General features: G+C 38.4%; 50 protein-coding genes (1 of these 50 running past the window's edge). 38 read left to right on the forward strand and 12 right to left on the reverse strand.

The window, feature by feature from the left end; genetic code table 11:
• From Q1K34_RS12240 to queG, 5 genes are all read left to right on the forward strand, one after another.
• Positions 1-1,196 (forward strand): cytochrome P450 (locus tag Q1K34_RS12240; RefSeq protein WP_300439176.1); only part of this gene is annotated, 1,196 nt, incomplete at its 5' end.
• A gap of 185 nt (positions 1,197-1,381) precedes the next feature.
• Entirely contained in the window at positions 1,382-2,476 is a 1,095-nt protein-coding gene (locus tag Q1K34_RS12245; protein WP_300439179.1) for a nickel-binding protein, read from the forward strand.
• Between the two features lie 147 nt (positions 2,477-2,623).
• Positions 2,624-3,184 carry a nuclear transport factor 2 family protein gene (locus Q1K34_RS12250; protein ID WP_300439182.1) on the forward strand — a complete coding sequence of 187 codons (561 nt, stop codon included), beginning with the start codon at positions 2,624-2,626 and terminating at the stop codon, positions 3,182-3,184.
• A gap of 86 nt (positions 3,185-3,270) precedes the next feature.
• Entirely contained in the window at positions 3,271-4,644 is a 1,374-nt protein-coding gene (locus Q1K34_RS12255; protein WP_300439185.1) for an FAD-dependent oxidoreductase, read from the forward strand.
• A 64-nt stretch (positions 4,645-4,708) separates the two neighbouring features.
• Positions 4,709-5,635, forward strand: a complete 927-nt coding sequence (gene queG, locus Q1K34_RS12260; RefSeq protein WP_300439188.1) for a tRNA epoxyqueuosine(34) reductase QueG — start codon at positions 4,709-4,711, stop codon at positions 5,633-5,635.
• On the opposite strand, the gene Q1K34_RS12265 is transcribed toward queG, so the two are convergent.
• A complete protein-coding gene (locus tag Q1K34_RS12265; RefSeq protein WP_300439191.1) occupies positions 5,632-6,405 on the reverse strand; it encodes an energy transducer TonB in 774 nt (257 codons plus the stop codon). The two genes, queG and Q1K34_RS12265, sit on opposite strands and share 4 nt — an antisense overlap.
• A 137-nt stretch (positions 6,406-6,542) precedes the next feature.
• On the opposite strand from Q1K34_RS12265, the gene Q1K34_RS12270 reads away from it, so the two are divergent.
• The 23 genes from Q1K34_RS12270 to tsaB all read left to right on the forward strand — a co-directional run bounded on the left by Q1K34_RS12270 (position 6,543) and on the right by tsaB (position 34,574).
• Positions 6,543-8,831: an NADP-dependent malic enzyme gene (locus Q1K34_RS12270; RefSeq protein ID WP_300439193.1), complete on the forward strand. Its 2,289-nt coding sequence runs from the start codon at positions 6,543-6,545 to the stop codon at positions 8,829-8,831.
• An 88-nt stretch (positions 8,832-8,919) separates the two neighbouring features.
• On the forward strand, positions 8,920-9,501 hold the full coding sequence (gene ruvA, locus Q1K34_RS12275) for a Holliday junction branch migration protein RuvA (protein ID WP_300439195.1): 582 nt from the start codon (positions 8,920-8,922) through the stop codon (positions 9,499-9,501).
• Between the two features lie 5 nt (positions 9,502-9,506).
• Positions 9,507-16,661, forward strand: coding sequence for a cell surface protein SprA (gene sprA / locus Q1K34_RS12280; protein ID WP_300439198.1), 7,155 nt, complete (start codon positions 9,507-9,509; stop codon positions 16,659-16,661).
• 61 nt (positions 16,662-16,722) lie between these two features.
• A complete protein-coding gene (gene gcvH, locus Q1K34_RS12285) occupies positions 16,723-17,103 on the forward strand; it encodes a glycine cleavage system protein GcvH (protein ID WP_300439201.1) in 381 nt (126 codons plus the stop codon).
• Positions 17,093-17,503, forward strand: coding sequence for a VanZ family protein (locus Q1K34_RS12290; protein ID WP_300439203.1), 411 nt, complete (start codon positions 17,093-17,095; stop codon positions 17,501-17,503). Before gcvH ends, Q1K34_RS12290 begins: the two co-directional genes overlap by 11 nt.
• 106 nt (positions 17,504-17,609) lie before the next feature.
• A complete protein-coding gene (locus tag Q1K34_RS12295) occupies positions 17,610-18,329 on the forward strand; it encodes an energy transducer TonB (protein WP_300439206.1) in 720 nt (239 codons plus the stop codon).
• A gap of 110 nt (positions 18,330-18,439) precedes the next feature.
• Entirely contained in the window at positions 18,440-19,162 is a 723-nt protein-coding gene (locus tag Q1K34_RS12300; RefSeq protein WP_300439208.1) for an energy transducer TonB, read from the forward strand.
• Between the two features lie 121 nt (positions 19,163-19,283).
• On the forward strand, positions 19,284-21,395 hold the full coding sequence (locus Q1K34_RS12305) for a gliding motility protein RemB (RefSeq protein ID WP_300439210.1): 2,112 nt from the start codon (positions 19,284-19,286) through the stop codon (positions 21,393-21,395).
• An 88-nt stretch (positions 21,396-21,483) separates the two neighbouring features.
• Positions 21,484-22,386, forward strand: coding sequence for a heme o synthase (gene cyoE / locus Q1K34_RS12310; RefSeq protein WP_300439213.1), 903 nt, complete (start codon positions 21,484-21,486; stop codon positions 22,384-22,386).
• Entirely contained in the window at positions 22,377-22,958 is a 582-nt protein-coding gene (locus tag Q1K34_RS12315; RefSeq protein WP_300439216.1) for a cytochrome c oxidase subunit 3, read from the forward strand. Before cyoE ends, Q1K34_RS12315 begins: the two co-directional genes overlap by 10 nt.
• A 45-nt stretch (positions 22,959-23,003) precedes the next feature.
• A complete protein-coding gene (locus Q1K34_RS12320; protein ID WP_300439218.1) occupies positions 23,004-23,984 on the forward strand; it encodes a cytochrome c oxidase subunit 3 in 981 nt (326 codons plus the stop codon).
• A gap of 18 nt (positions 23,985-24,002) precedes the next feature.
• Positions 24,003-24,365 (forward strand): cytochrome C oxidase subunit IV family protein, encoded by a 363-nt coding sequence (locus Q1K34_RS12325; RefSeq protein WP_300439221.1) that lies wholly within the window; start codon positions 24,003-24,005, stop codon positions 24,363-24,365.
• An 85-nt stretch (positions 24,366-24,450) separates the two neighbouring features.
• On the forward strand, positions 24,451-25,095 hold the full coding sequence (locus tag Q1K34_RS12330) for a hypothetical protein (protein ID WP_300439223.1): 645 nt from the start codon (positions 24,451-24,453) through the stop codon (positions 25,093-25,095).
• Between the two features lies 1 nt (position 25,096).
• Complete coding sequence (locus Q1K34_RS12335; protein WP_300439226.1) at positions 25,097-25,831, forward strand: SCO family protein; 735 nt, start codon at positions 25,097-25,099, stop codon at positions 25,829-25,831.
• The gene (locus tag Q1K34_RS12340; protein ID WP_300439229.1) at positions 25,828-26,367 is read left to right on the forward strand and encodes a DUF420 domain-containing protein; all 540 of its coding nucleotides are present in this window, start codon (positions 25,828-25,830) and stop codon (positions 26,365-26,367) included. The genes Q1K34_RS12335 and Q1K34_RS12340 overlap by 4 nt, the downstream gene beginning before the upstream one ends.
• 46 nt (positions 26,368-26,413) lie before the next feature.
• Positions 26,414-26,656, forward strand: a complete 243-nt coding sequence (locus tag Q1K34_RS12345; protein ID WP_300439232.1) for a hypothetical protein — start codon at positions 26,414-26,416, stop codon at positions 26,654-26,656.
• 116 nt (positions 26,657-26,772) lie between these two features.
• Positions 26,773-27,474, forward strand: a complete 702-nt coding sequence (locus Q1K34_RS12350) for an ABC transporter ATP-binding protein (RefSeq protein WP_300439235.1) — start codon at positions 26,773-26,775, stop codon at positions 27,472-27,474.
• The gene (locus Q1K34_RS12355; protein ID WP_300439238.1) at positions 27,467-28,711 is read left to right on the forward strand and encodes an ABC transporter permease; all 1,245 of its coding nucleotides are present in this window, start codon (positions 27,467-27,469) and stop codon (positions 28,709-28,711) included. The genes Q1K34_RS12350 and Q1K34_RS12355 overlap by 8 nt, the downstream gene beginning before the upstream one ends.
• Position 28,712: 1 nt before the next feature.
• Positions 28,713-29,975: an ABC transporter permease gene (locus Q1K34_RS12360; protein ID WP_300439241.1), complete on the forward strand. Its 1,263-nt coding sequence runs from the start codon at positions 28,713-28,715 to the stop codon at positions 29,973-29,975.
• A gap of 26 nt (positions 29,976-30,001) precedes the next feature.
• Positions 30,002-31,120 carry an efflux RND transporter periplasmic adaptor subunit gene (locus Q1K34_RS12365; RefSeq protein ID WP_300439244.1) on the forward strand — a complete coding sequence of 373 codons (1,119 nt, stop codon included), beginning with the start codon at positions 30,002-30,004 and terminating at the stop codon, positions 31,118-31,120.
• Positions 31,121-31,182: 62 nt separating this feature from the next.
• On the forward strand, positions 31,183-32,619 hold the full coding sequence (locus Q1K34_RS12370; protein ID WP_300439247.1) for a TolC family protein: 1,437 nt from the start codon (positions 31,183-31,185) through the stop codon (positions 32,617-32,619).
• Positions 32,620-32,623: 4 nt separating this feature from the next.
• Positions 32,624-33,904, forward strand: coding sequence for an efflux RND transporter periplasmic adaptor subunit (locus Q1K34_RS12375; protein ID WP_300439250.1), 1,281 nt, complete (start codon positions 32,624-32,626; stop codon positions 33,902-33,904).
• A gap of 10 nt (positions 33,905-33,914) precedes the next feature.
• A complete protein-coding gene (gene tsaB / locus Q1K34_RS12380) occupies positions 33,915-34,574 on the forward strand; it encodes a tRNA (adenosine(37)-N6)-threonylcarbamoyltransferase complex dimerization subunit type 1 TsaB (RefSeq protein WP_300439253.1) in 660 nt (219 codons plus the stop codon).
• 8 nt (positions 34,575-34,582) lie between these two features.
• Here tsaB and Q1K34_RS12385 read toward each other — a convergent pair whose 3' ends face one another.
• Together Q1K34_RS12385 and Q1K34_RS12390 are read right to left on the reverse strand one after the other, a co-directional pair.
• Positions 34,583-35,446, reverse strand: coding sequence for a mechanosensitive ion channel domain-containing protein (locus Q1K34_RS12385; RefSeq protein WP_300439256.1), 864 nt, complete (start codon positions 35,444-35,446; stop codon positions 34,583-34,585).
• Positions 35,447-35,518: 72 nt separating this feature from the next.
• The gene (locus Q1K34_RS12390) at positions 35,519-37,567 is read right to left on the reverse strand and encodes a thioredoxin domain-containing protein (RefSeq protein WP_300439257.1); all 2,049 of its coding nucleotides are present in this window, start codon (positions 37,565-37,567) and stop codon (positions 35,519-35,521) included.
• Positions 37,568-37,745: 178 nt separating this feature from the next.
• Here Q1K34_RS12390 and Q1K34_RS12395 point away from each other — a divergent pair, with 178 nt between their 5' ends.
• On the forward strand, positions 37,746-40,016 hold the full coding sequence (locus Q1K34_RS12395) for an inorganic phosphate transporter (RefSeq protein WP_300439260.1): 2,271 nt from the start codon (positions 37,746-37,748) through the stop codon (positions 40,014-40,016).
• A 78-nt stretch (positions 40,017-40,094) separates the two neighbouring features.
• On the opposite strand, the gene Q1K34_RS12400 is transcribed toward Q1K34_RS12395, so the two are convergent.
• Positions 40,095-41,009: a NifU family protein gene (locus Q1K34_RS12400; RefSeq protein WP_300439263.1), complete on the reverse strand. Its 915-nt coding sequence runs from the start codon at positions 41,007-41,009 to the stop codon at positions 40,095-40,097.
• Between the two features lie 61 nt (positions 41,010-41,070).
• Between Q1K34_RS12400 and Q1K34_RS12405 the strand changes: the two genes are divergently transcribed.
• Positions 41,071-42,120: a type IX secretion system membrane protein PorP/SprF gene (locus tag Q1K34_RS12405; RefSeq protein WP_300439352.1), complete on the forward strand. Its 1,050-nt coding sequence runs from the start codon at positions 41,071-41,073 to the stop codon at positions 42,118-42,120.
• Here the strand turns inward: Q1K34_RS12405 and murI are convergent.
• The 8 genes from murI to Q1K34_RS12445 all read right to left on the reverse strand — a co-directional run bounded on the left by murI (position 42,117) and on the right by Q1K34_RS12445 (position 50,085).
• Positions 42,117-42,911 (reverse strand): glutamate racemase, encoded by a 795-nt coding sequence (gene murI, locus Q1K34_RS12410; protein WP_300439266.1) that lies wholly within the window; start codon positions 42,909-42,911, stop codon positions 42,117-42,119. The genes Q1K34_RS12405 and murI overlap by 4 nt on opposite strands.
• A gap of 71 nt (positions 42,912-42,982) precedes the next feature.
• Positions 42,983-43,492 carry an OmpH family outer membrane protein gene (locus Q1K34_RS12415; protein WP_300439269.1) on the reverse strand — a complete coding sequence of 170 codons (510 nt, stop codon included), beginning with the start codon at positions 43,490-43,492 and terminating at the stop codon, positions 42,983-42,985.
• A gap of 38 nt (positions 43,493-43,530) precedes the next feature.
• Positions 43,531-44,340, reverse strand: coding sequence for an OmpH family outer membrane protein (locus Q1K34_RS12420; RefSeq protein WP_300439272.1), 810 nt, complete (start codon positions 44,338-44,340; stop codon positions 43,531-43,533).
• A gap of 31 nt (positions 44,341-44,371) precedes the next feature.
• On the reverse strand, positions 44,372-46,993 hold the full coding sequence (locus Q1K34_RS12425; RefSeq protein ID WP_300439275.1) for a POTRA domain-containing protein: 2,622 nt from the start codon (positions 46,991-46,993) through the stop codon (positions 44,372-44,374).
• A 7-nt stretch (positions 46,994-47,000) separates the two neighbouring features.
• Positions 47,001-47,741, reverse strand: coding sequence for an isoprenyl transferase (locus Q1K34_RS12430; protein WP_300439278.1), 741 nt, complete (start codon positions 47,739-47,741; stop codon positions 47,001-47,003).
• Positions 47,742-48,440: a DUF6089 family protein gene (locus Q1K34_RS12435; protein ID WP_300439281.1), complete on the reverse strand. Its 699-nt coding sequence runs from the start codon at positions 48,438-48,440 to the stop codon at positions 47,742-47,744.
• Positions 48,441-48,540: 100 nt separating this feature from the next.
• On the reverse strand, positions 48,541-49,425 hold the full coding sequence (locus Q1K34_RS12440; protein ID WP_300439283.1) for an NAD kinase: 885 nt from the start codon (positions 49,423-49,425) through the stop codon (positions 48,541-48,543).
• A gap of 3 nt (positions 49,426-49,428) precedes the next feature.
• Complete coding sequence (locus Q1K34_RS12445) at positions 49,429-50,085, reverse strand: CBS domain-containing protein (RefSeq protein ID WP_300439286.1); 657 nt, start codon at positions 50,083-50,085, stop codon at positions 49,429-49,431.
• Positions 50,086-50,174: 89 nt separating this feature from the next.
• Here Q1K34_RS12445 and Q1K34_RS12450 point away from each other — a divergent pair, with 89 nt between their 5' ends.
• From Q1K34_RS12450 to clpX, 8 genes are all read left to right on the forward strand, one after another.
• Positions 50,175-50,888 (forward strand): pyridoxine 5'-phosphate synthase, encoded by a 714-nt coding sequence (locus tag Q1K34_RS12450; protein WP_300439289.1) that lies wholly within the window; start codon positions 50,175-50,177, stop codon positions 50,886-50,888.
• The gene (locus tag Q1K34_RS12455; RefSeq protein WP_300439292.1) at positions 50,889-51,650 is read left to right on the forward strand and encodes an alpha/beta fold hydrolase; all 762 of its coding nucleotides are present in this window, start codon (positions 50,889-50,891) and stop codon (positions 51,648-51,650) included.
• Positions 51,651-51,771: 121 nt separating this feature from the next.
• Complete coding sequence (locus Q1K34_RS12460; protein WP_300439295.1) at positions 51,772-53,022, forward strand: OmpP1/FadL family transporter; 1,251 nt, start codon at positions 51,772-51,774, stop codon at positions 53,020-53,022.
• A gap of 7 nt (positions 53,023-53,029) precedes the next feature.
• Positions 53,030-54,583, forward strand: coding sequence for a G-D-S-L family lipolytic protein (locus Q1K34_RS12465; RefSeq protein ID WP_300439299.1), 1,554 nt, complete (start codon positions 53,030-53,032; stop codon positions 54,581-54,583).
• Positions 54,584-54,668: 85 nt separating this feature from the next.
• Positions 54,669-55,010, forward strand: a complete 342-nt coding sequence (locus Q1K34_RS12470) for a phage holin family protein (RefSeq protein WP_300439302.1) — start codon at positions 54,669-54,671, stop codon at positions 55,008-55,010.
• A gap of 85 nt (positions 55,011-55,095) precedes the next feature.
• Entirely contained in the window at positions 55,096-56,418 is a 1,323-nt protein-coding gene (gene tig / locus Q1K34_RS12475) for a trigger factor (RefSeq protein ID WP_300439305.1), read from the forward strand.
• A 109-nt stretch (positions 56,419-56,527) separates the two neighbouring features.
• Positions 56,528-57,205 (forward strand): ATP-dependent Clp endopeptidase proteolytic subunit ClpP, encoded by a 678-nt coding sequence (clpP, locus tag Q1K34_RS12480; protein ID WP_300439309.1) that lies wholly within the window; start codon positions 56,528-56,530, stop codon positions 57,203-57,205.
• A gap of 45 nt (positions 57,206-57,250) precedes the next feature.
• A protein-coding gene (clpX, locus tag Q1K34_RS12485; RefSeq protein ID WP_300439312.1) for an ATP-dependent Clp protease ATP-binding subunit ClpX crosses the window boundary here: on the forward strand, positions 57,251-57,671 show its beginning. 812 nt of this gene lie beyond the right edge of the window; the window shows 421 of its 1,233 coding nt (coding positions 1-421); its start codon is at positions 57,251-57,253; its stop codon lies beyond the right edge, outside the window.

Here is a 57,671-nt window from a genome sequence, read left to right on the forward strand (position 1 = left end):
TTAATAAATCTGTGATCTTTTCACGTGATGCCGGCTTGGTGGAATATGTCCTTCAGAAGAACCAAAAGAATTTTATAAAATCAGAAATACAGACTAAAGATCTCGTAAAATATGTAGGGGAAGGTCTACTGACTTCTGAAGGTGAACACTGGAAAAAGCAGCGAAAATTAATTCAGCCAGCGTTTCATAAAAAACAACTTGCTAATTTGCTAGGTTCCATAAAAGAGGCTGTTTGCGATGAATATAAAAAAATAACCACCGAAAAGGAGATCGATATTTTTCCTGTTTTTAATGATCTTGCCTTTCAAACTGTGGTAAAATCTTTGTTTAGCAGTGCCGCCAGTAAAAAAGAGATCAATAGGCTACAGTTTATTACCGAAGAGACTCAAAAAATGTTGGTAAGGGAATTGCGGCAACCATATTTAGGCTGGTGGTTTAGCCTGAGCGGAAAGATTGATAGTTATGTGCAGCTTACCGATGAGGCCAGAAGTATTCTAAGAAAAATCGTCCATCAGCGCAGGGAATCTAAAGAACGTTTTGACGATCTCCTGGATATGTTGCTGGAGGCACAATATGACGATGGTAATTTTATGGATGAGGAACAGCTTATTGACGAGATTTTGATATTATTTACCGCAGGACATGAGACCACTTCTAATTCCCTCACTTTTACAATGCAACTTTTAGCTTTAAATCCCGAATGGCAGGAAACGATTTTTGTGGAGGTAACCGAATTGCGAAAAGAGTCTGATGATTTAATGCATTTGGTGACCAAGGCTACAAAAACACAAATGGTGATAGAAGAGTCGATGCGTATGTATCCACCGGCGTATTTTATAGACAGGGTAAATTTGGAGGCTTTTGACTATGAAGGTAAATATTTTGAAGAAGGATCAAATTTGCTGTTTTCTTTACATGAAGTTCACCGTCATCCCGATCTTTGGGAAGATCCCGATATTTTTAAACCGGAAAGGTTTTCTGAAGGAGGAAGAAAGTTTTCTTCGCAATATTTTCCTTTTGGGGCGGGACCCAGAAAATGTATAGGAAACAACTTTGCGATGTTTGAGATGATCATTGCAGTGGCAGAATTGGTTAATGATTATAAACTTCTTCCGGTTTCTGATGATATCGATATTAAACCACTGATCACCCTTAAACCAAAAAATGCGATTTTAAGCTTTGAAAAAAGACCTTAAAATACTCTAAATACTGGCCTTCTGATGTTCCTTGATAATGTTAAGGAATTTTCTGGTGTTCATTACCCATCTCCCTAAAAAAAGTCTGATCAATTTACTTTAGATGCTAAATCCTTTTTAAAGATTTTTTAATTAAATTTAATAGCCTGTTATTCAAATGATTACGTTTAATTAAATTCCAGGTGATGCCTGTATTCATGGATTATCATTTTTTGCCGGGACTCACCATTGAAGATGTGAAGAAGGCACATCTGGCCGATAAACAACTGCAGGAGAAATACCAGGTGGAGTTTCTTCAGCTCTGGGTGAATAAGGAAGCCGGTACTATTTTTTCTCTGATTGATGCCCCTAATAAGCAAGCATGTTCTGATATTCATCAGGAAGCGCATGGCGCTATTGCGTGTAATGTCATTGATGTAGATCCTGGGCTGGTATATTTCTTAATGGGTGATGATAAATATTTGCAACATGGCATTGTGCATACTTCCCGGGGAGATATTGACACCGGATACCGATACATATTATGCATAGATATAACCTCGAAAACAGATACCGATATTCCTATATTTTCAAGGAGGCTTACCGAGACTATAACTGCCCAGGGCATTGCAACAAGTATTATTTCAGAAAATAACGGTAAAAAGCTTGAAAATATAGGAGAAGAAGGCATCATAGCTGTTTTTGAAAAAGCCGATGAAGTAATGGAATGTGCCCTGGAATTGCATGAGGTATTTGCAAGCAAAGTAGATGCGGCGGAATGGAATTTAGAATTCAGCCTGGGAATTAATTATGGCCCGCCGGTAACAATGGAAGAGGGTCTTTTTTCTGAATCTGTCGCCTATGCAAAATACCTTAGCTTGATGGCAAATCATAGAGAAATTTTGGTTCCGGGTATTTTTACAAAAACAGGTTTCTTTGATAAATTATGTACTGACTGCAAAAAAGTTAAGGTTATAACAGAAAGGGATCAGCATTTCGTTCAGAATTTTTTTAGACAGGTAGAAAAACATTTTTCAGATGAGGGTTTTTCTTTAAGTATTTTATGTTCAGAAATTGGGGTGAGTCGGGCTCAATTATATCGGAAGGTGATGAAGGTTACCGGGCGCTCACCTGGCATCTTTATTCGATGTTTAAAAATGCACAGAGCTCTCTCTCTGATAAGGGAAGAAAATTTAAATATTTCTGAAATAGCCCTTGAAGTAGGCTACAATAATCCCTCCTATTTTTCAAAATGTTTCCAGGAACGTTTTGGAATTATGCCATCAAAGGTAATTAGTTAGCCTTCCAGGAATTTTGAACCAAAATTTGTATTTATTGAGCTAAATGAGGTGGAATCAAAAGTAGCATGCATTTAACTTTGTTTTCATAGTGGGAGACAGCACAGCTTAAGAGTTAAGCGTTCCTGTCTAATCTTTAATATAAATATTATGAAAACTAGACTAGTATTAACAGTAATTCTATCGTCCTTTTTCTTTTTCTATGGTTGTTCAGATAATGAGGACAATCTTATAGAATCAGAATTGGTATCTCAAGGTTCATCTTCACTCACGACCTCATCTGCATCTAAAAGTTCCTCAGTAACTTCCCAAACTTTTCCGCAAGCACAGCAAGAGGTCCTGGAGACCTGGGAAGCCATTGTACAAAGTGTCAAAGAGGGGGATCTTGACGAGCTTATTTCTTTTCATGCGTATAGCCCTAAGTTTACCGAATTTAAAAATGGAGAGCTAAGAAATGGTAGTGAAGCAAATGAAGAATTTGAACGCGGGGTTTTTGGTTCTGTCACAGAGGTAGTAAAACTTGAAGCACAGGACATGGAAATTGCTGTATATTTTGGTAATGTGGCAAATATGACCTTTCACTCTAATTTTCATCTTAAGTTTGGAGAAGATCTTGTTGTTATTAGAGAACAAACTTCTTTACTATTTGTCAAAACAAAAGGTGAATGGAAAATTGTTCACGAACATCATTCTCCATTGAATGCTGGATAGAAGTCAGTTTTCACAAGCAATGATCCTGCTATAATTCTGTGTTATTTCAGAATATACTTATTAACTAATTAAATATCTCCGCAATTATGGAAACTAAAATTAAGGAACTGAAAAGCCGGATTAAAGGCAGGATCATTATGCCAAAAGATAAGGATTATAATGAGGCCAGAAAGATTTACAATGCGATGATCGATAAACATCCGGGAATTATTCTGAAATGCAAGGATAAGGAAGATGTTATTCAGGCAGTGAATTTTGGACGTGAGAATGCACTCGAAGCTTCCATAAGGAGTGGAGGACATAGTGGAGCGGGGCTTGCCCTATGTGAAGATGGACTCGTGATAGATCTTTCTGAAATGAAAGACATTCAAATAGATCCTAAAACAAGTACTGCGGTTATATTTCCAGGAAATACCCTGGCAGATATAGACAGGGCTACTCACGAACATGGCCTTGCATTGCCCAGTGGTATCATTGGTTCTACAGGCATTGGTGGAATCACTCTGGGTGGCGGGATTGGATATTTAAGCCGGAAAGGCGGTTTGACCGTTGATAATCTTTTGGAAGCTGAAGTTGTGCTGGCATCCGGAGAACTGGTTACCGCAAGCGAAAAAGAAAATCCCGATCTTTTCTGGGCGCTGCGTGGAGGAGGTGGTAATTTCGGAGTAGTAGTCTCCTTTACTTTTAAGCTGATTCAGATCAAAAATGTATATGCCGGCCCTATGTTCTGGCCTTTGGAAGATGCAGCAGCTGTCATGAAATTTTATGATGAGACCATGCAGAAAGCTTCTAATGATCTCTATGGTTTTTTCGCGTTTCTCATAGTACCTCCGGCAGATCCGTTTCCGAAAGAGCTACAAAATAAGAATGTTTGCGGCGTGGTATGGAATTATACCGGGCCTATGGAAAAAGCGGAAGAAGTTTTTGAACCAATACGGAAGTTTGGCCCTCCAATCCTGGATTTTGTAAGCGAGATCCCCATGCCTGTCCTAAATGGTATGTTCGATGCTCTTTATCCTTCCGGGCTGCAGTGGTACTGGAAAGCTCATATAATTAAAGAACTTACCGATGAAAGTATTAGTGTAAATATGGAATACGGTTCTAAAATTCCTACGATGCATTCTACCACGCATTTATATCCAATCAATGGAGCGGTGCATGAGATTTCTCCTGGAGATACTGCCTGGATAAATCGGGAAGCAAGATATTCGCAGGTAATTGTGGGTGTTTCTCCTGAAGCATCAGATGCTGAAAGGATCACCACGTGGTGCAAAGATTATTATAATGCTTTAAAACCTTACGCTGCTGGAGGAGCTTATGTGAATTTTATGATGGAAGAGGAAGAAGGACGGGTGAAAGATTCGTATGGTATTAATTTCAAACGCCTTGGGCAGATCAAGAAAAAATACGATCCCGAAAATTTCTTCCATATAAATCAGAATATTAAACCCTGCGATTAATTCTGAATTATTTTTATTCTGAAAATGATATTTGTAGTATAATGAATAGCTTTGCTTCAGTAAGATGAATTTAAAGGAAAAACATACACAACTTATAAAAGCCGAAGCCAAACGCCTCGGCTTTCTTTCGTGTGGCATTTCCAAAGCTGAGTTTTTGGAAGAAGAAGCGCCCAGACTGGAGAACTGGCTTGATAAAAATATGCATGGGGAAATGCGCTATATGGAGAATTATTTCGATAAGCGCCTTGATCCCACCAGGCTGGTTCCGGGTTCAAAAAGTGTCATTTCTCTATTGCTGAATTATTTCCCTTCAGATTTTCAAAATAAAGACTCCTATAAGATCAGTAAATATGCTTACGGAAGGGATTATCATTTTGTAATTAAAGATAAACTGAAGCAACTTTTGTCATCGCTCCAGGATGAAATTGGGGATTTTCATGGTCGAGCTTTTGTAGATTCAGCTCCGGTGCTGGATAAGGCCTGGGCAGCTAAAAGCGGACTCGGCTGGATTGGAAAAAATTCGAATTTGCTTACCAAGCAGGTGGGTTCGTTTTATTTTATCGCAGAGCTTATAGTAGATCTGGAACTGGAATATGACAGCCCGGTGACCGATCACTGCGGAAGCTGTACCGCCTGTATTGATGCGTGTCCTACCGATGCCATCGTAGAGCCTTACAAAGTAGATGGCAGTAAGTGCATTTCTTATTTTACGATTGAATTGAAAGACGAGTTGCCAGAATCAATGAAAAACCAGTTTGATGACTGGATGTTTGGTTGTGATGTTTGCCAGGATGTGTGCCCCTGGAACCGTTTTTCAAAACCGCATAATGAACCGCTTTTCAATCCTCATCCCGATCTTTTGGAAAATGAGAAAAAAGACTGGGAAGAGATCACTCGTGAAACTTTCAATGAGATATTCCGAAAATCTGCCGTGAAACGAACTAAGTATGAAGGCTTAAAAAGAAATATTGGTTTTTTGAAAAAAAATTAAATATTCTCAAATTGATAGTTAATCCTTACACTAACAGCTTCTTCATTTTTATTCAATGCAGGCTTTATTACCTTAATATTTTTCAAGATAGATCTTACCGCAATTTCCAGCTTCTTATTGGGAACGATCACCACAATATTGTCTATTTCGGATTCTTTGGTAATGACAAAAGTTAATTTTAGTTTGCTTAGTTCGCTAGTATCAAAATTCTGTTGCTTCAATTTTCCGATAATTTCCATTCGAAATTGAGTCTTAAGACATTCCTTATCTGCATCACAGTTTTCAATTTCCGGCGGAATAGTAACATCGCTTAGGTTGACAAAATCTTTATTTGATAGTTCAGTGTGGATAAATTCATCATAATTATCGAAATTTTTCTTCTGAAATTTCACTGGCAAGGTATAAATAACAGCTACACTCTTTCCATCTTTAATAGCGGGTTTACTTATCCGAATCTTTTTAACCAGTCTCTTTGCTTCTTTTTCAAGCGGTTTTGAATTTGCTCTTGTTTTAATGTTGGTAATATCTCCTTCCGCGGTAATAATAAACTGGGCATAAGCAGTTCCTTCCCCACCGTTTATTAATTTCATAATATTAATATTCTGGTTTGCATATTTGAGAATAGAGCTTTCAAAACATTTAGGAGAATTGTTGTCTTTACATTCATTCTCAATTTTAGGTGGCTGGTCTACCTCCTGAATACTATAATTTTGAGATAACACGAAAGTGGATGGCAATAAAAAGAATGCCGCTACTAATAATTGCTTCATTTCAATTAAATTGAAGATCTAAAGTAAGAAATTATGTGGAATCGTAAATTTTACGATACTGTAAAGCTTTTAGCTTTATTATTTTATTTAAGCATGTATCCTTGTTAACTTTGTCTGTTATCCAATAAAATTGAATTATGAGTAACACTTCCAGAAAAAGAAGAGAGGCACTGGTTTATCACGCAAAACCGAAGCCCGGGAAAATTGAAGTTGTACCAACCAAAAAATATGCTACCCAAAGGGATCTTTCCCTGGCATATTCCCCCGGTGTTGCTGAACCCTGTCTGGAGATAGAAAAGGATAAGGAGAATGCTTATAAATATACTACCAAAGGTAATTTGGTAGCGGTGATTTCTAACGGAACCGCTGTGTTAGGGCTTGGTGATATTGGTCCCGAAGCTTCAAAACCAGTAATGGAAGGAAAAGGTCTTCTGTTTAAAATTTTCGCCGATATTGATGTTTTTGATATTGAAGTGGATACCAAAGATGTAGATAAATTTATTGAAACCGTCAAGAATATCGCTCCAACTTTTGGAGGGATCAATCTTGAAGATATCAAAGCTCCTGAAGCTTTTGAAATAGAACAGCGATTAAAAGCTGAGCTGGATATTCCGGTAATGCACGACGATCAGCATGGAACCGCGATCATTTCAGCAGCCGCTTTGCTAAATGCCCTGGAACTGGCCAAAAAGAAGATTGAAAAGGTTAAGATCGTAATTAGTGGCGCAGGAGCAGCCGCCGTTTCTTGCACAAAACTATATAAAGCTTTTGGTGCAAAAGCTGAAAATATTGTAATGCTGGATAGTAAAGGCGTTATTAGAAAAGACAGGAATAACCTTTCCGAGGAGAAAGCAGAGTTTGCTACTGCCAGAAAGATTGATACTCTGGATGAAGCGATGAAGAATGCTGATGTTTTCGTTGGTTTATCTATTGCCAATATTGTTTCTCCTGAAATGTTGAAAAGTATGTCTAAACGACCTATCGTTTTTGCCATGGCAAATCCTAATCCGGAGATAGATTACCAGTTGGCTATGGATACCCGAAAAGATATTATTATGGCTACCGGTCGTAGTGATCATCCAAACCAGGTAAATAACGTACTTGGTTTTCCTTTTATTTTTAGAGGAGCCCTGGATGTAAGGGCTACAAAGATTAACGAGGAAATGAAAAAGGCCGCGGTAAAGGCGCTTGCAGAATTGGCCAAAGAAGCGGTGCCGGAACAGGTAAATATCGCTTATGGAGAAACTCGCTTAAATTTTGGTGCTGACTATATTATACCAAAACCATTTGATCCGAGATTAATTGCGAAAGTGCCGCCCGCAGTAGCTAAAGCAGCAATGGAGAGCGGTGTTGCGAGACAGGGTATCCAGGATTGGGAAAAATATGAAGAAGAGCTTCTGGAGCGAATGGGGAATGAAAATAAGATTACCCGGTTGCTGTTAAATAGGGCTAAAACCAATCCAAAACGAATTGTTTTTGCGGAAGCAGATCATTTAGATGTGCTGAAAGCGGCTCAGATTGTAAGAGACGAAGGTGTTGGAATTCCAATTCTTTTAGGAAGACGTGAAGTTATTAAGGAATTAATGGCTGAAATTGATTTTGAAGAAGAAAATGTTAGCATTATAGATCCAAAATCTGATGAAGAAGAAGAGCATAGAAAGAATTATGCATACCAATACTGGCAGACGAGGCATCGGAATGGAGTGACCAAATACGACGCAGAAAAATTGATGCGGGAACGTAATTATTTTGCTGCCATGATGGTAAACGAAGGTGACGCAGATGCGTTGCTTTCAGGTTATTCTCGAGCCTATCCAACAGTAGTAAAGCCAATGCTTGAATTGATAGGGATGGCCAAAGGAGTTTCCAGGGTTGCGGCTACCAATGTGATGAATACTTCCAGAGGTCCTATTTTTATTAGTGATACCTCTATAAATATAGATCCGCCGGCAAAAGATTTGGCTAAGATTGCCCAGATGACAGCACGTACGGTGCAGTTATTTGGTATGGAACCGGTGATCGCGATGATCTCCTATGCTAATTTTGGTTCTTCAAAAGATGCAAGAGCGAAGAAAGTGAAAGATGCAGTTTCTTATTTACATAGGTTTCATCCGGAATTAAATGTAGATGGAGAGCTGCAGACAGATTTTGCTCTTAATAGAGAAATGCTTCAGAGTAAATTTCCCTTTTCTAAACTAGCTGGAAAAAAAGTGAATACGCTTATTTATCCCGATCTAGATTCGGCTAACAGCACCTATAAGCTTATTAAAGAGCTTAATAATGTAGATTCTATTGGTCCTATTATGATGGGAATGAAAAAACCGGTGCATATTTTACAATTGGGAGCCAGTGTGGAAGAAATGGTAAATATGGCAGCCGTTGCAGTGGTAGATGCACAGGAGAAAGAAAAGAAACAAAAAAAGTAAGATAATTCCCTTCAAATTAAAAGGCAGGACCCAAATCCCTGCCTTTAGTTTATTTTACTACATTTGAGACTGAATACAAGTTTTTTTCATGATTCATCATTTAAAGGGGCAGTTAATTGAAAAAAATCCTACATATGTTGTTATAGAATGCAACGGGATTGGATATTCTGTAAATATTTCGCTCCACACCTTTTCCCTTATTCCAGATTCTGAAGCGGTAAATTTATATACCCATCTTCAGGTAAAAGAAGATTCCCATACCCTTTATGGTTTTGCTGAAAAATCTGAACGGGAAATATTTCGACTATTAATTTCAGTATCGGGAATTGGAACCAATACGGCCAGAACAATGTTATCTTCGCTCCAACCACGAGAAATATCCGAAGCAATTGCCTCTGGCGATGTTGCAACTATTCAAAGTGTAAAAGGAATTGGGGCAAAAACCGCCCAAAGAGTTATTTTAGACCTTAAAGATAAGGTCTTGAAAGTGCTGGGTGATGATGAAGTTTTTGTGTCTCAAAACAATACTAACAAAGAAGAAGCGTTATCTGCTTTAGAGATCTTAGGTTATAACAGACGCCAGGCTGGTAAAGTTGTAGAAAAGATTCTCAAAGAAGATCCCGAATCTACCGTAGAATCTATTATAAAACTGGCTCTAAAAAAGCTGTAAGTAAATTGAGGAACTATTACCCGAAGTTATCTGTACCGGTACGCTTAATTTTCCTGATATTACTGGTATTTTCAGTGGATGCTGTAGCTCAGGAAACGCCACAGGATACCACTGCAACCGGTTATGTACTGGGTGAGATAAACCTTCCCAACCCTGAAAGTATAGAATCTAAATATGAATATGATCCTATACTCAACCGTTATTTCTACAAAGAAAGTTTAGGTGAAATCAATTTAGGACTTCCGCTGGTTTTAACACCACAGGAGTTTGAAGATCTTGTCTTACAGCAGGAAATGCGTAATTATTTTAAGCTGAAGAATGATGCCCTCACCGGGAGGAAAGAAGGTTCTGAAGATATCCAGCGGGACCTTTTACCAGACTTTTATGTTAATAGTAACTTCTTTGAATCGATTTTTGGCGGATCTGAAATTAATATTGTACCACAAGGATCGGTTGAACTGGATCTTGGCCTCTTATATACAAAACAGGATAATCCTGCATTTTCACCCAGGAACAGGCGAAATCTTTCCTTTGATTTTGACCAGAGAATTAGTCTGAGTATGTTGGGCCAGATAGGGGAAAGGCTTCAGGTTACCGCAAATTATGATACTGAATCTACTTTCGATTTTCAAAACCAGCTTAAACTGGAATATACTCCCAATGAGGATGATATTATTCAGAAGATTGAAGTGGGTAACGTAAACATGCCATTAAATAATGCTTTGATTCAGGGCGCACAAAGCCTTTTTGGCTTTAAGACCGAATTGCAGTTTGGTAAAACGAGGATCACCGGTGTATTTTCTGAACAGAAGTCGGAAAGAAGAACCGTAAATGTAGAAGGTGGTGCCACCGTTGAGGATTTCGAAAGATTCGCCCTGGATTACGACCAGGACAGGCATTTTTTCCTGGCGCATTATTTCCGTGATACGTATGATGAAGCCCTGGAAAATTATCCTTTTATCAATACCAATATTCAAATTAAAAGGATCCAGGTTTGGGTTACTAACCGTACAAATAATATTCAAAATATCCAGGATACACGAAATATCGTTGCTGTCCAGGATCTTGGAGAGACAAATGTGCCAGGAAATATAGGATTGGATACTCCTCCCGGCGGTTTCTTTAATCAGCCTCCCGGAGCTTTTCCAGATAATACGGTAAACGATTTTAATCCGTTTGGAATAACAGGTTCAGGTCAATCTATACTTACACCGGCTATTCGTGATATTGCAACGGTAGATCAGGGTTTTGGGCCCGTAACGGTTTCAGAAGGGATAGATTACGCCAAACTGGAGAATGCCAGGCAATTAAAACCTTCGGAATATGCCGTAAATACACAGCTGGGATATATTTCATTAAACCAGCGCTTGAGTAATGATGAGGTGCTTGGAGTGGCTTTTCAGTATACGATTAATGGGGAGGTTTACCAGGTGGGGGAATTTGCCAATGACGGGGTGAATGCTAACAATGATGATACCGGTCAGGACCCAACAACTGGAACAAATTCCAGGGCTAGCCAGAATCTGGTGGTAAAATTGCTAAAAAGCACTATTATCAACGTGAACGAACCGGTCTGGGATTTGATGATGAAGAATATCTACAGTCTGGGTGCCTATCAATTGGAGCGCCAGGATTTCAGGATGAATATTCTGTATACAGATCCACAGCCACTTAACTATATAAAACCGGTGGAGGGCACCAGTTTGCCAGCAGATGTTGCCGATACTCCCCTGCTTCGGGTTTTTAGGCTGGACCAGCTGAACAATATTAACGATCCTATAAATGGGGGCGATGGTTTTTTTGATTATGTTCCGCAGATCACCATAGACCCGGTGAATGGAAATATTATTTTCACTACAGTGGAGCCTTTCGGTAGCCATTTATTCGAAAAACTTGATGAAACCCCCAATAGCGGGCCTGAAGACTATACTATTCCCGACACCTGGAATGAGAATCAGCAGCGATATGTTTTTAGGGCCATGTATCGCACCACTAAAATTCAGGCAGAGCAGGAAGAGGCCGATAAGAATAAATTTCAGCTTAAGGGACGATATAAATCTGCTGAGGTTGAAGGAATTCCCATAGGTTTCAATCTTCCGCCGGGATCTGTAACGGTGACTGCGGGAGGAAGGATACTTCAGGAAGGAGTGGATTACGTGGTGAACTATGAATTGGGAAGGGTTCAGATCCTGGACGAGGCCTTGCTGGCTTCTGATATTCCTATTCAGGTAAATACTGAGAATAATGCGTTGTTTGGTCAGCAAACAAAACGTTTTACTGGTTTAAATGTAGAACATCAGTTTAACGAGAATTTTCTTATTGGCGGTACTTTGATCAACCTTAAAGAGCGACCTCTAACCCAAAAGGCTAATTATAGTTATGAGCCTATTAATAATACTATTTTGGGCCTAAATTTAAATTATAGTACCGAAGTTCCTTTTCTAACCAGGCTGGTAAATAAATTACCCAATATAGATACCGATGTGAAATCTAATGTTTCGGTTCGGGGGGAGTTCGCTTATTTGCTCCCGGGATCTCCGGCTTCCAATGATTTCGATGGAAAAGCAACTACATATATAGATGATTTTGAAGCGGCTCAGACTTCTATAGATATCAATAATCCTTTAAGTTGGGAGCTTTCCAGTGTGCCTATTGGTTTTGGAGGGGAATTAGCCAACGGTGATTTAAGTGTGGGTTATAAAAGAGGGAAAATGTCCTGGTATACTATAGATCCGGTATTTTACAGTAATAGAAGACCGGAGGGTGTGAGCGATTCAGATATTTCCACCTATGAAGCAAGGAGAGTGGCAATAAACGAGATATTTCCCAACGTAGATGTGGTACAGGGTCAGCCACAAGTGCTTTATACCATGGATGTGGCTTATAATCCGAAAGAGCGTGGTCCTTATAACTACAATCCTGCTGCTTCAGGATCTAATACTTTACCTAATCCCGCAGGAAATTTTGGAGGTATTATGCGTCCTATCAATACCACCAATTTTGAACAGTCTAATGTGGAGTATATCCAATTCTGGGTGATGGATCCATATATTTATCCCGAAAATGCTGGAAGCTCCGGGGGTTCTATTAAATTCAATCTTGGAAATATTTCTGAAGATGTGCTTAAGGATGGTAGAAAGCAATATGAGAACGGGCTGCCAGAAGGGGAAGAAGAGGCAAATGTTATAAATACTGCTTTTGGGGTGGTGCCTGCAGATAATTCCCTGGTTTATGCTTTTGATACGGAAGGTGAAGCCAGAACGATGCAGGATGCTGGTTTCGACGGTCTTCGGGATGCAGAGGAAGCTCTGAAATTTTCAGATTTTGCCGGGTTGCCAGATCCGTCGGCCGATAATTACCAATATTTTTTAAATGTTGATGGAAGTATTTTGGATAGGTATCGAAATTATAACGGAACTGAAGGTAATTCGCCTACTCAGGTAACCGATACTAACCGGGGAAATACCACTTTACCAACTACTGAAGATATAAATCGTGACAATACCATGAACACGATCAACAGTTATTTTGAATATGAAATCCCTTTCTTCCAGGGGATGGATATAGATAATAACCAGTATATCTCAGATGTAAAAGAACTAACCACGACCTTAAGAAACGGGCAGGAGCTGCCGGTACGCTGGCTTCAGTTTAAAGTGCCAATTTTTGAACCTACTGATGCGATAGGTGGGATTGCCGATTTTCGATCCATTAGGTTTATAAGAATGTTCCTTACAGATTTTCAGGAACAAACGCTTCTTCGGTTTGGGACGATGGATCTTGTAAGAGGAGATTACAGGCGGTATACACAAAGCTTATTTGAAGATCAGGGTCAGATAGAAAATCCTAATACCCTGTTCGAGGTAAATGCCGTGAATATTGAAGAGAATGAAAACAGGCAGCCTATTCCTTACGTACTGCCGCCGGGAGTTCAAAGAGAGGAATTGTATCAAACAAACACGAATATCAGGCAGAATGAGCAATCCCTATCTTTAAGAACTTGTGGGCTTCAGCCTCAGGATGCGAGGGCAGTCTATAAGAATTTCCAGATTGATATGCGCCAGTATAAGAATCTTGAAATGTTTCTTCATGCCGAATCACTCTTAAATAGGCAGCCGCTTAAAGACGGTCAGTTAGTGGCATTTGTAAGAATGGGAATCGATTTTACCGATAATTTTTATCAAATAGAAATTCCGCTTTCACCAACCCTTTTCGGAGCAACGACTCCTGAAGAAATTTGGCCGGAAGTAAACAGGCTGAATTTAGAACTGGATCTTTTACAGCAAATAAAAACGGCAGTATTGGGAGATCCTTCCCTGGTTTCTACAGATCTTAATTTCTTTACAGAGGAATTGCAGCCTGTAAATGCAGAAGCTCCTTACGATATGGGCAGGTTAAGAATAGGGGTGAAGGGTAATCCAAGTTTTGGGAATGTGAGGCTATTAATGGTTGGGGTGAAGAATGGGACCAGTGTAGATGGCATTACAGATCTTTGCGGTGAAGTATGGTTTAATGAGCTAAGGCTTTCAGATCTAAAAAATGAGGGCGGTTGGGCCGGTGTGGTAAGTATGGATAGTAATCTGGCCGATTTTGCCAATGTTTCGGCTACAGGAAGAAGAAGTACCGTAGGATTTGGAAGTATAGAGCAGGGGCCAAATCAGCGAAGCAGGGAAGACCTTAAACAATATGATTTTGTGACCAATGTGAATATGGGGCAACTGCTTCCGAAGAAATGGGGTATAAAAGTACCTGTGAATTATAGTAGGGGCGAGGAGTTGGTCACTCCCAAATATGATCAGGAATTTCTTGATGTTGAACTTGACACCAGGTTAGAAAATATTCAGGATCCAGAAGAAAGGGATCGCGTGGAAAAACAATCACAGTCTTATACCAAAAGGGAGAGCATCAATGTGATTGGATTGCGTAAGGAAAGAATGGGAGAGAAAACGCCTATGCCTTACGATATTGAGAATTTTGTATTCTCCACTTCTTATAATCAGGTAAACCATCGCGATTTTGAAATAGAAGAAAGCCTGGATCAGAGTGTGCGGGTTGGTGGAACTTATGAATTTAATTTTCCCGAGAAAACGTTAGAACCATTAAAAAATATCGCAGTTCTGGATAGTAGTGAATATTTCGCACTTTTCAGGGATTTCAATATCAATTATCTTCCTTCAAATATTAACGCCAGTTCCAACATCTTCAGGCAGTATAATGAACAAAGATTTAGATCCCTGGAATTAAGTGAGGAAGATATCAATATTCCAACCCTCTATCAACGAAATTATCTATTCGACTGGCAGTACGGTGTAAATTATAATCTTACCAGGTCCTTGAGTTTTGCATTCAATGCCAGTAATAACCGAATTATTAGAAATTACATAGATGAAGAAGGTTTTGCAGATGACAATATTGGTTTGTGGGATGATTTCTTCAATATCGGAGAGCCTAATTTGCATTATCAAACCTTACAGGTAAACTATCAGCTGCCTCTGGAGAAAATTCCGGTATTACGATTTATTAAAGCAACCTATTCTTATACCGGGGACTTCCAGTGGCAACGAGGATCCAGAATTTATCAGCAGTTAGAAGGTATTCCAAATATTGGGAACAGTGTGCAGAACTCCAATACGCACCAGATCAATGCTAATTTAAATATGCAGGATCTTTATAATTATGTAGGCCTGGTTGAAAAGAAACCGGCAGGTGCGGGAAAAAGCATTCAGGAAAGAAGCCGTGGGGTGCCAACTTTAGGTCCTCCGGGGCAAGAGAAGGAAGAAGAACAGATTAAACCGCAACCAAAGGGAAATAAAGCTTATAATACTTTAATCAGCATAGCCACGGGTATAAAAACATTTCAGGTAAATTATCGTAATAGCAGGGGAATTTTCCTTCCCGGATATACTGAAAGTATAGGTTTTATGGGAACTTTTAGGCCTACTGCCGGCTTTACGTTCGGCTCCCAGAACGATATAAGATATCTGGCTGCAGAGAGAGGATGGCTAACTTTGTTCCAGAATTTCAATCAGCAATACACAGCATTAAAGAATGAGCAGTTAGACTACCAGGCAGGTTTAAGTTTTTTACCAGATCTTACGATAGAACTTACCGGAAGAAAGAATTTTTCAGAGAATTATTCTGAAAATTATAAAGTAGATCCAAATTCACTGGAATACCAGTCACTTACGCCCTATACCTATGGAAATTTGAATATTTCAACCATTCTGATTCAAACAGCTTTCAATAATTCTACGGAAACAAGTTCGCAGATATTTGAAACTTTCAGACAAAACAGACTGGAAGTAGCAAGAAGGCTGGCACAACAGCGTGGGCTTAATCCCAATGATGTTGATGAAGAAGGTTTCCCGGTTGGGATAGGCAAAACAAATCAGGCCGTGTTGCTGCCTGCATTTATAGCAGCTTATTCCGGAAAGGATGCAGGTAATGTAAAGCTAGGAGCCTTCAGGGATTTTCCCATGCCTAACTGGAATTTAAAGTATACTGGATTAATGAGGCTTGAGTGGTTTAGGGATAAATTCAGAAGGTTTTCCCTGAATCATGGGTACAGGGCAGATTATACGCTGAACCAGTTTCAGACGAACCTGGATTATGATCCAGCCAATCCCGAGGAAGTTAACCAGAATGGGGATTTTAAGAATCCCATACTTTTTTCTAATCTTGTATTAACCGAGCTTTTCACGCCACTCGCCAGGATAGATTTTGAAACCAAAGGCAATATACAGATCCTTGCTGAACTGGAGAAAGACCGATCCCTGGCTTTTAGTTTTGATAATAATCTTTTAACCGAATACAGCGGAAATGAATACACCCTTGGATTGGGATACCGAATAAAGGACCTTAAGATCGCTACGGCACTTGGTGGTAGGAGAAGGGTGCTGAGCAGTGATCTTAATTTCAGGGCAGATGTATCTTATAGAAAGAACCGAACCATAGTTAGGTATCTTGATCTTGCGAATGCCCAAACCATCTCTGGCCAGGATATCTGGTCTATCAATTTCAAAACAGATTATGCGTTTACCAGGAATCTAACCGCAAGATTTTATTACGATCATACATTTTCAGAATATGCAGTTTCCACGGCTTTTCCTCAAACCACAATCAGGTCTGGGATTACCCTTATATATAATTTCGGAAATTAACGAAGCCATATTTGAACAATTCGCCTAAAAAGCTAACTTTGCGCTCTTATAAAACTATATTATGAATATTCCACAAGAATTAAAATACACTAAAGACCACGAGTGGGTTAAGGTTGAAGGCGATACCGCAACTATTGGCGTTACAGATTTTGCCCAGGGAGAACTTGGAGATATCGTATATGTTGAGGTAGAAACTCTTGATGAAACTCTTGAAAAGGAGGAAGTTTTTGGAACCGTTGAAGCAGTAAAAACGGTATCAGATCTTTATATGCCTGTTTCAGGGGAAATTATAGAATTTAATGATAGTCTTGAGGACGAACCTGAAAAAGTAAACGAAGATCCGTATGGGGAAGGATGGATGATCAAAATTAAACTTTCTGATACTTCAGAATTGGAAGATCTTTTATCTGCAGATGAATATAAGGAAGTAATTGGTAGCTAAGATAATTTTATTTGCCGCGCTCATCTATACCAGCGCCATTGCTTATTTCTCTTTGATAGTAATGGATTTTAAGGTAAGTGTGGGCGGTTTTAATCCAACAGACAAAATGCTCCATGCCGGGGCATATTTGTTTTTAGCTTTCTTGTGGAAGCTATATTTTTTATTTAAAAACACCCATTTTAAGCGATATACCTCTAATTTATTATGGGTGGCATTCGCTTCTTTTATATTTGGTATGTTAATTGAGGTTTTACAGGGAACCCTAACCAGTTACAGGACACCCGATTGGTGGGATGTCCTGGCAAATTCTACTGGTGTAGTACTTGCTGTTTTGTTTTTCATGGTCATGGCGCCGACAATGAAAAAGATAAAACATAAAGTTGCCCAGCTAAATTATTAGCCTTATTAACTGATCTTTTTATGAAATGAGCCATAAAATTGTTCCAACCGAAGGAACAATTCCTGGCGAATTATATCTGAGAGATTAATAATTAAAATTATTTCAGATGAAACCCAAGAAAAACCCAAAAGCCGATCTTCGTCGGAGATGGGTCCTGTTCCTTCAAATAGGATTCATATTAGTGCTTTTTTTAGCGCTTCAGGCCTTCCAGTGGAAGACTTATGATCCTAAGCCCCCAGATGATTCAATTGTAAGCATCGATCATATTGAAGAAGAAACCCCGCCTGTTGTGGTCAAGCCGGAACAAACTCCACCACCGCCTCCTAAAACAATAGTGGATGTTATAGAGGAAATTCCAGATGATTTAGATGTAGAAGAAGACCCGGTACAACCTACCGAGTTGGATTTGGAAGATATCCCTGAGCCTTCAGATATTGAAGAACCGGAAGATATTGAAGAAGATATCAAGGTGCCGTACGATTTTATAGAAAATGTACCCATTTTCCCTGGCTGTGAATATCTCACCGGTAACGATGACCGGAAAAAATGTATGAGCACTAAAATCAGCAGTTTTGTAAATAAGGAATTTAATACTGGATTAGGTGCTGAACTTGGACTTACTGGAACGAATCTTGTGTTGGTAATGTTTGTAGTAAATAAAAATGGTTTGGTAGAACAAATCCAGACCAGGGCACCACATCCAAAACTTGAGGAAGAAGCCAGGAGAGTTATTGGAAAATTACCTCTAATGGAGCCTGGTCGTCAGCGGGGTAAGGCTGTATCAGTTTCGTATACCATCCCAATTCGGTTTAAAGTTCAACACTGATAATGAATGTTTCGTAAATTTACTGTAGTTTTATTGACTTATTATTCCAGATAAATTTAGTTTTTTAGAAAAAATCTTTATTTTAGCAACCCTTAATAATATAACGCATTATGGAACCTAAGAAAAATCCAAAGGCTAACTTGAACAGAAACAGAACCTTGTTTCTGCAACTTGGTCTAATTTTAGTTCTATTTATAACCTGGAGGGCGATTGAGTGGAAAACTTATGACCCTGAAAATATAGATATAGGACAGGTAAATATGGACGCCCTTGATGAAGAGGATGTACCAATTACTGAAATGCAGAATACGCCTCCACCACCTCCACCACCACCTCCGGCACCAGAAATTATTGAAGTTGTGGAAGATGAAGAGGATGTAGAGGAAGATGAAATTGAATCTACAGAAACAAATCTTGATGAGATTGTTGAGGTAGAAGAAGTTGTTGAGGCTCCTGTAGAAGAGGAGGTAGAAGATGTTCCTTTCGCTGTTATTGAAGATGTGCCAATCTTCCCTGGTTGTGAAAACTTAAGTAATAACAACGAGCGTAAGAAATGTATGAGTGAAAAGATCAGTAGGTATGTGAACAAAGAGTTCGATACAGATCTTGGGGCTGAACTTGGATTAAGCGGTATCAATCGTGTGATCGTTCAGTTTAGAATTGATGAAAAAGGAAATATAGGTCAGGTTAGAGCTCGTGCTCCACACCCAAGACTTGAGCAGGAAGCTGCAAGAGTAATTAATAGTTTGCCTAAGATGAAACCAGGTAAGCAGCGTGGTAAGCCGGTTGGGGTAATGTATTCACTTCCAATTGCGTTTAAAGTACAGGATTAAATTATTCTCTATATAAATTTGAAAATCCCGGCATTCGTCGGGATTTTTTATTTTATGTAATTTCCCTTTTGGAAAAAATGTATATTACACCCGTAAAACAATAACAACAGGCTCCAAACCTATGAAGTATAGCTTACTTCTTGCTTTTATAATTTTTAGTTTTCAACTCACTGCACAGGATGTCAACCTGTCATCTGAAGTATATCCCGAATTTGACGAATGTAAGAATGTGGATTATGCCAGCCAGGCGAGATGTTTTAATCAAACTCTTATCGCATACATCATTTCAAATTTTAAAATTCCTGAAATAGTTCAAACCGAATCTTATAAGGGGCAGCTTACTATCATATTTGAAGTTGACGAATCGGGGGAATTCCAGTTGATCTATCTCGATGCAGCCTATGATGAGCTAAAAGAGGAGACTGAACGTGTTTTTGAATCCCTTCCAAAAATAAAACCGGCTACTTATAACGGGCGTCCAATTCATATGCAATTTAAAATGCCGCTTAGAATTCCGCTTCAAAATAATGTGAGGGTTCAACCCGTAGAGCAGGAAGATGAAATCGAATTACGTGAAGAGATAGAAATTGAGCCTGAGCCGAATGCTCTTTCAGAATATGAAAAAATAAAATCAGATGAATTTACAAATCCACGCTATACCAGCCAGATAAACATTCCACTTTCCCATGAGTTTTACAGCAGGTTCGATGCTGAATTTAATCAAATAGGAACGAATACGCATTCGGCTTCAAAGCCTTTAATGTTTGCAGAGGTGAGCCCATATTATAATTTTAAAGAAAATCGCCGGGAATTGCTTCAGGATAGAAATACACTCGCCGGAAGAAAATTATGGAATGAGCATTTAATTAGATTTGAAACCGATAAGTATTGGTTTACCCTGGATCCGGGTTTCGATTTACAAATAGGAAAGGATTTTGACCAGAAAGATCACGAGTTTACCTATAATAATGGGCGTGAATTTATTGTGCAGGGGGGGCTTGGTAAAAATTTTAATTTTTACTCGGTGATCTACGAGAGCCAGGGTAGGTTTGCTGAATATTATAACAGGTTTGCTGAATCTCTAAGGCCTGCGGGAGGAGATCCGGCTATTATTCCGGGAAGAGGTATTGCCAAAACCTTTATGGATGATGGTTACGATTATCCTGTAGCTGAAGGTTATCTCTCTTTTACTCCTTCAGAATTCATTAATATTCAGTTTGGACATGGGAATAATTTTATTGGAGACGGTTACCGGTCTTTGCTTTTAAGTGATAATCCTTCGCCTTACCCATATTTGAAATTGAATACAAAATTCTGGAAGATAAAATATACCAATACCTGGATGTCTTTAAGGGATGTAAGACCGGCAGTCACCAATAGTGGATCTTTCAGAACAAAATATATCGCAAACCATTATCTGAGTTTGAATATCAGTAAACGGCTTAATCTTGGATTTTTTGAATCGGTAATGTGGGAGAATGATAATGACCGGGGGTTTGACCTTAATTATCTCAATCCTGTGATTTTTTATCGTGCTATAGAATTTGCCACGGGAGCCGATGGTGGTAATGCCATAATTGGGCTAACCGGTAAATATAAAATTTCCAATCAAATGTATGCTTATTGGCAATGGCTGATAGATGAATTCTCTTCTACTGACGTTTTTGGGGGTGAAGGTAGTTGGAAGAACAAATTAGGTTTCCAGGCAGGATTTAAATATTTCAATGCTTTTGATGTGGAGAATTTTTATCTACAGGCAGAATATAATCAAGTGAGGCCATATACCTATTCTCATAATTCTATTACGCTGAATTACGGTCATAATAATCAATCTATGGCACATCTTTGGGGAGCAAACTTTAGAGAGTTTATAGGGATTGCTAGATATAGAAAAGACCGGTACTTTGGCTCCGCTAAATTGATCTACGGAAAACGTGGTTTTGATTTTTCAGATCAAGGCGCCTATTACGGCCAGGATATATATAGAACCGAAGAAAACCGTCCTTTTGATACAGGTGTGGAAATAGGCCAGGGAAATACCACCAATTCGTTTTATTCAGAATTAGAAGCGGGCTATATTGTTAATCCAACTACTAATTTAAAGTTATTTGCCAGTTTTATATATCGCGATTTTAATCCCCAGGCGAATACTCCGGCAAATTTTGAAAATTCAACTACCTGGATAAATTTTGGATTAAGAACCGATATTTTTAACTGGTATTTTGATTATTAGCGTTTTTCACTACTAAAAATTAACATATTGCCTTCCTTGCCAAAACCTAATTAAGGAGTATCTTTGCGCCAGTTAAAAAAAAGCTTTTTTGAGCAACACTCGCGTACATAATCCCAGCGCTTCCCTTCTTTCAGATTTTAAGGAAATAACCAAGATGCGATTGGCTATAAGCGTCGTCTTTTCATCGGTTGCGGGGTATTTTTTAGGAGCAGATAATATAGATTTCGTGGTGGTTACTTTGCTTGCCATTGGTGGTTATTTAATGGTAGGAGCTTCTAATGCCTATAACCAGATCATTGAGCGGAATCTGGACGCGTTGATGGATCGCACTAAGAATAGACCTCTGCCTGCCGGTAGAATGACTGTTCCTGTTGCGTTTAGCATTGCCAGTGTTTTTACTGTTTTAGGTTTAATCGTTCTATATATTATCAATCCTAAAACTGCCATGTTTGGGGCGATTAGTATTTTTTTATATGTAAGTATTTATACTCCCCTTAAAACTAAAACCCCTTTATCTGTATTTGTGGGTGCATTTCCGGGAGCAATTCCATTTATGCTGGGCTGGGTAGCTGCTTCAGGAAGTTTTAGTATTGAACCCGGAACTTTATTTATGATCCAGTTCTTTTGGCAATTCCCGCATTTTTGGGCAATTGGCTGGTGGTTGTTTGATGATTATAAAAAAGGTGGGTTTTTTATGCTCCCTACGGGAAAACGGGATCGTGGAACTGCGATACAGATTATTTTATATACCTGCTGGACGATCATGGTATCGCTAATTCCGGTTTTTGGGGTTACGGGGAAACTTTTTCTCACTCCTGTTTCAGGGATAATTATTCTGATTCTGGGACTGGGAATGTTGTATTATGCCGTCAGGCTTTTTAAAGAAAAAACTGCAGAAGCAGCAAAAAAATTAATGTTTGCAAGTGTTTCTTATATCACACTTCTACAAATAGTATACGTATTGGATAAATTTATTAGACAATGGATTTAACTCAGGGATCTGAAAAAAAGAAACATGGCCGGGCGAAAAAGATGATGCTCTGGTTTGGGATAATTAGTATGGTCATGACCTTTGCAGGTCTTACCAGTGCCTATGTGGTAAGTAAAAACAGGCCAGATTGGCTTAGCGATTTTGAATTGCCCATTTCCTTTTTATGGAGTACGCTGGTGATTATGGGGAGCAGCCTGACCTTAATTCTAAGTAAAAGGATGATAATATCTGGCAATAGGAAAAACGCAAGTGCTTTCCTTATCGGTACCCTGATCCTTGCAATACTTTTTGTAGTATTTCAATTTTATAGTTTTTCAGAGATCATTCAGGAAGGTTATTATTTCACGGGTAGTGAAAGTACGATCACTACTTCTTTTATTTATGTGCTGGTATTGGCTCACCTTGCCCATCTTGCTATAGGAATCATAGTGCTTTTAGTGTTAATTTATAACCATTTTAAACAAGAGTATAAGGCAGGGCAAATGCTTGGATTTGAGCTTGGTGCGACTTTCTGGCACTTTGTGGACCTATTGTGGTTATACCTGATTTTCTTTTTATATTTCTTTAGATAATAAAATTGCGTATTTTTGCGCATCCTTTAACATTAAACTACTTCTATGGACGCGACTGTCGTTAGAACAGGCACAGAAGGCAAAACCTGGGGTGGTGGTAATCAGCCACTAAAATCAAGTTACGGAAAGATGATGATGTGGTTCTTCATCCTTTCTGATGCTTTGACATTCTCAGGATTCCTTGCCGCTTACGGATTTTCAAGATTTAAATTTATCGATTCATGGCCCATCGCAGATGAGGTGTTTAATCACTTCCCATTTTTACATGGAGTAGATGCTCCTATGTATTATGTGGCCCTGATGACCTTTATCCTTATTTTTTCATCTGTAACTATGGTATTGGCTGTGGACGCAGGCCATCATATGAAAAAGGGAAAAGTAACGATCTACATGTTCCTTACCATTATTGGGGGTTTAATTTTCGTGGGTTCTCAAGCCTGGGAGTGGAAAAACTTTATAAGTGGTGAATACGGCGCGGTAACTACAGAAGGAGGAAATATTCTTCAATTTGTGGATGGTGAAGGACATAGGGTGAAATTATCTGAGATTGCTGTCCCAATCCAGGGAGATCGTATAGAGCATGAAAGAAATAACGGGGTTTGGTTTGATGCCGGAAGGGATCTGCCAACTTATAGCCTCGAAGAGGTAAAAGCAGGGTTCATCCAAAATGAGGATGTTTTAATAAGAACCCAAACCCTTACCGAAGACGGTGAAAAAACTGTTCTTTCTCGTGAAGAATCCTTAATGAAGCTTAATAATGAAGCGATAGGAACCGTAGAAGGGGCTAATCTGGTTCAAAATGAATATGGGGTGCCTTTATTTGCAGATTTCTTTTTCTTTATTACCGGATTTCACGGATTTCACGTTCTTTCGGGTGTAATAATAAACATCATTATTTTCTTTAATGTGGTTATAGGAACCTATGAGAGAAGGGGAAATTATGAAATGGTAGAGAAAGTTGGACTCTACTGGCACTTTGTAGACCTTGTTTGGGTATTTGTATTTACCTTCTTTTACCTGGTTTAATTCAGAAATTAAAAAATTATGGCTCACGATACTACACAACATCACGAATCGGCAACCAGAAGGATCTGGATAGTTTTCGCAATACTTTCCGTAGTAACCATTGTAGAGGTTATTCTGGGGATTATAAAACCTGAATTTTTAACGGATACTTTCCTGGTGGGCATGAGATTGCTTAACTGGATATTTATTATTTTAACCGTCTATAAAGCTTATTATATCGCCTGGGCTTTTATGCACCTTGAACATGAGACCAAGGGATTGCGTAGAGCTGTGGTCTGGACCGCAATATTCCTAATTATTTACCTGGTCTTCATTTTGCTTACTGAAGGCGGGTATATTTACGATGTTTATAAGAGCGGGTATGTTGCCTGGGACTTCTAATAAAAGTTAAATGTATAGGAAAAGGCGGTTTTATGAAACCGTCTTTTTATTTTTGTGGCCCGTATTAAAACTGGATTTTCAGCTTATGAAAAAGTTTCTGGTACTTGGAATTTTATTTGCCCTTCCTATTACTGCCTATTTGTTTTTCGCCTCCGGAAAGAACAATTTTGCACGACTTCCCGTATTAACTGAAAATGTTCAGGATATTTCGCAATTTTCCACGAATTCAGGTGAAAAGATAAGATTTCAGGAGCATATAAGCGTAGTCGCCTTTTTTGGATCAGACCTTGAAAAAATTAAGGGCAATACCTTTAATCTGGATAAAAAGATACTCGAAAAATATTATGATTTTGATGATTTTCAGTTTGTGATTATCCTTCCTGAAGAATCCAGGAAAGAAACCAGTGAATTTGTGGAGAGCTTTAAAAAGATCACAGAGTCTTCTAAATGGAAAATCGCTTATGCTACTCCTGAAAAAATTTCCGAAGTATTTAAAAGTTTTGAAACTCCACATAAGTTAGATGCCGATACTTATAGTCCTTATGTTTTTATAGTAGATAAAAAAGGAAATCTGCGCGGAAGGGATGATGATAAGGATCATGAAAAAATATATGGATATGATTCCAGGGATGTAGCTGAACTGAATAACAAAATGAATGATGACGTAAAGGTGATATTGGCAGAATATCGGCTTGCTTTGAAAAGGAATAATCCTGAAGAAAATAATTAAGATGAAGAATTACTCATATATAGGAATTTCACTCGTTATACTTGTCTTTGGCATCATCTTTATTCCGAAAATTATAGACAGGATCACTAACGATGAAGTTGTTTCATCAGATCGGTTAAACAGGCAAAGAGAGAATGTGACTAAAGATTCTGGTGAACCATTATCATATATTGAAATTGATGGGGAGAAAAAGAAAGCTCCGAATTTTCAGTTTATCAATCAGGACGGAGATACGATTTCCAATAAAGATTATAGCGGGAAGGTATATTTAGTGGAATTTTTCTTTACTACCTGCCCAACCATTTGTCCTATTATGAACAGGAATCTGGTAGAGATCCAGGATGAATTTGAAGATACCGGCGATTTTGGAATAGCATCATTTACTATAGACCCGGGACATGATACGCCTGAAGTTCTTGCAGAATATGCTGAAAACTACGGTATAGATCATCCTCACTGGAATCTTATGACGGGTGACCGACAAAAAATCTATGAATTGGCCAATAAAGGCTTTGGATTATATGCCGGAGAAGATGCACAGGCGGCTGGAGGCTTTGCCCATCAGGGAATGTTTGCGCTGGTAGACCAGGACGGCTATATTAGATCCAGGAAAGATGAGTTTGGGAACCCGCTGATCTATTATAGAGGTTCTGTAGAACGAAATAAATCTGTGGCCCGGGGAGAAGAAGCCCCTCAAATCGAGATGTTAATTGAAGATATAAAAAAATTACTTTGAAAACGACCCTAAAAGAATCAGATAAGTTAGCAGTTCCTGTAATTATTGCACTTTCTATAGTAGTTCCTGTGATCGTGTTGGTTTTAATGTTATTGCCTGAACGTTATAATATTTTTGGGGCTGATACCATTACCTTTCCGCTATTTCATGGAGTCTTAAATTTCCTGACAGCGATCTTATTAATTATTGGTTTCTTTTTTATGAAAGCAGAGAAGTATCTGTTGCATAGAAATACTATGATCGCCGCTTTCGGGCTTTCGGTTATATTCTTACTCAGTTATGTGCTTTCAAAAATTAGCAACGAACCTGTTCCTTATGGCGGGGAAGGGGTTGTAAGGTATATATATTTCTTTATACTTATCACCCATATTGTACTTTCAGCAATTATTGTTCCGTTGGTATTATTTACAATGTACAGAGGTTTGAGCGGGCAGTACGATAAACACTCTAAAGTAGCCCGTTGGACTTTTCCAATATGGTTATACGTGGCCGTAACTGGCGTACTTGTTTTTTTATTTATGATGCCTTATTATTAATTTCGGACGGAATTTTTTAACTTTCAGGAGATAAATGAACATGACGATGAAGCATTTAAAATATACCTTACTATTATTTTTAAGCCTTCTTTTGGTTCCTGAACTCGCAGAAGCTCAATGTTCCATGTGTAGAGCTGTTTTAGAAAGTGAAGCAGATCAAAGTACGGCCAAAGGTATTAATGACGGCATTCTTTATCTCATGATTTTCCCTTATTTATTAATTGGGGGAGTGGGTTATTTTATTTACAGGTCAAGAAAAAATAAGCGCAAAGCTTCTTCTGAAGCCTGATTCTTTTCTAAGTTCAACTTAAGTTTAGTATGTTTTTAAGTTGAAATTGTAACATTTTATTTTTTTGATAGTCTTATTAAGTAAGGAGTCATTTCCTTTTTTAATAACCATCAATCATGATAGAAATATCCAATCTTCATAAATCCTATAAAATGGGTGCTAATTCCCTTCATGTTCTTAAGGGAATTAATTTAGATATCAAAGAAGGCGAGCTTGTCTCTATAATGGGATCTTCCGGTTCTGGAAAATCTACCCTCCTCAATATCCTTGGAATGCTGGATGAGGCAGATGAAGGATCTTATATGCTGGATGGGGTTCCTATCAAGAATCTTAACGAAAAAAGAGCGGCGAAATACCGTAATAAATTTCTGGGATTTATCTTCCAGTCATTCAATCTTATTTCTTATAAGTCGGCATTAGATAATGTAGCCTTGCCTTTATATTATCAGGGATTGCCACGTGGGGAAAGAATGGACAGGGCTAACAGTTATCTGGAAAAAGTAGGACTTGCAGATTGGGCAGGGCATTTACCAAATGAGCTTTCCGGAGGGCAAAAACAAAGGGTAGCTATAGCCAGGGCGCTTGCCAGCGATCCTAAAGTATTACTGGCTGATGAACCTACGGGAGCGCTCGATACCAAAACTTCTTATGAGGTGATGAATCTTATTCAGGAAATTAATGATGAGGGTAGAACCATTCTTGTGGTTACTCACGAACATGACATTGCTCAGATGACCAAAAGGATCGTAAATCTTAAAGACGGTGTTATTATAGAAGATACAGTAGTTTCACAAGTAAGAGCCCTCGAAAATGTTTGATATAGATCGATGGGACGAAATTTTTGAAACCATCCGTAAAAATAAATTACGAACTTTCCTTACCGGCCTTTCCGTTGCTTCAGGAATCTTTATCCTTGTAATCTTACTTGGGATAGGAGAAGGAATGCGCAATGGTATTGCCCGTGAATTTGAACAGGATGCCTCTAACCTTATTTTTGTATGGCCCGGCGTTACTTCAAAAGAATATAAAGGTTTGAACCCGGGAAGAAGGATTCAGTTTAAAAATGAAGATTATAACCGGATCCTACTGGAGTATAGTGATAAGTTAGATAAAACTTCTTCTACCTATCAGGTCTGGAGCAATGTAGTTTCCTACGGAAAGGAATCCGGAGGTTACAGGATGGATGGTGTTTTTCCCGATTATCAGTATTTGGAAAATATGAGCCTTACCACCGGAAGATTTATTAATATCAATGATGTTCAGAATACTGAAAAATCTATAGTTATAGGTAACCAGGTGAGAAATGATCTTTTTAAGCAGGAGGATCCCATTGGAAAATATGTAGAGCTTGCCGGTATAAATTTTAAAGTAGTCGGCGTATTTACAGATCCCGGGGGCGAAAGGGAAGAAGCCAGGGTAGTGATCCCTATTACCACAGCCCAAAAAGCTTTTGGAGGTTCTAACAATATTGGTAGACTTTATCTAACCCTGAAGCCTGAAGAGAATTTTGATAAAGCAGTAGCTGCATCCACAGCTTTTTCTGAAGATCTGAATGGGCTTCTTAGGGAACGTCATACCGTTGCTCCAGATGATACCCGTGCAATTAATATAAATAATACCCTGGAAAACGCAAAGAGGTTCTTTACACTGATGGATATGATAAAACATTTTTTTTGGGGAGTGGGGATCTGTACGATAATAGCAGGTGTAGTTGGAGTTAGCAATATCATGCTGATCATTGTTAAGGAAAGAACCAGGGAAATTGGGGTAAGAAAGGCTTTGGGCGCTCAGCCCTTATCTATCATCGCAATGATTCTTCACGAATCTATTTTCGTGACAGCCATTGCAGGCTTTTTAGGTCTCATTTTCAGTCTTGCACTTCTTGAATTTGTGGGGCCATTAATAGAGACTCAATATATCTACAATCCAACCGTAAACTTTACCGTAGCGATCAATACCGTTTTAATACTGGTGATAGCCGGTGCCTTAGCAGGGTTTTTTCCTGCCTGGAGAGCTGCGAGGATTAAACCAATAATTGCTTTAAGAGACGAATAATATGTTTAGCAGGGATCGTTGGGAAGAAATATTAGAAGCTTTAACCGCAAATTGGTTTAGAACCATTCTTACGGCATTCGGAGTGTTATGGGGAATATTCATTCTTGTAATTCTATTAGCCGCCGGTAAAGGACTTGAAAATGGGGTAAAACAGGGATTTAGTGGCATTGCCACCAATACTATGTTTATGTGGACACAGGTAGCTTCAAAGCCATATAAAGGATTGCCTAAAGGCCGCCGCTATAATTTTGAAGTCGAAGATGTGGCAGCTATAAAAAATCAGGTGCCGGGTTTAAGATTCGTTTCACCAAGGAACCAGTTAGGTGGTTTTGGAGGTGAAAATAATGTGGTGAGAGGATTAAACACAGGAGCTTTCAACGTATATGGGGATTATCCTGAGATCATTCAGCAGGAAACCATGGATATAACCTCAGGAAGGTTTTTGAATTATTCAGATATCAACGGAAAACGTAAAGTAGCCATTATAGGAGAAGGCGTGAAGTCGGCATTATATGATAAAGGTGAAGATCCTTTGGGAACTTATATCAAGGTAAGCGGGGTTAATTTTATGGTGATTGGAACCTATAAGAAAAAAAGTAATGGAGGTGATGCCGAAGAGGGACAGAAACAGATCTATGTTCCCTTTACCACATTTTCCCAGGCCTTTAACCGTGGAAATGATGTAGGCTGGATGGCGATTACCGCGAAAGACGGATCTTCCATTACCAATCTAAAAGATAAAATTATAGAGATCGTTAAAAACCGTCATAGCATACATCCCGATGATGACAGGGCCGTGGGAAATTTTGATCTGTATCAGGAATTCAGCAAGGTAAACGGACTTTTTGTTGCACTCAAAGCCGTTGCTTATTTCGTGGGCGTGCTGGTATTGCTTTCAGGAATTATCGGGATAAGTAATATTATGCTCATCGTGGTGAAAGAAAGAACTAATGAAATTGGTGTTCGCCGGGCATTGGGCGCTACTCCATGGTCTATAAGAGGCCAAATCCTTATGGAATCAATATTCTTAACAATTATTTCAGGAATGTCTGGAATTATTTTGGCTACTGGTGTGATCTGGCTTGTTAATCTACAACTCGATAGTATGGACACTTCAGAAATGATGTTCCTGAATCCTTCCGTGAACCTGGGAGTCGTTATAATCGCATTAACTATTTTAATAATTTCCGGTTTATTGGCCGGCTTAATCCCTGCACAGCACGCTATCAAGGTAAAACCTGTGGATGCTTTGCGTACTGAATAAAAAGTAAATAGAAATACAATCAAAAAATGAAAAAATTTGTAACCATCGGAATTTTAGTGCTTATCGCCGTGACTTTTGTGGGCGCTTTGTATTATTTGTATCAAAAAAATCAGGAAGATCCTGTTGTGTATGAAACAGAGGAGCCAACCGAGCAAACCATCATCAAAAAAACAGTCGCTACGGGAAAAATCGTTCCTAAGGAAGAAGTACTCATCAAACCGAATATTTCAGGAATTATAGATGAAATATATATTGAAGCCGGAGATAAGATAAAAGCGGGAGATCTTATTGCTAAAATTAGGGTGATTCCAAATGTTTCTTCTCTACAAAGTGCAAAAGATGCCGTGGCAACTGCCAGGATAAATCTTGAAAATGAAAGAAAAGTTTTTGAGAGACAAAAAGAACTTTATGATAAGGGAGTGATCTCTGCCAACGACTTTGACGCAGCAGAAGTTAGCTTTAAAAGAGCCGAACAAAACTTTAAATCGGCGCAACAAAATTATGAGATTGTTCGTACCGGAACTACCAGCGGGATTGGAAGTGCGGCAAATACATTAATTAGATCTACCGTAGAAGGTATGGTGCTGGACGTTCCTGTGAAAACCGGGAATCAGGTAATCGAAAGTAATAACTTTAACGATGGTACCACCATTGCGACTCTGGCAGATGTAAATGAAATGATCTTTGAAGGAAAAGTAGACGAAAGTGAAGTTGGAAAAATTAAAGAGAACCTTCCGCTAGAAGTAACAGTAGGGGCGATTGAAAATAAATCTTTTGATGCGGTGCTGGATTATATCGCGCCAAAAGGAGTGGAAGAGAATGGCGCAATTCAATTTGAGATAAAAGGAACTTTAAATAAGGCCGATACTACTTTTATCCGTGCCGGCCTTAGTGCAAATGCTTCCATTATTCTCGCCAAAGCTGAAAATGTGCTTGCTATCAAGGAAGCTTTGGTTCAGTTTGATTCTGAAACAAAAGAGCCATTTGTAGAAATTATGACCGGAGATCAGGAATTTAATAAGCAGGAGGTGGAACTTGGCGTGAGTGACGGGATTAATGTAGAGGTGCTCAGCGGAGTGAAAAAAGGTGATAAGATCAAGGTTTGGAACCAACTAAAACCGGCTGGAAATATCGCTCAAAACTAGAAAAATAATTCCTCGTGTAACAACTTACACATTTTACATACATATCATACAGAATATCCATTATGAAGAATTTTAATTTAATAGCCATTCTTTTGCTTTTTTGCAGCAAGGTAAATGCTCAGGAAAAAGAATGGACACTACAGGAGTGCGTTAACTATGCTCTGGAAAACAACATACAGGTAAAACAATCTGAACTTGATCTTGAAGTTTCAGATATAGAAAAAAAGGATGCGATTGGGAACTTTATTCCGTCTGTCAATGCGCAGGCATCCAATTCATGGAACACGGGTTTAACTCAGAATGTTACGACGGGGATACTTCAAAATCAAACGGTACGTAACTTTTCTGCAGGTATAAGTGCCGGGTTAACACTCTTTGATGGTCTTAGAAACTTCAAACAATTACAGAGAGCTCGAATTTCCAGGTTATCCAATGAATATGCTTTGGATAAAATGAAGGACGATATAGCCCTTTTTGTAGCAGATTCTTATCTACAGGTTCTATTTAATAAACAAAGTCTGGAGGTGCTTCGTGCTCAGAATGAGGTAACCCAGGAGCAACTTGAAAGAACCCAGGACCTGGTTGAAGCAGGGGTTTTGCCTGAAGGGGATGTTTTGGAAATAAAGGCTACCATGGCCGATGAAAGACAACGAATGATCCTTGCTGAAAATCAAATTCAGATATCTTTAATAAGTCTTGCTCAAATTCTGGGAATTCAGGATTATCAGAATTTTGATATCGTAGACAGGGATTATGATGTTTTTGGAAATGAAATTCTGGAGAATACAGTTTATGATGTTATTGAGCGTGCAAAAGAAGAACGTTCAGAAATAAAGATTGCTGAGACAAATATGGAGCTTGCCGAAAAAGATGTTGAACTAGCAAAAGGAGCTTATTTGCCAACTTTAGGTGCATTCTTTAATTATAACACTCGTGAGACAGGACAGGGAAGAATTATCGGGGCAACATTAGATCCAGATGAGCCTACCAGGCAAATTGGGGTTGTTCAGGAGACAGAAGCTATTGTGATTGCGCCAAATACAATTCCTACTTTGGGAAGTCCGCTGCCATTTTTTGATCAGTTATATAGAAATGATGGAATAAGCTACGGAGTTCAGTTAAGCGTACCTATTCTGAATGGATTTGCGACCAGGAATCAGGTAAAAAGAAATGAGATAAACGTAAAACGTGCTGAATACCAGTTAGAGCAGGCTGAATTAGATCTTGAAGCAAATGTTTACCAGGCTTATACAGATGCCAGGGGAGCTTTTGAAGCTTATGAGGCCGCACTGGTTGCTTCTGAAGCTCAGGAAAAAGCATATGAATATGCTACAGAACGATATGATGTAGGCCTCACGAATGCTTTTGATTTTAGCCAGGCGAAAATTCGTTACGAAAACACACAAAGAGAAGCCTTGAGGGCGAAGTACGACTATATATTTAAATTAAAGGTTGTAGAATTGTATTTTGGGATTCCGGTGAGGGATTTAAAATTTTAATTAAATGAGTAAAAAGAAACTTTTCATCATTCTGGGCGTTGTAATTGCCTTGATCGTATTACTGGTAATTGGTAAAAAAGCCGGCTGGTTTGGTAAATCGGCGAATGTCAAGGAGGTGGAAATCACTGAAATTGAGCCTATAAATATTACTGAAACAGTTTCAGCTACCGGCAAAATTCAGCCTGAAGTTGAGGTGAAGCTTTCTTCAGAAGTTTCCGGGGAAATTATTGAATTACCTGTTGTAGAGGGCCAGGTTGTGGAAAAAGGTGATCTCCTGGTAAAGGTAAATCCGGATATTTATCAATCCAGCGTTCAAAGAGCACGTGCCAGTTATCAGAATGCCAGGGCCAATTATGCCCAGACACAGGCTAATTTGAAGCAGGCGGAAGCTAATTATACCCGGAATAAAACGCTGTTTGAGAAAGGCGTAATTTCAAAAGCGGAATGGGACCAGATAGTTTCTAATTATGAAATGGCAGAAGCCAATAAAGAATCTTCTTATTATAGTATGCAAAGTAGTGCTGCCACGGTTACCGAAGCTCAGGATAATTTAGGGAGAACAAATATCTATGCGCCCATGAGTGGAACCATCTCCAAACTTGACGCAGAACTGGGCGAAAGAGTCGTGGGTACTCAGCAAATGGCTGGAACCGAAATTCTACGTGTAGCCAATCTGGATAATATGGAAGTGGAGGTGGATGTGAATGAGAACGATATTGTAAAAGTTTCCGTTGGGGATTCAACGATTGTAGAAGTAGATGCTTATTTAGGTAAGGATTTTAAAGGTGTGGTAACAGAAATTTCCAATACCGCAGATAATGAACTTACTACAGATCAGGTAACGAATTTTAAGGTGAAGGTGAGAATTCTTAAAGAATCTTATCGTGACCTTATGGAAGGTAAATCTGAGAATTATTCTCCATTTAGACCTGGAATGACTGCCACGGTAGATATTATTACCAATAAAAGGATGGATGTGATCGGGATTCCTATTAGTGCGATCGTTATAAAAAGCGATACGACGGGCACCAAAAAATCTTTTGCGACAAAACCTTCCACGGAAGGAGATCAAAAATTTGAATGTGTATTCATAAAAGATGGTGGAAAAGCAAAACTGAGAGTGGTAAACACCGGAATTCAGGATGATTCACATATTGAAATCACCAGTGGGTTAAAAAAGGGCGACGTGGTAATTACTGGTCCTTATAGTACGGTGACCAAGAGCCTGGATTCGGGTGATGAAATTGAGGTGAAAAAAGAAGAAGTAGAAGAAGAAACTGATTAAAACCTAAATTGTGGCTATAATTTTATGTCTGGAAACAGCGACTACCAATTGTTCTGTTGGGGTGGCGAAAGAAGGGAAATTACTTTCATTAGTAGAGGATAACAGTAAAAATTATTCTCATGCTGAAAAACTGCATTTATTTATCAATGATGCTCTAAAGCAAGCCAATATTAGCATAAATGATCTGGATGCGATTGCTATTAGCAAAGGGCCTGGTTCCTATACCGGCTTAAGAATAGGTGTTTCTTCGGCGAAGGGACTTTGTTATTCTCTTGATATTCCGCTTATTTCAGTTCCAACGCTTGATCTTTTAGCGCATAAATTAAAAGCTAATTATGGAATAATCATTTCCATGCTGGATGCCAGAAGAATGGAAGTATATTCAGCCATCTACGATTCTGAAATGAAACAACTTGGAAAAACAGAAGCACAGGTGCTTACTGAAAGCTCCTTTACAGAATATCTTGAAAATTCTGAGGTTCACTTCATTGGAAACGGTGTGGCTAAATTTGAAGAAATCTGTGCTCATCCCAATGCTGTGTTTCATAAACAGGAATATCCTTCAGCCAAAGAAATGGCTGAGATAGCAGAATTGAAACATCAAAAAAGCGACACCGAAGATGTCGCTTATTTTGAGCCTTATTATTTAAAAGACTTTATGATAGGTTAAGAGGTTACTTATTCAGCCTTCTTTTCTCTAACCGTTCCTTTCATTTTCGTTTGGTCATATAAGTAAACATCTCGTTGAGGATAAGGAATCGTCATTCCGGCCTCTTCCAGTCTTATTTTACCTTCTTCAATCATATACCAGTGAAGATCCCAAAACACAGATAATTCAGCAAAATATCTAACAGAGAAGTTTACTGAATTGTCCCCAAGGGAATGTACAATAATTTGCGGTGCAGGATCTTTTATAACATTCTCCTGTTCCATTACCATGTTGGTAAGCACTTCCTTGGCCTTTTTGATATCATCGTCATAAGATATTCCGAAAGTAAGTGCTTCTTTTCTGGTATTATTGAAACTATAATTGGTGATATTGTCGTTGCTTAGTTCACCATTTGGGATTACTACTCGTTGGTTTCCAAATGTGTTAAGTTTCGTATAGAATAATGATATTTCTACAACGCTACCAGAAACTCCCTGGGCTTCTATCCAGTCACCAACTTTAAAAGGTTTTAAAACTATGATTAATACTCCTCCAGCTAGATTGGCTAAAGATCCCTGCAAGGCAAGGCCAATTGCTAAACCGGCGGCACCAATAGCAGCGACAAGGGAAGCACTTTCCACACCTAATTGGGTGATAACAAGTACAAAAAGAATGATCTTTAAGCCCCAGCTTGCAGCATTTACCGTGAACTGTTCAAGAGTGGGATCGTAATCCTTTTTTTCAAATAATTTTTTTAGGTATTTTACAATTAGCTTTATTACCCAAAGTCCAACAATAAGTAATATAATGGCTCCCACCAGAGTTGGTAAATAATCAATAAGTTTACTTCCATACTCTTTGGCAATATCGCCCCAGCTATCTAGCTTTTCCATAGATTTTATTTATTCATTTTTATTTAAGCCCCTATTGTAAAAAAAATGAACTTATTTCCTCTTTAAATTTTGTTAAACTTGGTTGATCAGGGCTAATGCCTCCTTTGCAGAAGTTACAGGGAGATTACAGGACCCAAGTTCACAAATATAGATCAGGTTTTTATCCCTGGCCAGGCGATTTTTCAAAAGATTCAAATTTGATTCAGATTTGGAACCTGCCATTACAATATTAGGTAAATATTCATTTTGAAATGTTTTTGCGAGATTCTTATAATCTTCACCGGTAATGGCTACTTCATAAAATGGGTTGGTAAAATTTAGCATTAGATCCAGCCAGTTGGAAAAGGATTGTGGATATTCCGGGATTTTTTGTAAGACCGTTTGGAGCATCTTTTCGGCTTTTTCAACATGCTTTAGATCGGCGGTTAACTTACCAAATCGAAAAAAGTTTTTGGCGATTTCTGAATTCGATGCTGCTATCACATTGTCATTGATTTCTATTGTTTTGGTGATAAGTTGCCGGTCTTTGTTGGAGGTAAACAAATAGAGTCCGGAAGTGGAATCCAGAAAATCTTCCTCTACAATTTTTATTAAATTTCTGGCTTGATTCAGATATTTTTCTTCAAAGCTGGTTTCATATAGATCCAAAAAGGCTGAAATACAGAAGGCATAATCTTCCAGATATCCATTGATGGAACTCTTACCGTTTTTATAAGTATGATAAAGTCTTCCGTCTTTCTGTAGTTGGTTCTCAAGGATGAATTCGGCGTTTTTCCTGGCGATTTCAAGATACTTCTGTTTTCCAAGTGCTCTGTAAGCTTCAGTAAAACCACTTAACATCATGGCATTCCATGAAGTAAGGGATTTGTCATCAAGACCGGGTTTCTCCCTTTTTGCTCTGGCTTTTTTCAGCTTGGAATGGCAACGCAATATTATATTTTTTAATTCTTCTTTTTTGATATGGAGGTCTTTAGCTAATTGATCCCTCGATTTAGTTCTGATCAATACATAATTATCAGCTTCCCATTTTCCGTAGGTATTAATGTTATAATAATCTGAAAATATCGGGAAATCATCACCTAGTAGAGAGCTTAATTCTTTCTTCGTCCACACATAATAAGCGCCTTCTTCTTTTTTTCCATTTTCATACTCACTGTCGGCATCCAAAGCTGAATAAAAAGCTCCAGAATTATCTGTCATTTCTTCGGAAATAAATTCGAGGCTGGTTTCCACAACTTCTTTGTACCATTCATTTCTAGTTATTTTATGGGCCTTGCTATAAAGTCGGACTAATTGGGCATTGTCATAAAGCATTTTTTCGAAATGGGGTACATGCCACTTTTCGTCTACCGAATATCTGGAGAAGCCACCGCCTATTGGATCAAAAATCCCACCCCAGGAAATCCTGTTTAAAGTATGAAGACAGTGATCCAGCAGTTTTTCATCGGAATATTGAAATGCATAACGAAGTAAGAACTCATAATTATTGGGCATCATGAATTTAGGTGATCTCTGATAGCCTCCATATTTAGAGTCGAAAGAGCTTTTAAATTTTTCTATCACCGGAATAAAGAAATCCCGATGCAGCTCATTAGTATCTTCCGAAGGTTCAATGATCTGAATCTGTTTTAATCCCTGTTCCAGTTTTTCAGCATATTCCAGCAATTTTTCCGGTTGGGATTTATATAAATGAGCTAGTTGCTTCAGGGCATCCCTCCATTGTTCCTTGCGAAAATAAGTTCCGCCCCAAACCGGACGGCCATCGGGTAGGGCTACAATATTCATAGGCCATCCGCCCTGACCTGTCATTATCTGAACGGCATTCATATACACCTGATCTACATCTGGCCGTTCCTCCCTATCTACCTTTATATTAATATAATGGGCATTCATCAATTTTGCTGCTGCTTCATCCTCAAAACTTTCATGTTCCATTACATGGCACCAATGGCATGCAGAATATCCCACGCTTATTAATAGCAATTTATCTTCCTTTTTTGCAGTCTCCAGGCTCTTGTTATTCCAGGCCTTCCAGTTCACAGGGTTATGGGCATGTTGCAATAAATAAGGGCTGCTTTCATGAATTAAGTCGTTAGTATATTTTTCCTGCTTGCTGTTCATATTAAAAAGGATTGAGGTGATTTTAGTTAAAAGGATACTGGAATGGATACCTTTAAAATTACTAATTAAATAAGAGAAGCTTAAATAAGTCTCATATTATTAATCTTTTAATAACTTTAAGCGATGATCCAGTGGAAGATGAAATTTGCACTTTTGCTGGTTAAGAACAGATCTATCTATGGAAGACATTTACCTGGTCATGTTAGTGGCTCTTTTAGCCCTTGCGATAACAGATTTAGTAGTTGGAGTAAGTAACGATGCTATTAACTTTTTGAACTCTGCGATTGGTTCGAGGGCAATTTCCATGCGTACCATTCTTATAGTAGCGAGTATAGGTGTTGCGGTTGGAGCAATATTTTCGAGTGGTTTAATGGAGGTCGCCAGGAAAGGGATTTTTATGCCTGGCCAATTCTATTTTGAAGAGATCATGATCATTTTTATGGCAGTGATGATTACAGATGTACTGCTTTTGGACTTTTTTAATTCCCTGGGACTGCCTACTTCTACAACCGTTTCTATTGTTTTTGAATTGTTAGGTGCCGCTGTTTGTATGGCTGTTATCAAGATTTATAAAGAAAGCAATGGTGATCTGGGCTTGCTTGAAAATTATATTAATACCGCAAAAGCGACAGAGATTATTATTGGGATCTTAATGGCAGTGGTCATCGCTTTTATAATAGGTGCCCTGGTTCAGTATATTTCACGGTTAGTATTTTCCTTTCATTTTGAGAAAAAAATGAAATACTTTGGGGCTGTTTTTGGCGGCTTATCCCTAACTGCAATTCTCTATTTTATAGTGATTAAAGGTCTCAAAAGCGTACCCTATATTTCTGAAGCTGCTATGGGGTATATAAATGCAAATACCTTAATTATCGTTCTTATTGGATTCTTAATTTTTACGGCGCTCTCACAACTTCTTATGAGTGTTTTTAGAATTAATATTCTAAAGGCCATTATTATAATAGGAACGTTTGCCTTAGCCCTTGCTTTTGCTGGAAATGATCTAGTTAATTTTATTGGGGTGCCTATTGCCGCCTGGCAATCTTATGATTTATGGCAAAGTGCCTATACAGCTACCGGTATATTACCTTCAGAATTTGCTATGACCGGACTTTCCGGAAGTGTACCTACACCCGAAATTTTACTTATAATAGCTGGCGGTATCATGGTAATAACATTATGGTTTTCAAGTAAGGCCAGATCTGTAGTAGATACCGGTATCAATTTGTCCAGACAGGGAGATGGAGTGGAACGTTTTGAACCAAACTGGTTGTCTCGAGGTATTGTGAGGTATTCCGTGCTTTTTGGAAATGCCTTTTCAACGATACTTCCTGAGAGAATGAAAAATAAAATAGATAATAAATTTGACAAACCGAATTTTCATTTAAAAAACAGGAGAATTGATGCGCCGGCATTTGATATGGTTCGTGCCTCGGTAAACCTCGTAGTAGCCAGTGTTTTGATCTCTATCGGGACCAACATGAAACTTCCGCTCTCTACTACTTATGTGACCTTTATGGTGGCTATGGGTACTTCTTTGGCAGATAGAGCATGGGATCGGGAAAGTGCGGTTTATAGGGTTGCGGGGGTGCTTAATGTAATAGGAGGTTGGTTTGTAACCGCGATTGTTGCATTCACTGCTGCGGCTTTATTTGGGGCGATCATATACTTTGGCGGCACCATAGCCCTGGCTATTTTAATTATTTTAGCGATAGTACTGGTAGTTCGGAGTGGAATTTTACATTCTAAACGGGCCAAAGAAGAAAAAACTAGAAAGAAATTTAAGAAAAGTGATATCATAACCATTAATGAGATTACTTCTGAAACTTCGGAAAATATCTCCAATGTTATTGGCGGTATTAATAAGATGTATTCCAGAACTGTGGACGAGTTAGGTTATTATGATCTGGGGAAACTGAAAAAGAATTATAAAAGAATTGAAAAGCTGGAAGCCCAGGTGGATGAACTTAAGGATAATATCTTCTATTTTATAAAATCTATAGACGATGATTCTGTAGAGGCCAGTAAATTCTATATCCTCACCCTGGATTATCTTCAGGATATGGTGCAATCTATTGGCTTTATTACCAGAAATAGTTATAACCATGTCCACAATAACCATAAGAACCTGAAATTTAATCAAATTCGTGATTTGAAGAAAGTGGATGATAAGATGCAGATTTTATTTGATGAGATCACCCAAACATTCGATAATCATGAATTTGGAAATATTAATAATTTGCTGGATGAGAAACAGGAGTTGATGAGTTATGTAAGTGAGTTGGTCCAGAAGCAAATTGAGAGAATTCGTACATCCGAATCCAGTCCAAAAAATACAAAATTGTATTTTGGGATCTTATTGGAAACTAAGGATCTTGTTGGATCTACAATGAACCTGCTTCAGTTGTTCCAGGAGTTCTATAACGAAGCAAGAACTACCACTTATTAAACGAAAAAATCCCTACCTAAAGAGATTTTTCGTTAAACTGAATTTTTTTTATGAAGCTGGGTTTTGAGGTAAAGGCAATTAACCATTTACAGCTTCCACGTAGTCTACTTTTCCTCTTAACATATCCCTTAGCATAGTTTCAATACCGCTTTTAAGGGTCATGGTGGAAGAAGGGCAGCCACTGCAGGCTCCCTGGAGAATAACCTTTACCGTTTTATTCTCCTCATTATAACTGTCGAAAAGTATATTCCCGCCATCACTTGCTACCGCAGGTTTTATATATTCATCCAGAATCGCTACAATTTGCTGAGAAGTATCATCCAGATCTTCAAACTCAGCAGGTTTATTTTCCTGCTCTGGAGAGGAGTTTTTCGAGGCTTCCACGGTTTCGGCATTTAGCACCTCATTGCCTTCTTCGATATAATTCTTTATAAATTCACGCAGTTCCATCGTGATTTCTTCCCATCCAGCTATATCGTACTTTTGAATTGAGACATAGTTCTCATCAATAAATACCTCTTTTACAAATGGGAAATGAAATAATTTCTGAACCAGTGGAGCATTTTTGGCATCATCTATATTTTTGAATTCCGCTGCCTGTAATACCAGCTTTTTATTGGCTACGAATTTCATTACCGCAGGATTTGGAGTGCTTTCAGCATAAACCGTTACTGGTACTTTTCCGGTTGAAGCTTTTACTTCTTTTATCACTTCGCCACCTTTGCTCAGGTAAGTCTCTATTTGCTCAGCAACTTCTTTTTCCACATCATCCCATTCCACAATATCATATTTTTCAATGGCAATAAAATTTTGCGCGATATAAACCGTTTTTACAAATGGCAGGTAAAATAATTGTTGCGCAAGAGGGGATCTGGACGCCTCATCAATATTTTTAAACTCAAAGTTCTCGTGGCGGGTAAGGAATTTATTGGCCTCGAATTTAACTATGGAAGGCGTCGTGGTTCTTACTATATTGATAGTGAAATCTTTCATCTCAAAAATTTTGACAAAAATACTAAAGAAAAATCAGCTAATACATATATTTACATCCTTTATGGGGAGGAATACTTATATCTTTGGATGTTTTTTAAAGCGTCCTGCCGTTCTAAAATATTTCTGGTTTTTAGTGTTGACTTTTTTTGTAAATCATACAACATTAAAGGCGCAGGAAATCATTCCTACCTACTCAGATTACCTTACAGATAATCTTTACCTCATCCATCCCTCCATGGCCGGTGCTTCTAATTATGATAAAATTAGATTAACCGCCAGGCAGCAGTGGTTTGACGTGGAGGATCCACCCAACTTACAAACCCTTGCTTATAATTCCCGGTTAAATGATAAAATTGGAGTTGGAGGTATCCTTTTTAGGGATGAAAACGGTAACTTTTCTAAACTGGGGGCCTATGCTACTTTTGCATATCATCTCATGTTTTCCCGAAGTACGGTAAATTTGAATCAATTATCATTTGGAATTAGCGCAGGGATAATTCAGCATAGCCTGGATATCAGCAATTTTAATAGGTTTGACCCCTTAATTGGTAATCAAAATTCAGACATTTTTGCAAATATGGATTTCGGGATCTCTTATTACGTGAGTGATTTATATTTTCATTTTGCGGCCAAAAACATCCTTTCAATAAGAAGGGAGCTTTTCTATTCAGATGCCGTTCCCAGTAATATGCGAAAATATCTTTTTTCTGCGGGATATGTGTTTACCCTCAATCCATACGACCCCTGGAGTTTTGAACCCTCAATTCTTTTACAGGCCAGGGAGGCTACCAGTGAAACAGCTTTAGATGTGAATGCAAAAGCTTATTATGAATTGGAAAATGGAAAACTATGGGGAGGTTTGTCTTACAGAAATAGTTTTGAAGGAGCTGAGTTTACCCAAAATGGGCAGGAAGTGGAAAATCAGCAATTAAGATATATCACTCCTTTTGTAGGGCTGAATTATAAGAAGTTTGTGTTCGGATATACCTACAGTTATCAGTTAAATTCCATTGTTTTGAGCAATGGTGGCTTTCATCAAATTACTCTGGGATATAATTTTGGAGAAAGCAGGAAGCGCTATAATTGTAACTGTCCGGCGATAAATAATTAGAAATCCATTTTAGCTACTTTGTAGCCATTCTTTTCAGCCTGAATAATCTGTGAAAGGACCTGCGGATTGATATTGCTATAAAATTCAGGGATTTTGCTTCCGCTTTTATCTGTATTTAATAAATTATTATTGAAAAGCACGGCCTTTGCTTGCTTCGCCACCGCCTCACCTGAATCTATGATTTCAACTTCCCGAGGAAGAATTTCATACAATGAAGGGATAAGATAAGGGTAATGACTGCATCCAAGCACCAGGTAATCTATTTTAGCCCTGATCATAGGAGCCAGCAATTTTTGCAGTAAATCTTTAGTTTCTGCAGCATCTTTTTTTCCACCTTCAATAAGTTCTACAAGACCATTTCCTTCTACCTCGATCACATGGATATCTTTAGTGTAAATTTCAGAAGTTTGGGCAAAAAGTTCGCTGGTAAGTGTTCCACGGGTGGCAAGAATACCAATAGCCTTGTTGGCACTTTTTAAAGCAGCGGGTTTAATAGCCGGTTCTATACCAATAAAAGGTATGTCGTAAGCAGAACGGAGAACTTTTATGGCATTGGTGGTAGCGGTATTACAGGCCACCACAATTAACTTGCAATCCATCTTCAGAAGCCTTTCAGTATTCTTTATGGATAAACCTATAATCTCCTCCTGGGTTTTTATACCGTAGGGTGCATTTGCACTATCAGATAAATAAATGGTTTTTTCCAGTGGTAGGAGCTGATGAATTTCCTGCCAGATAGATGTGCCGCCAACGCCGGAATCAAAAATACCAATAGGTCTGGGATCATTCATATAGCTACAAAAATAAAAACTGCGCACAAGTATGCACGCAGTTTTTTATTATTTATTGAAATAGGTGGAAATTACATTCCTAATTCTTTTTTCACGTCTGGCATTAGATTATAACCATCAGCAAGAAGTACTCCTGTTCCTGTAGTAGAATCCAATACATAATCGTATCCTTTAGCTCTGGCTACCTTTTGGATAGCAGTACGTACTTTTTCCAGGATAGGTCTAAGCAGGTCAGTCTCTTTTTTCTGAAGGTCCTGTCTTGCTTTAGCGCTATGCTCCTGAATTCTTCTTTGAGCAGCCTGAAGTTCTGTAGCTCTCTTCTGGTTCTCTTCTTCAGACTTTGTATTAGCTTCTGCTTCGTAACGCTGCATAGTGCTTTGAGCTTCAGATAACATATCTTTTATCTCTGCATCATAAGTCTTCTCTAATTTTTCAAGCTGATCCATGGCGCCTTTATATTCCGGTAAATCCTGTACCAGTTCCTGGGTGGCAATATGGGCAACTTTAGACTGTGCATTTGTAAAAGCCGTAGCGCCAATCATTAAAGCTAAAGCTATAAAAAGTGTTCTGAATTGTTTCATTGTAATCTTCGTTAAGTTTAATTTAAGGTTTAAAAAATTTAGTTTATTGTATCGTTTTTCTTTTCTCTGGACTTAAGGATTGAGTCTCGTTTTCTTTCTCTCTCTGCAAGTATTTGTGCTCTTCTTTCTTCAAATTCTTTTTGCCTTGCAGCTTTTAAAGAATCTCTTTCCCTTTTCTTTTGTTCAAGAATTGCTTCGCGTTCAGATTTTCTTTCTTCTACCAGCGCTTCTCTCTCAGTAATTTCTTTATCCTGTTCTACCGTCCTGTTTTCTTCCTGTTCGAACTCTTTGATCTCATCTTTGTTCTCCAATTGTTCGCGGTTGGCTGTACGCTTAATGGTTCTAAGCACAGTTTCACTTACATCGTATTGTTGGTCTGCATATATTATTCCAATATCTGCGGTACGGTCAAAAACAAAATCGAGATTTCTATTTTCAGCAATTTGTTGCACAGCGGTGAAAACCTGATCCTGAATTGGCCTTACCAATTGCTTTTTCTGAATCATATAATCCCCGTTAGGCCCAAACCTGTTTTGTTGATATTCTAATGCCTGCTGCTCCATATAAGCAATTTCTCCTTCACGTTCTTCAATTAGTTCCTTTGTTAGCAGCGCCCTTTCATTGTCCAACCTGGTTCTCATGTCTTTCACTTTTTGCATTTTAGCTTCAGCTTCCATTTTCCATTCCTGAACGCGGCTATCTAATTGCCTGCTTGCTTCCTGATATTCTGGTACGTTCTCAAGAATATATTCCATATCTATATAACCCAGCCTGATGCTTTTTTGCGCAGTGACCGATGAAAAGCCAAGCGCCGTGATTAATGCTATAAAGAATATTCTTTTTTTCATTTAAATCGAATATAGAAAATATCGTGCCAATCTAAAACTGCTGTCCGATTATAAAATGCGTTTCCCATCCATTTGGACCTTGCTGACCCACAATTTCGTCAAATCCATAACCAAAGTCAATACCTAATAACCCGAACGTTGGCATAAAAATTCGTAGCCCCACACCTGCAGATCTATTTAATTGAAACGGATTATAATCCCTAAAATTGTCATATGTAGCTCCTGCTTCTAAAAATGAAAGAGCATAAATGGAGGCTGCAGGTTTTAAAGTAATTGGAAAACGTAGCTCTAAAGAGTATTTGTTATAGATCACAGCTCCATCATCCCTTTCATCTACAGGTCTGTCTAAAGGAACAACAGATTGGTTCGGGTAACCTCTTAATTGTATAGTTTCTCTTCCATCTAAACTATAGGCACCTAATCCATCCCCTCCAAGGTAAAACCGTTCAAAAGGAGGCACTCCTCGTTCATTGTTATATGCCCCTAAGAAACCAAATTCGGCATGCGTTCTAAGTACCAGATTGCTACTAGGTCCAAAACTCGCTAAGGTCTCGTACCAGTCTCCATTCAGTTTAATTTTATAAAATTCCAGCCAGTTATATTTTTTCTGATCTACCTTTTCCTGGTCAGCTACAGAATTCTCTCGTGTAACCCGTTGTCCCTGCTCATTTATAAGGTTACCATCATCATCCCTTAACTGGAATTCATCGAGGTTTTCAAGATTTCCATAATCCACCCCGTTCCATAAAGAGTAAGGAGGAGTTAGTTTGGCGGTAAAGGCAAATTTGGAACCTACGGTTGGAAATATTGGGTTTACACCAGTATTGTCCCTGGTAATCCCAAGCTGATAATAGAGGTTGTTGGAATGACCATTACCAAAAGTGAATAACCCGGTATTATAATTATTAAGGTTATATCTCTGGAAGCCGACAAGATTAGAGATTGTGGCATATTGATCTGGCTCTTTTAAACGTTTGGCCAAACCTATACTTACACCTAAAATATCAAAGCTTCTGGATTTATCGGCTTCCCTTTCAATATAATCAAATAAAAACTGCCTGGTATAACTAAAAGAAGTAGAAAGGCTTACCGGTCTTTTCCCACCTAGCCATGGCTCTCTGAAAGAAAGACTGTAAGTTTGGTAGAACGTGCTGGCCTGAGCCCTTAAGGATAAGGTTTGCCCATCTCCCATAGGGATTGGCTTGTAAGCATCCTTATCAAAAAGCCCTTGGATAGAAAAGTTATTAAAGGAAAGACCCAGGGTTCCTATAAAACCTCCGCCACCATAACCTCCCTGGAGTTCGATCTGGCTGGCACCGGCCTCAACCACCTGATATTCCAGGCTTAAAGTTCCTTCTCTGGGATCTGGATCTACAAATTCTGGATTTAGTTGCTCTGCATCAAAAAATCCAAGGGCACCTAATTCCCGAACAGTGGCTACCACAGCTTCCTGACTGTATTTCTGGCCAGGTTTCGTTCTTAACTCACGATAGATTACATGATCTTTGGTTTTATCGTTTCCAGTTACACGAATTTCATCAAAAAAGGCTTCTTTTCCTTCAATGATCCTTACTTCAAAATCTATAGTATCATTATAAACATTTGTTTCTACGAGATCGATGTTAGAAAATAAATATCCATTATTCTGATAGAGGTTAGACACTGATGTTTTATTTGGTTCTCTTCCCTGAATCCTTTCATCTATAAGAACACCGTTATAAACATCTCCTTTCTCAAGGCCAAGAACTCTGCCCAGCTGCTCATCTGTATAGGCTGAATTTCCTAAAAAATTAATATTTCCAATATAATATTGATTCCCTTCCTCCAGTTCTATCTTCAATGCGATGTTTTCATCATCTATTTTTAATAGCGTGTCTGAAATTATTCTGGCATCCCTATATCCTTCTTCTTTATATTTATCGATTATTGAAGTTTTATCTTCCTGGTAATCTGCTCTCACAAATTTTGATCGCTTCCAGAATCTGAAGAAATTCTTCTGCTTCGTGTTCTTCATGTTGCGTTTTAGTTTCGCATCAGAAAGCTTTTCATTACCAACAAAATCAATATCTGTGATCTTAACACGGTCTCCCTGATCTATGTCTACAACCATATTCACTTTATTTGAATTGGTGGTATCCACTACTTCAGAAGTCCTTATATCTACTTCAGTATTAAAATATCCTTCTTTTTTATATTTATTCTGAATATAGTTTTGAGTAGTTGTGATAAAGTTTTCGGTTACTTTAACCCCAGGCTTAAGATTATTTTCGTCTATAAGATCTTCTCTTTCACTTTTTTTCTTGATACCGGCGAATTTAACCTGATTCAAAACAGGCACTTCCTTTATCTCCAGTTCAAGATCTGCAACATTGCCTTCTACATTCGTAATATAGAAATTGATGTCGCTAAAAAGATCGAGTTTCCAAAGCTTGTTAATTACATCACGTAACTTCTCGCCGGGAATAAAAATTTCTTCTCCTTTTTTTAAGCCGGTATATGCAATTACCGTTTTCTCATTGTAAGTAGTAGTACCGGTAACCTTAATATCTCCAATGGTATATTTTTTAGAATCGCCAAGGGGTAGGTCTTGTGCTTGGGCAGCTATGCTGAATATGAAAAAAAATGCAAAAAGTGTAAAAATCTTCTTCGTCATGAATGCACTAACTGAGTTGCTCACTTGTTTTTCCAAATCTTCTTTCTCTGTTTTGATAGTTGTATATGGCTTCATAGAGATCTTCCCTTCGGTAGTCCGGCCATAAGATTTTCGTAAAATACAATTCTGCATAAGCAATCTGCCATAACAGGAAGTTGCTTATGCGTTGTTCACCACTGGTGCGGATTAAAAGATCCACATCTGGTAAATTTCGGGTGTAAAGATGCTCATTTATAACTGATTCATCAATAGCATTTTCAGATAATTCTCCACTTTTAACCTTCGTTGCGATTTGCGTTATGCAACTGGTGATTTCCTCGCGACTCCCGTAACTTAATGCCAGGGTTAAGGTCATATGGGTATTATCTGCAGTTTTTTTAATCACATCCAGTAATTCCTGTCTGGCTTTCTTTGGAAGGCTGGCTATATTGCCTATGCAATTAAGCTTAATGTTGTTCTCCTTTAAAGTTTTTATTTCTTTTTTCAGGGAGGAAACAAGAAGTTTCATTAAAGTATCCACCTCAAGTTTTGGTCTGTTCCAATTTTCCGTAGAAAATGCATAGAGCGTTAGATTTTTCACTCCAATTTCTGCACAGCCTTCAACAATATCCCTTACTGCTTTGGTGCCTTCTTTATGCCCTGAAGCCCTAAGGAAACCTTTTTGTTTAGCCCAACGACCATTACCATCCATTATGATGGCGATATGTGCGGGTAACTTATTAAGGTTTAAATTGTCTCTATATTTCATTTAAAAGCAATAACATGGCCTTCGCCCAAATGTAAATGTGAATGTTATACCGGTAAAAACATACCAGTCATCTGTATTTCTATTTCCAAATTCAGCGGCTGGCTCTCTTCTGCCTAATAATTCCTCAGGCCAGCTACCGTCTAAATTGTCACTAAAGGTATATCTTGCACCAATTTCTATGGCTCCAATAATGTGCTCTGTTACTGCCTCTTTATACCCCATCACCATGGGAATTGCAAATTCCCAATTGGTGCCTTCATTTACTAAATTATTGGCCCTCCCGTTCTTAAGCCAAAGATGATCTGCCCTAAAATACGTGATACCCGTATATAAATAGGGAGTGCTTTGAGGCAAGGGTTCGCTAAGGTCAAAATCAAAAAAATTAAATTCCAGTCCTAAGGAAGCTTCGGCAATAGTATTTTCGAAAGAATAACCTCGTTGTTGTCTCCTTGTGTCGTTAGATTTTTCATCATCTGCAGCAATTTCTGCGTAAAGAAGACTTAATCTTAATGCATGCCTCGAGCTTCTGTTCCATTTGGCAATTAAACCTCCCACGGGTGTATTCGGGAGGATATAATTGGTTTTTCCCACATCTCCAATAAAATTTGCGCCGCCGGCAAAGGCCCCTATCTCAAATCTTTGAGCGTAGGAATTGATCGATAAAAATGCCATTACCACAAATGCGATTAGGTACCTCATAGGTTTTCAAAAGTTTGCAAATATAACAATTCTGCTCGCTCTGCAATAATTTGAACAGATTTGTACATACGTATAAACAGTTTTTGAAAGTTTTTATTGCTTAATTACGTTTGTCCTCACCCCAGAGTAATTTTTTTCTGAGCGTGTTTAAGAAACTATCTTCCTGTAATTCCACAAAATTTATAGTGTAAGGGGCCTTTTTTATAATGATCTCGGTATCGTTTTGCAGGGTAGCGATTCTGGAATCCATAGAGACTAAATGTTCTTTTCCCCTACCAGAGACTTTTAGCTTTATACTGGTGTGGTCCCTTATAACTAGAGGTCTTGCGTTTAAATTATGAGGGGCAATGGGAGTGATCACCAGCGAATCTGCATCTGGGGTAATTACCGGACCACCGCAACTTAAAGAGTAGCCTGTAGATCCTGTGGGTGTGGAAATAATTAATCCATCGGCCCAATAAGAAGTGAGGTATTGATCATCCAGCCAGGTATCTACGGTAATCATGGAAGTGGTGTTTTTTCTGCTAACCGCAATTTCATTTAATGCGATATGGGAAAATACCGGGTCATGATTTTTAGGATTGGTTTGCATTGTTAAAACCGATCGCGGGGAAAGGCTGAACTTTTTTTCTAAAATTTCTCCTAAAGTGCTTTCTATTTGCTCTTTCTGAATAGTTGCCAGAAACCCGAGCCTTCCCGTATTAATTCCAACAATGGGAATATCCAGATTCCGAATATAATTGATGGATTTTAAGATAGTTCCATCGCCACCAATACAAAAGAAAAGGTCAAACGAGTTGTCCAGCTCTTCAAATGCACTAAAGTGTTTATAATCCTTTTCAATTCTGTTATTGCTATGAATAAGTTTAAGAAAATCTTCTTCAATAAAAACTTCGATGTTCTTTTGATCCAGCAATTCTAGAAGCTGGCCAATATATTGAGCTGCATTGGTGTGATAAAACTGACCGTAAATGCCTATTTTCATAAATTATATATTCAGGTATTTATCCAGGTATTTTGAACGATCTTTCAGGTTTTTGTTGAAGGCGTCTTCCTGGTGTTCTGAAATTATAAGATAGCCATATCTCCTAAATGACTGTATGATCTCGTTCATGCCCGAAGGAGTAATTTTTAATGTGATCTCGGCCATATCATTTTCTATTTTAGAGACAAAAGCCCCTAAAAGGTGCGCATTGTTTGATTCTACTATTTGGCTTACCTCACCAAAGGTATAATCTTTAAAAGCTTTTTCAATAACGAGGATATTACCGGGTTCGTGGAGAAAAGGAGTTTCTTTAAAAAGAGAAATCATCTCATTTAATTCAACATAGCCTAAATACGAGTTGTCTTCATCTAATACCGGTAGAATATTAGAGTTGTTTTGCGCAAAGGTTTCCAGGCTGTCTAACCAGTAATTTCCTTCCTTCACAAAAAAGCCTTCCAGGGCATAACGATACTCATCTAAAGATTTATCATTATCAAAACATCTTACGTCATTTTCTGAGATGCATCCAATATAAGTCCCTTCACTCTCTACGGGGAGGTGTGTAAAGGTTAACTGGTTAAAAAGCTTCTGAACATCACCAATTTTCTCGGTGAGATTGATGATCCCAACATCATTTAATATGTATTCTTTCAAACTCATTTTATCAAATCCTTTTATGCAAATTAATTAAAATAAAATTCATTGAAGCAGACTGCACTTTGTATTTTTGTTAATAAAACGAGCTAATAATGACGAAATTAAGCGTAAATATTAATAAGATCGCCACTTTAAGAAATGCCCGTGGTGGAAATATGCCCAATGTTTTAGAAGCTGCCAGGAATATAGAATCTTTTGGTGCTGAAGGCATTACAGTCCATCCCCGGCCAGACGAAAGGCATATACGTTATGCCGATGCCCGGGAGCTAAAACCTGTTCTTGCTACGGAATTTAACATTGAGGGAAAACCAATTCAACAATTTATAGATTTGGTAATGGAGGTAAAGCCTGCCCAGGTTACCCTGGTTCCAGATGCAGAAGATGCCATCACTTCAAATGCGGGGTGGAACACCATAAAACATCTTGATTATTTAAAAGAAGTTATTGCTGAATTCAATTCAAAAGGGATACGTACTTCCATTTTTGTAGATCCGGTTCAGGAAATGATTGAAGGAGCTGCCAAAACCGGTACCAATAGAATAGAATTATATACCGAAGCTTTTGCTGTAGATTACGAGAAAGGAAATCCATATGCGGCCAAACCGTATACTGAATGTGCCGAATTAGCCCATAGGCTTGGCCTGGGTATAAATGCCGGCCACGATCTCTCATTACAGAACATCCGGTTCTTTAAAGAAAATGTTCCCTATCTGGATGAGGTTTCAATTGGGCATGCTTTGATTTCAGAAGCACTTTATCTAGGTTTGGAAAAAACGATTCAGCAATATTTAAATTTATTGAAATAAATGAAATTACATTCATTAATATTAGGAGAAGGGAAGCCGCTATTGATCCTCCACGGATTTTTGGGTATGAGTGATAACTGGAAAACTTTAGGAAAGAAATTTGCCGATGATGGTTTCCAGGTTCATCTTATAGATCAAAGAAACCATGGGAAAAGTCCGCATAGTGATGAATTTTCTTATGAGTTAATGGCTAATGATATTGTAGAATACTGCGAACAGAACGATTTGGATGATATTACTGTAATTGGCCATTCTATGGGTGGGAAAACAGCTATGTTGCTGGCTTGCGAGAATGAGGCGCTGGTGAAGAAATTAATTGTAGTAGATATAGCGCCCAAATATTATGCCCCGCATCATCAGCAAATATTAAAAGGACTAACGGCTCTGGACGAAGCCCGGCTTACTTCCAGGGGAGATGCTGAAGACTTTTTAAAAGAATATATATCTGAAACCGGTGTTAGGCTCTTTCTTCTGAAGAATCTCTATTGGAAAACTAAAAAACAACTCTCGTTAAGGATGAACCTGGATGCCTTAAAGGCAAATATCGAACAGATTGGGAGGGCACTTCCTCAGGATGCCGTTTATAAAAAACCAGTTCTGTTTATCAAAGGGGAACTTTCAAATTATATAGGAGAAGAAGAGGAAGACCTAATAAAAAAGCATTTTCCGAAAGCTGAAATAGAACCTATTCAGAATGCAGGGCATTGGGTTCATGCTGAAAAAATGGAAGAATTCTATCGTACTGTAATTCAATTTGTTTAAAATCTTTCTAAATTTATTATGTATGCATAATAAATATGGATGAAATGTTGCGGAAAATCTATTTTGTGCTATTTTTGAAACGAGATTTTTTAGACATGTTAAATAAAATCATACAATGATTATGAAAAAATTATTTTTACTTGGCCTGTTAATCCTGGCCGGCGCCACTACTTATGCCGGAGGTTACAGGGTAAGTCTACAGGGTCAACGAGGACTGGCAATGGGGCATACGGGTGTTGCCGTTATAAACAATGCGGAATTGGCCTTTTTTAATCCTGCCGGACTGGTATTTCTTGAAAGCAAGATCAATGCTGCTGTTGGGGTGAGCGCTGTATTCTCTGATGTAGTATGGCAAAATGAAGAGTTTGGGCAAAGTGCCAGGACAGATAGCCCGGTGGGAACACCTTTCTATGCTTATTTTTCTTATAAATTAAATGATAGATTTAGCGTAGGGCTTGCTGCTTATACTCCTTATGGGAGTTCAGTGGAGTGGGAAAAGGACTGGGCTGGATCACACCTGGTAAACGATATTGAATTGTCTGCCATTTACGTGCAGGCGTTAGCTTCTTATAAAATAACAGATAATCTTGCTGTAGGTGGTGGGCCTATCTATGTGAGCGGTTCAGTAAATTTCAACAGAAATCTAAACAGAACACTTACAGATCTTGAAGGGAACCGTTCTAATGTGACCATCGATGCTTCTGGTGTTAGTGCATTTGGATGGTCTGCCGGAGTAATGTGGAGCCCGATAGATAGCTTAAATATTGGGGTGAATTACCGTTCAGAAATCCTTGTGGAAGCTGAAGATGGAGATGCAGATTTTGAAAATATTCCTAATTCTCCTTTAACTCCGTTTGAAGATACTCGATTTGATGCTACTTTACCTCTTCCGGCAGAACTTACTGTTGGAGCATCTTATCAATTAAACGAACAATGGTTATTTGCTTTTGATTATAACAGGACTTTCTGGGGAGTATATGAATCCCTTGATGTAGATTTTGCAAATCCTAATATTCCAGATTCAACCAATCCAAGGGAATATGAAGATTCTTCTATTTATAGGTTTGGCCTGCAATATACTGCCAATGAAATGTTTACTTTAAGAGCAGGTTATTATTTTGATGAATCACCGGTGCAATCAGGATATTTTGCTCCTGAAACTCCTAGAAACGATTCCAATAATTTCACCGGAGGTCTTTCAGTAAACGTAACCGATAAGGTGGCAATTGATGCTTCTTTCCTATATAGTAAATTTAAAGAGATCGATGAGTCTTACGATTTCTATCAGGAGAACGGTCAAAATGTTCCGTTCGAAGGGACTTATAAATCCAGTGCCTTTGTACCAGGTCTAGGTGTAACAATTAAAATATAAATTGACGATGAAAAACTATTTTAAATATATAGCTATTCTTGCTTTAGGGGTTGTTTCCTGCGAGCCGGAATTAGAAAACCCAATTGAAGACGGCGAAGTTTATAGTAATGGAGAGGCAGATTTTTCTAACTATGTAGCTCTTGGGAATTCCTTAACTGCAGGTTATGCCGATGGAGCTCTTTATATAACCGGGCAACAAAATTCATATCCTAATATTCTAGCAGAAAAATTTGCACTTGTACAGGATACAGAAGACTTCACTCAGCCTTTAGTCAGTGATAATACCGGTGGTTTATTGTTAGGTGGTACTCAAATTGCCGAAAATAGATTTGTACTTGCAGGGGAGTCTCTCGCTACGGCCAGACCTGCCAGATATACAGGTGCAGCGCCTACTACAGATGTAACGAAAAAATTAACAGACGGTCCTTTTAATAATATGGGAGTGCCGGGAGCTAAATCTTATCATTTGCTTGCTCCGGGATACGGAAGTGTTGCAGGCGTGGCCACGGGTGCAGCGAATCCATATTTTGCCAGATTTGCTTCTGCCGAAAATGCAACTGTGCTAGCTGATGCAGCAGCCCAAAATCCAACTTTTTTTACTCTATGGATTGGTAATAATGATGTTCTAAGTTTTGCTACTTCAGGTGGAGCAGGAGTGTATCAACAAAATGTAACCGATTTTACCCAGTATGGCCCAAATGATATTACAGATCCAAATGCCTTTGCATTTGTTTATAACGCTTTAGTTAGTCAGTTGGCCGGAGGTGAAAATGGAGCAGAAGGAGTATTGATCAATATTCCGAATGTAGCTGATATTCCATTCTTTCAGGTAGTACCTACGAACGCAATTCCTCTGGATGCCGCGACTGCAGGTGCTTTAAATGCTCAATTTGGAGCTTACAATACGCAAATATTGCCAGGTTTGGTGCAGGCAGGGGTAATTACTGAAGCAGAAGCTAATAGCAGAAAAATAATTTTTGCTGAAGGAACTCAAAATTTTGTAACCCTGACTGATGAAGATTTAACGAATGTTTCCGGAATTTTACAACAGCCTCCTTTTAATTTAGATGCTCAAACAGCCGGACTCTTGGGACAGTTAAGGCAGGCTACAACTTCAGATCTTATCCCTTTAACTTCAGCTGGATTTATTGGAACTACGGTAAATAATAATCCTATGTTAGTCAATGGGGTTTCAGTTCCGTTGGGAGATCAACACGTACTAACTTCTTCTGAACAGCAATTGGTGGCTCAGGTGACTGCACAGTACAACGGTGCGATATCGGCTATTGCGCAGGAATTCTCTTTAGGTTTAGTGGATGCAAATTCATTGTTAAGTCAAATAGATTCAGAGGGTGGTCTCGTTTATCAGGGAGTGCCAATTACTTCGCAATTTGTTACCGGAGGAGCTTTTTCTTTGGATGGCGTACATTTAACTCCTCGTGGATATGCGGTAATTGCTAATGAGATTGTAAAAGAGATCAATGCAACCTACGGTTCGAATGTACCAGCAGTAGACGTGGGAAGTTATGGAACGGTAACTTTAAACAATAACGTGCAGTAATATTAAATTTGATATAAAATTTAAAAAGGTCGGGAAACTCCCGGCCTTTTTTTTGCAACTTTACCAAGAACCAATATTTAAAATTATGAATTTTATATTAAAGCTATTACTAACAGCACTTGCTGTGGTTATCCTCGCCAAGTTGCTTCCGGGAGTGAGCGTAGACAGCTATGTGACTGCGATAATCGTAGCCCTGGTACTTGCACTTTTAAATTTTATAGTGAAACCTATATTAGTTTTGCTTACCCTTCCGGTAACCATCCTAAGCCTGGGATTATTTTTGCTGGTGATTAATGCCATAATCATCTTCCTGGCCGATGGTTTTGTAGGAGGTTTTGATGTAGATGGCTGGCTTATGGCCATAATTTTCAGTTTATTATTATCTCTTATACAGTCAATCCTTTTCTCAATTCTCAAATCAGATTAGATTTAACTGAATTTCAACAAATTGAAACTTTGCAGACTTTAAGAAAAAACGTAATTTTGCACTCCAATTTTTATATTAGATCAAAATGAATATTACCAGAGAGAATATTGATGAATTAAATGCGGTAGTTAAAGTTGATATCGCAAAAGAAGATTATGCCGGTAAAGTAGAGAAGATTTTAAAAGATTACCGTAAGAATGCCAATATTCCCGGTTTTAGAAAAGGTCATGTGCCTATGGGGATGGTTAAGAAGCAATATGGGCAGGCTGTATTGGTAGATGAGGTGAACAAATTGCTTCAGGATAGCCTGAACAAATACCTTACTGAAGAGAAGCTTGATGTATTGGGAAATCCACTTCCGAAGGAACAGGAAAATTTTGATTGGGAAAAAGACGATTACAGCTTCGAGTTTGAGCTAGGAATTGCTCCGGAATTCGACGTAGATCTGGATCTTAAAAAACCAGTGACAAAATATAATATCGTTGCTGATGAGAAAATGGTGAACGATCAAATTGAAAGTATTCAGAAGCAATATGGTAAATTAAAAACCAAAGATGAGGCTGCAGAAGGAGATACGGTTGCAGGAACTTTCAAAAATGAAGAGGAAGGGATTGAAAAGGATACTACGATCGAGCTTTCCAATATTAAAGGAAAACGTAACCTTAATAAATTTGTAGGTGCTAAAGTTGGTGATACGATCACTTTGAAAACGAAAGGTTTATTTGAAGACGATCATGCATTGATCAATCACTTGGGAATTGAGCACGATAAAGCTCACGACCTGGATGTCGAGGTAGAATTTACTATCTCTGAAATCAACGAAAGAGAACTTGCAGATCTTGATCAGGAATTATTTGATAAGCTTTTCGGAAAAGATAAAGTAAAGTCGGTAACCGAATTAAAGGAGAAGATAAAGGAAGATGCTGCAAAACAATTTCAACAGCAGAGCGATCAGCAGTTGATGAACGATATTACCGAAGCTCTTATTGAAGCTACAAATTTTGAATTGCCAAAAGAATTCCTTCAGAAATGGATCCAGACGGTTGGTGAAAAACCAATGACCGAAGAAGAGGCAAAAGAAGAATATGAAAAGAGCGAAAAAGGTCTTCGTTATCAGTTAATCGAAGGAAAGGTGGTAAATGACAACAATCTGAATGTTGACTTTAACGATCTTAAGGAATTTGCTTCAGAAAAGATCAAGCAGCAAATGGCACAATTTGGCCAGATGGATCCTTCCCAAAAAGAACTGGATGATATCGCGGCGAGAATTCTCTCTAATCAGGATGAGGTTAAGAGGCTTTCTGAGCAATTGATGAATGAAAAACTTCTCGAATTTTATAAAGAGAATATGAAATTTGACGAAAAAGAAGTGACTTACGAAGAATTTGTGAAAGCTATTTACGAGTAAGCCTTTTTACGATATATTAATTATCTTTAAGGCGTTAACTCAATCGGGATAACGCCTTTTTTGGTTTTTACCGGTAAATTAATTACAATAGAAAAACAATAGAAAGTTGATGGACTACGGAAAAGAATTTCAAAAATATGCTGTCTCAGATCATAATATAAACAGCAATTATTACGATAAAATTGTTAGTAGCATGCTTCCGCAGGGTATGACTCCTAATATTATAGAAGAACGCCAGATGAATGCTGTGGCGATGGATGTTTTTTCACGATTGATGATGGACAGGATTATTTTCCTTGGTACCGGAATCAATGAGCAGGTAGCTAATATTGTGCAGGCGCAGTTATTGTTCCTGGAAAGCACCGATGCGGCGAAGGATATCCAAATATATATTAACTCCCCGGGAGGAAGTGTGTATGCGGGGCTTGGTATCTATGATACCATGCAGTTCATAAAGCCAGATGTGGCGACTATTTGTACGGGAATGGCAGCTTCTATGGGAGCGGTACTTTTATGCGCAGGTGAAGATGGAAAACGTAGCGGCTTGCCACATTGTCGGGTGATGATTCACCAGCCAATGGGCGGAGCACAGGGACAGGCCAGTGATATAGAGATCACCGCAAGAGAAATTGTTACTTTAAAAGAGGAATTATATAAAATCATAGCCAAACATTCAGGACAAACTTATGAAAGAGTTCATGAGGATAGTGACCGTGATTATTGGATGAAAGCTGAAAAAGCTAAAGAATATGGTATGATTGATGAAGTTTTAAAAAGAGAAGGATAAATAGTATATTACTCAAAACGAAGTAATTACCTGAAAATTTAAATAATGGCGAAAGAAGATTTAGAATGTTCCTTTTGTGGTAGAAAAAAGCCCGAAACCAATCTGCTTATTGCTGGTTTAGATGCCCATATTTGTGATCGTTGTATAGAACAGGCTCACGGAATAGTAGTTGAAGAGTCTAAGCAGGGAGAAGCTCGCGAACTTTCTTCAGACCTTATGCTGAGTAAGCCAAAAAAGATTAAATCGTTTTTGGATGAATACATTATTGGTCAGGAAGAAACCAAGAAAGTAATGTCGGTGGCGGTCTACAATCACTATAAACGATTATTACAACCGGAAAGCGAAGATGATGTAGAGATCCAGAAGAGTAATATAGTGATGGTAGGGGAGACCGGTACTGGGAAAACCCTTATGGCCAGGACTATTGCAAAAATGCTAAATGTACCTCTGGCTATTGTAGATGCTA

Source organism: Christiangramia sp., assembly GCF_029937855.1.
Classification (GTDB): domain Bacteria; phylum Bacteroidota; class Bacteroidia; order Flavobacteriales; family Flavobacteriaceae; genus Christiangramia.

Bases quoted from the DNA above. Each gene is read 5' to 3' on its own strand.
- Q1K34_RS12440 (WP_300439283.1), bottom strand. From the start codon at position 49,425: ATGAAAATAGGCATTTACGGTCAGTTTTATCACACCAATGCAGCTCAA.
- Q1K34_RS12300 (WP_300439208.1), top strand. From the start codon at position 18,440: ATGGAACCTAAGAAAAATCCAAAGGCTAACTTGAACAGAAACAGAACC.
- clpP (WP_300439309.1), top strand. From the start codon at position 56,528: ATGGACTACGGAAAAGAATTTCAAAAATATGCTGTCTCAGATCATAAT.
- Q1K34_RS12445 (WP_300439286.1), bottom strand. From the start codon at position 50,085: ATGAGTTTGAAAGAATACATATTAAATGATGTTGGGATCATCAATCTC.
- Q1K34_RS12460 (WP_300439295.1), top strand. From the start codon at position 51,772: ATGAAAAAATTATTTTTACTTGGCCTGTTAATCCTGGCCGGCGCCACT.
- gcvH (WP_300439201.1), top strand. From the start codon at position 16,723: ATGAATATTCCACAAGAATTAAAATACACTAAAGACCACGAGTGGGTT.
- Q1K34_RS12350 (WP_300439235.1), top strand. From the start codon at position 26,773: ATGATAGAAATATCCAATCTTCATAAATCCTATAAAATGGGTGCTAAT.
- Q1K34_RS12320 (WP_300439218.1), top strand. From the start codon at position 23,004: ATGGACGCGACTGTCGTTAGAACAGGCACAGAAGGCAAAACCTGGGGT.
- murI (WP_300439266.1), bottom strand. From the start codon at position 42,911: ATGAATGATCCCAGACCTATTGGTATTTTTGATTCCGGCGTTGGCGGC.
- Q1K34_RS12335 (WP_300439226.1), top strand. From the start codon at position 25,097: ATGAAGAATTACTCATATATAGGAATTTCACTCGTTATACTTGTCTTT.
- Q1K34_RS12470 (WP_300439302.1), top strand. From the start codon at position 54,669: ATGAATTTTATATTAAAGCTATTACTAACAGCACTTGCTGTGGTTATC.
- Q1K34_RS12345 (WP_300439232.1), top strand. From the start codon at position 26,414: ATGAAGCATTTAAAATATACCTTACTATTATTTTTAAGCCTTCTTTTG.
- Q1K34_RS12270 (WP_300439193.1), top strand. From the start codon at position 6,543: ATGAGTAACACTTCCAGAAAAAGAAGAGAGGCACTGGTTTATCACGCA.
- Q1K34_RS12355 (WP_300439238.1), top strand. From the start codon at position 27,467: ATGTTTGATATAGATCGATGGGACGAAATTTTTGAAACCATCCGTAAA.
- Q1K34_RS12365 (WP_300439244.1), top strand. From the start codon at position 30,002: ATGAAAAAATTTGTAACCATCGGAATTTTAGTGCTTATCGCCGTGACT.
- Q1K34_RS12370 (WP_300439247.1), top strand. From the start codon at position 31,183: ATGAAGAATTTTAATTTAATAGCCATTCTTTTGCTTTTTTGCAGCAAG.
- Q1K34_RS12450 (WP_300439289.1), top strand. From the start codon at position 50,175: ATGACGAAATTAAGCGTAAATATTAATAAGATCGCCACTTTAAGAAAT.
- Q1K34_RS12405 (WP_300439352.1), top strand. From the start codon at position 41,071: ATGGGGAGGAATACTTATATCTTTGGATGTTTTTTAAAGCGTCCTGCC.
- Q1K34_RS12375 (WP_300439250.1), top strand. From the start codon at position 32,624: ATGAGTAAAAAGAAACTTTTCATCATTCTGGGCGTTGTAATTGCCTTG.
- Q1K34_RS12360 (WP_300439241.1), top strand. From the start codon at position 28,713: ATGTTTAGCAGGGATCGTTGGGAAGAAATATTAGAAGCTTTAACCGCA.
- Q1K34_RS12395 (WP_300439260.1), top strand. From the start codon at position 37,746: ATGGAAGACATTTACCTGGTCATGTTAGTGGCTCTTTTAGCCCTTGCG.
- Q1K34_RS12325 (WP_300439221.1), top strand. From the start codon at position 24,003: ATGGCTCACGATACTACACAACATCACGAATCGGCAACCAGAAGGATC.
- Q1K34_RS12245 (WP_300439179.1), top strand. From the start codon at position 1,382: ATGCCTGTATTCATGGATTATCATTTTTTGCCGGGACTCACCATTGAA.
- queG (WP_300439188.1), top strand. From the start codon at position 4,709: ATGAATTTAAAGGAAAAACATACACAACTTATAAAAGCCGAAGCCAAA.
- Q1K34_RS12385 (WP_300439256.1), bottom strand. From the start codon at position 35,446: ATGGAAAAGCTAGATAGCTGGGGCGATATTGCCAAAGAGTATGGAAGT.
- Q1K34_RS12305 (WP_300439210.1), top strand. From the start codon at position 19,284: ATGAAGTATAGCTTACTTCTTGCTTTTATAATTTTTAGTTTTCAACTC.
- Q1K34_RS12425 (WP_300439275.1), bottom strand. From the start codon at position 46,993: ATGACGAAGAAGATTTTTACACTTTTTGCATTTTTTTTCATATTCAGC.
- Q1K34_RS12415 (WP_300439269.1), bottom strand. From the start codon at position 43,492: ATGAAACAATTCAGAACACTTTTTATAGCTTTAGCTTTAATGATTGGC.
- Q1K34_RS12420 (WP_300439272.1), bottom strand. From the start codon at position 44,340: ATGAAAAAAAGAATATTCTTTATAGCATTAATCACGGCGCTTGGCTTT.
- Q1K34_RS12390 (WP_300439257.1), bottom strand. From the start codon at position 37,567: ATGAACAGCAAGCAGGAAAAATATACTAACGACTTAATTCATGAAAGC.
- ruvA (WP_300439195.1), top strand. From the start codon at position 8,920: ATGATTCATCATTTAAAGGGGCAGTTAATTGAAAAAAATCCTACATAT.
- Q1K34_RS12315 (WP_300439216.1), top strand. From the start codon at position 22,377: ATGGATTTAACTCAGGGATCTGAAAAAAAGAAACATGGCCGGGCGAAA.
- Q1K34_RS12435 (WP_300439281.1), bottom strand. From the start codon at position 48,440: ATGAGGTACCTAATCGCATTTGTGGTAATGGCATTTTTATCGATCAAT.
- Q1K34_RS12330 (WP_300439223.1), top strand. From the start codon at position 24,451: ATGAAAAAGTTTCTGGTACTTGGAATTTTATTTGCCCTTCCTATTACT.
- Q1K34_RS12465 (WP_300439299.1), top strand. From the start codon at position 53,030: ATGAAAAACTATTTTAAATATATAGCTATTCTTGCTTTAGGGGTTGTT.
- tig (WP_300439305.1), top strand. From the start codon at position 55,096: ATGAATATTACCAGAGAGAATATTGATGAATTAAATGCGGTAGTTAAA.
- Q1K34_RS12455 (WP_300439292.1), top strand. From the start codon at position 50,889: ATGAAATTACATTCATTAATATTAGGAGAAGGGAAGCCGCTATTGATC.
- Q1K34_RS12295 (WP_300439206.1), top strand. From the start codon at position 17,610: ATGAAACCCAAGAAAAACCCAAAAGCCGATCTTCGTCGGAGATGGGTC.
- Q1K34_RS12255 (WP_300439185.1), top strand. From the start codon at position 3,271: ATGGAAACTAAAATTAAGGAACTGAAAAGCCGGATTAAAGGCAGGATC.
- Q1K34_RS12400 (WP_300439263.1), bottom strand. From the start codon at position 41,009: ATGAAAGATTTCACTATCAATATAGTAAGAACCACGACGCCTTCCATA.
- Q1K34_RS12430 (WP_300439278.1), bottom strand. From the start codon at position 47,741: ATGAAATATAGAGACAATTTAAACCTTAATAAGTTACCCGCACATATC.
- Q1K34_RS12265 (WP_300439191.1), bottom strand. From the start codon at position 6,405: ATGAAGCAATTATTAGTAGCGGCATTCTTTTTATTGCCATCCACTTTC.
- Q1K34_RS12250 (WP_300439182.1), top strand. From the start codon at position 2,624: ATGAAAACTAGACTAGTATTAACAGTAATTCTATCGTCCTTTTTCTTT.